Below are 57,533 nucleotides of genomic sequence, written 5' to 3'. Positions count from 1 at the left end.
CACAGCACGCGTGCCGCGCCGTCCTCCGCCAGCACCAGCATCGCCGCGAACGACGCGAACAGCGGCACGTACGCGGCGGTCAGGATCGACGAGCTCACGTCCCTCAGGTAGTTCGCGGCACCGCCGCGGAACCGCCACACCAGGCAGGCGAGGATCGTCACGACGAACGCCGCGAGCAGCCCGTCGCGGCCGAACGGCCACGACAGCCAGACCATCGCCTGGCCGCCGATGAGCACCGGCCACAGCGTGACGCGGATGTCCGCACCACGCTTCAGCGCACCCACCAGCTCGTAGGTGCCCACGGCGACCGCGACCGCGACGATCCCGACGAAGATCTGCCGCACGGTCAGCAGCGACACCAGGACCGCCGCGCCGAGCAACACGCCGACGGCGATCGCGGCAGGCAGGTTGCGCCCGGTTTTCGGGGTGGGCACCTGCTCGGCCCCGTCGCCGGTCGTCACACGGTTCTCCTCGACGGGTCCTGACCCGGTGGATGCGCTGATCATGTCCATGTACCGGGCTCAGACCTCGAGCAGTTCGGCTTCCTTGTGCTTCACGAGCTCGTCCACGCTGGAGACGTACTTGTCGGTGAGGTTCTGCAGCTCCTTCTCGGCGCGCGACACGTCGTCCTCACCGGCCTCGCCGTCCTTCGCGATGCGGTGCAGCTCCTCGTTCGCCTTGCGGCGGATGCTGCGGATGGCGACCTTGGCGTCCTCGCCCTTCGCCTTCGCCACCTTCACCATCTCCTTGCGGCGCTCCTCGGTGAGCTGAGGAATGACCACCCGGATGAGCGCGCCGTCGTTGCTCGGGTTGACCCCCAGGTCGGAGTCGCGAATCGCCTTCTCGATGGCGGCGAGCTGGCTGGCGTCGTAAGGCTTGATCACCGCCATCCTCGCCTCGGGCACGTTCACACCCGCGAGCTGGTTGAGCGGGGTCGGGGCGCCGTAGTAGTCGACGACGATCCGGGAGAACATCCCGGAGCTGGCGCGGCCGGTGCGCACGGAGGCGAGCTCCTCCTTCGCGTGCGTGACCGCCCTCTCCATCTTCTCCTCGGCGTCGAAGAGTGTTTCCTCGATCAAAGCCTGCTCCTGTTTCTCATCAGCTCCGCGCGGTCAGGGAGTGCTGACCACAGTGCCGATCCTCTCACCACGCACCGCACGGGCGATGTTCCCCTCGGTGAGCAGATTGAACACGATGATCGGCATGTTGTTGTCCATGCACAGGCTGAACGCGGTGGCGTCCGCGACCGCGAGTCCCTGTTCGAGTACCTCGCGGTGGGTGATGTGCTCGAACATCTTTGCGTCGGGGTTGGTCTTCGGGTCCGCGGTGTAGACGCCGTCGACCGACTTGGCCATCAGCACGACCTCGCAGCCGATCTCCAGCGCACGCTGCGCGGCCGCGGTGTCGGTGGAGAAGTACGGCATGCCGACGCCGCCCGCGAAGATCACCACGCGGCCCTTCTCCAGGTGCCGCTCAGCGCGGCGGGGGATGTACGGCTCGGCGACCTGGCCCATGGTGATGGCGGTCTGCACGCGGGTGTCGATGCCCAGCTTCTCCAGGAAGTCCTGCAGGGCGAGGCAGTTCATGACGGTGCCGAGCATCGCCATGTAGTCGGCGCGGTCGCGGTCCATGCCGCGCTGCGACAGCTCCGCGCCGCGGAAGAAGTTGCCGCCGCCGATCACCACGGAGACCTGGACTCCGTCGCGGACGACCTCGGCGATCTGCCTGGCCACAGTCGCCACCACGTTGGGGTCGACGCCGACCTCGCCGCCGCCGAACATCTCACCGCCCAGCTTGAGCAGCACTCTGCGGAAACCGTGTCGCCGGAGTTCCATGGATCTCCCGTCAGTGGTAGGTCTTCCTACAGGCGAATGCCCCGCCCTCGGTGGTTCATCGAGGGCGGGGCACCGCCTGGGGTCCAGGCTGGGAGATCAGGACTGGCCGATCTCGAAGCGGGCGAACCGGGTGACCGTCACGCCTGCCGCGTCGAGGAGCGCCTTCACCGACTTCTTGGAGTCCTGCACGGAAGCCTGCTCGTTGAGCACGACGTCCTTGTAGAACCCGTTGACCCGGCCCTCGACGATCTTGGGCAGTGCCGCCTCCGGCTTGCCCTCCTCGCGAGAGGTCTCCTCGGCGATGCGACGCTCCGCGGCGACGACGTCCTCGGGGACCTCGTCCCGGGTGACGTAACGCGGCTTCATCGCGGCGACCTGCATGGCGGCGCCGCGAGCGGCCTCCGCGTCGTCACCGGTGTACTCGACCACGACGCCGACGGTCGGCGGCAGGTCGGGGTCGCGGCGGTGCAGGTAGGTCGTCACGGCGCCCTCGAACACCACCACCCGGCGCAGTTCCAGCTTCTCGCCGATCTTGGCCGACAGCTCGTGCAGAGCGTCGGTGACGGTCTTGCCGTCCAGGTCGGCCTTGAGCAGCGTGTCCGCGTCGGCAGGCTTGGTGGCCTTGGCGGCCGCCACGATCTTGGTGGCGAGCTCGGTGAAGTCGGCGTTCTTCGCGACGAAGTCCGTCTCGCAGTTCAGCTCGATCATGACGCCGTCCTCGGCCGCGACCAGGCCGTTGGACGTGGTGCGCTCGGCACGCTTGCCGACGTCCTTCGCACCCTTGATGCGCAGGAACTCGACAGCCTTGTCGAAGTCGCCGTCGGCCTCGTCGAGGGCCTTCTTGCAGGCCATCATGCCGGCGCCGGTGAGCTCACGGAGCCGCTTGAGGTCAGCCGTGGTGTAGTTGGCCATTGTGGCTCTGTCCATCCTTCTTTCTGGTGAGTCGCTTACTCGGAGTCGGCGGGCTTCTCCGCCGGGGCAGCAGCGGCGGCAGCGTCACTGCCGCCGCCCGCCGGGGCGGTCTGGCCGACGAGGAGCTCCTGCTCCCACTCCGGCAGCGGCTCGGTCGAGACACCCGGCTGCGGCTTGTCCTCGCCGTCCGGCACACCGTTGCGCACACCAGAGCGGGCCATGAGACCGGCGGCCGCGGCCTCGGCGACGACCTTGGTCAGCAGTGCGGCGGACCGGATCGCGTCGTCGTTGCCCGGGATCGGGTAGTCGACCTCGTCGGGGTCGCAGTTGGTGTCGAGGATCGCGACGACCGGGATGTGCAGCTTGCGCGCCTCACCGACCGCGATGTGCTCCTTCTTGGTGTCGACGATCCACACCGCGCTGGGCACCTTGGCCATGTCGCGGATACCGCCGAGGGTCCGCTCCAGCTTGTCCTTCTCGCGGGTCAGCATCAGGATCTCTTTCTTGGTGCGACCCTGGAAGCCACCGGTCTGCTCCATCGTCTCCAGCTCCTTGAGGCGCTGGAGGCGCTTGTGCACGGTCTGGAAGTTGGTGAGCATGCCACCGAGCCAGCGCTGGTTCACGAAGGGCATGCCCACGCGGAGCGCCTCGTTCGCGATCGCTTCCTGCGCCTGCTTCTTCGTGCCCACGAACAGGATCGTCCCGCCGTGCGCGACGGTCTCCTTGATGAACTCGTAGGCGCGGTCGATGTAGGACAGCGTCTGCTGCAGATCGATGATGTAGATGCCGTTGCGCTCGGTGAAGATGTAGCGCTTCATCTTCGGGTTCCAGCGGCGGGTCTGATGCCCGAAGTGCACGCCGGAATCGAGCAGCTGCTTCATGGTGACGACGGCCATGGCCTGGTTCGCACCTTCTTCTTGTCTTGCGCGCCGGTGTGTGGTGCCGGCGCGATGTCGGTTGCCGCGGAGTGGCGTGTGCCGTCCGCCCTGGTGCCCGTGCCGGCAGCCGGACCCTCGACTGTGTTGCCACATCGTCTCGGGACCGCCGGTTGCCGCCTGCCCGGAGAGGCAGGCGCACTGGCACGCGAAGTCGACCCGAGTTGCCACGGGCCGCGAAAGCAGTGTACGCGGTCGGCCCGACCGGGGCCGACACCGGTCGGCGGTTACCCGGCAGTTGTCCACAGCCCGACCAGTTGTCCACAGCCCGCCCTCACCACCTCGTCTCCGTCGGTCCCCCCATGCATCGTTGACCCATGCCTGTTCTCCTGCTCCTCCTCGCCCTCCTCACCGGCGCCGCGGTACTCCCCGTGGCCGCGGCCCCCGCTCCTGTCGACGACACCTTGCTCCGCTCACCGCCCCCAGCGTCGCCGTCCCGGTTCGACTGGCCCCTCGCGCAGCCACATCCGGTGGTCCGGCCGTTCCAGGCGCCCGCCGCGCCGTACGGGCCTGGTCACCGCGGCGTCGACCTCGGCGGGCAACCTGGCGCGCCGGTGTCGGCGGCGGGCGACGGGGTGGTGGTGTTCGCCGGGCAGCTGGCCGGCCGGGGCGTGGTGTCGATCGACCATGCCGACGGCCTGCGCACCACGTACGAACCGCTCACGGTGGTGGTGGCCGCTGGTGAGCGGGTCACGCGCGGGACGCTCGTCGGTCATCTGGCGCCCGGTCACGCAGGGTGTGCGGGCGCGGCGGCGTGCCTGCACTGGGGCGCGCGTCGCGGCACGGAGTACGTGGACCCGCTCGGTCTCCTGTCGTCCGGCCGGGTGCGGTTACTGCCGTGGGACGGTCAGACCTCGGTCTTCTCCAGCAGCTTCGCCCGCAACCGCAGCACGGCGCGGGTGTGGAGCTGGCACACCCGGGACTCGGTGACGCCGAGGACCCGGCCGATCTCGGCGAGGGTGAGGTTCTCGAAGTAGTACAGCGTGACGACGACCCGGTCCCGCTCGGCGAGGTGCGCGATGGCCTGCGCGAGCTGCCGCCGGTTGTCCTGGTCGACGAGCAGCGCGACGGGGTCGAGGGCCTCCTGGTCCTCGAGGATGTCGGCGAGCGGCGTGGTCCCACGCCCGGCGGCGGCGAGCTCGTCTAGCGCGACGACGCTCGTGAGTTGCAGCTGGGCGTAGACGTCCCGCAGCTCGTGCAGCGAGAGCCCAAGTTCGTCGGCCAGCTCGCCGTCGGAGGGCGTGCGGCGCAGCTGCGCGCCGAGCCGCTCGAGCGCGCGCTCCACCTCACGGGCCCGCCCGCGCACCGAGCGGGGCACCCAGTCCTGCGCGCGGAGGTCGTCGAGGATGGCGCCCCGGATGCGCTGCATCGCGTAGGTCTCGAACTTCAGGCCGCGCTCGGGCTCGAACTTCTCGATGGCGTCGACCAGCCCGAAGATCCCGGACTGGATGAGGTCGGCCACCTCGACGTGCGCGGGCAACCCGGTCCCGACCCGCCCGGCGACGTACTTCACTAGCGGCGCGTAGTGCAGCACGAGCCGATCTCGCAGCAGCTGCTCCCGACGCTCCCCGAACTGCCGCCACAATGCGACGATGCCCGCCTCGACGTCGTCGAAGGTCCGCTGGTCACCGGGCAGAACCCCGGCCGTCTCCCCGAAGCCGAAGGTCACCGGATCACCGTTGACCACCGTCACATCCCGCCGAGAGGCACCGTTCACCGGGGCACCCCCGGAGACAGGTGGTCCCACGTCCCCCACATCACCAACACCAGCGCCTTCCCCAGACACCTGCGCTCCGCCGCTCCCGGAGCCCCGCCCCCGGACAGCGGCCCCACCACCGGCCGCCTCCCACGACCCGGCGTCCCCACGGCCGGACACCGTCCTGCCGTTCGCGGGCACACCGCCACCCACGTCCTGCCCACCAGCCTCCTCTCCCCCGGCGACCTGTCCTCGACCTGCGAACACACCGCCGCCAAGCGGCTCCCACGACCCGGCATCACCGCCATCGAACGGCACACCGCCGTTGCGCTCGGCGGCCTCGCCGACAGGGCTGGGTTCGCCGTTCGTGGGTGTGCTGCCAGGGGTGTATCGCGCGGGTGCGCCGACGTCGCCGGACGTGGGCCTGCCGTTCCTGGGTGCGCCGATCCCCAAGCGGTGGCTGCCGTTCGCCGGGGACGGCTGGTCGGGGACTTTCGCGCCGTTGCGGTGGACGCCGTTGGTCCGGCCTTCGCGGCGGGCGGCGTCCCCCTCCGACGTCGACACCGACGTCGACACCGACGTCGACACCGACGTCGATGTCGGCTGACCGTTGCTTCGATCGCGGGGTGCCGGTGTGCGCGGGCTGATCGCGACCGCGGTGCGCACGCCACTGCCCTGTCCGCTCTCGACCTGCGCCTCGTTGCTGGGCGCAGCCGACGTCCGCGAACCGTCCCTTGGCTCATCGGGAACGGGGGTGCGCTCGGTCATGGATTGCCTTCAGCCGTTCGACGGTCACATGGGTGTAAAGCTGCGTTGTTGCGAGCGTAGCGTGACCAAGCAGCTCCTGGACGCTACGAAGATCGGCACCACCTTCGAGCAAATGTGTCGCAGCGGAATGACGCAGCCCGTGCGGCCCCATGACGGGAACACCCGGAACTGCGTTCAACGCTTCGTGCACGATACGTCTAACACTGGCCGGTTGGAACCGGCCACCGCGTGCGCCCAGTAGCAGCGAGGGTGGTGACGTCGGCCTCGCGAGAGCCGGCCTGCCGCGCCGCAACCAGTCGACAACGGCCCGCAGCGCGGGCTCGCCGAACGGCACACTGCGCTCCTTGCCGCCCTTGCCGAGCACCACGACCAGGCGCTTTTCGAGATCCACGTCGTCGAGGTCCAGACCGCACAGCTCGGACACCCGGATGCCCGTCGCGTACAGCAGCTCCAGCAGAGCGTGATCACGGAGAGCGACCGCGTCCAGCTCGGCGGCGCCCTTCTTCGACGCCTCCAGAACCTCGCTCGCTTGGTCCTGCCGCAGCACCGACGGAAGCTTGCGGTGCGGCCGGGGCGACGCGAGCCGGGCACCCGGGTCACGCGCCAGGTGCCCGCGCCGGTGCGCCCACGCGGTGAACGTCCGCGCGCTCGCCGACCGCCGCGCCATCGTCGTGCGGCCCACCCCCGCCGTCCGCTGCGCGGCGAGCCACGCGCGCAGTGCCGTCAGGTCCAGCGCCGCGACGCCCTTCCCCTTGCTCCGGTCGATGCTACGGACGCCGCCGACGGCCGGCAGCCCGTGCAGGAACCCCAGCAGGGAGACCACATCAGCGAGGTAGGCGCGGACGGTGTGCGCGGACAGCCCGCGCTCGAGCCCGAGGTGCCGCTCGTAGGCGGCGACGATCTCACCGACGTCCCTGGGCAGTTCCTCCCGGATGCGATGCAGGTCGACCCTCGCGCGTGACTCGGACACCCATTTCACGCTGCGGCATCACGTCTGATCGGTCAAGTACCGCCACGCACGTCAGGCGTGCCGGTCACCTCCCTTCGGCTGCCGCCAGCCGTCGGCGTGCCGGGTGGCGTGGCCCGTTGTCTCCAGTTCGGGCAACAGCGTGCGGACCCGGTCGAGCTGGATCCCGGAGTCCACCGCGATCTCCTCAGCGTCCCTGCTCTCCTCCCGGCTGAGCGCGTCGTGGACGCGTAGTGCCTGCTCACCGAGCCCGTCGGTGCTGCGTCTGTGGTCGCGGCGGGCGGGGTCGAGGTTCGCACCGATCGGCCCGACCGCCTCGACGATCTCCGACACCGACCCGGCCACCGCCGCGCTGCCCGTCCGCAGCAGGTCGTGGCAGCCGACCGACATCGCCGACGTGATCGGTCCCGGTACCGCCATCACGACCTTGCCCAGCGTCGCCGCCGTGGTCGCGGTGTTGCGGGCACCGCTGCGGATGCCTGCCTCGACGACCACGGTCGCGGACGACAGGGCCGCGATCAGCCGGTTCCGGACGAGGAAGCGGTGCCGGGCGGGAGACGTGCCGGGCGGGTACTCGCTGACGATGAGCCCCGCCGCGGCGATGCCGTCGAGGAGACCGGTGTGCCCAGCCGGGTAGGCGATGTCGATGCCGCACCCGAGCACGGCGACGGTCGGGCCGCCCGCGCTGAGCGCGCCGCGGTGCGCTGCGCCGTCGATCCCGTACGCGGCCCCCGACACGACCGTCATGCCGGCCTGGGCGAGGCCGTACCCCAGCTCGGCGGCGACGTGCTCGCCGTAACCGGTGGCCGCCCGCGCCCCGACGACCGAGACCGCCCGGTCGAACACGTCCTCGGCCGGCGCCGTGCCGCGGGCCCAGAGGCCGAGCGGCCTGCCCGCGCCCCGCAGCCCTCGGTCGGTGGGCGGGGCGAGGCACAGCAGCTGCCACGCAGGCCAGTCGGGATCCTCCGGCACCAGGAGCCGGGCACCCGCCTTCTCCGCGTTGTGCAGGTCGGCACCCGCGAGGTCGAGGTCACGCCGGGCCTCGGTCTCGCTCCTGACCGCGTCCGGCACATCGCCCCTGCGGACCAGGCAGGCCGCTTCGACCGGCCCGACCACGTCGACGAAGGCGTGGAGCGCGAACGCGGGCGGCTCGGCGACCCGCATGAGGTAGGCCCTTGCGATGGCGACCTCCTCGCGGGCCGGGGCGGTCATGCCACCCTCCGCGCGTCCGCCGCCGCCGAGGTGGCGCAGCAGTCCGGTCCTCGGGCGAGGCAGGCCAGGGAGTCGGGTGGTGGCAGGGGCGGGTTCATCGAGCGCCGATACCTGCGCGGGCAGAGATCCGCGGTGGTATTGGCGATGCCGGGACGCGGTGGCTGCCAGGTGTCCGGGATTCGCATCGGGATGGTTCCTTTCAGATCGGGTCGATGGGTTGGCGCTGGTCTTCAGGCGACTCTTCGGTCCCGGAACTCGAGGGCCGCCGCCACGTGGTCCGAGGTGGGGAGGTCCTCGTCAGCGAGGTCGGCAAGGGTCCAGGAGACTCTCAGGCAGCGGTCGGCACCCCTGGCGGTCACCGCGCCGGTGTCCAGGCCCCGGTCGAGGACCGCCGTCGTCTTTCGTGGCAGGCCGAACTCCCGGCGCAGCGTTGGCCCAGGAGCCTGTGCGTTCGTCAGCCAGCCGTAGGTCTTCCAGCGCGCCACCGCTCGTTCCCTTGCCTTCAGGACCCTGGCCCGCACCGCCGCTGTCGGTTCCGGTGGCGTCAGGTCCGCGCGGGACATCGCCGTGATGGGGCGCATCCGGACTCGCAGGTCGACTCGGTCCAGCAAGGGGCCGGACAGCCTGGACAGGTACCGGCGTTTCGCGATCGGGGTGCAGGTGCAGTCGAAGTCGCGGGGCGGGGCGCAGGGACACGGGTTGGTCGCCATGATCAGCTGGAAGCGGGCCGGGTAACGAACCACTCCGTCTCGCCTCGCGAGCCTCACCTCGCCCTCCTCCAGGGCTGTACGCAGTGCGTCCAGGCGATCGGTCGCGAACTCGCATGCCTCGTCCAGCATCAGGACACCGTTGTGGGCGGTGCTGATCGCACCCGGTTTCGCCAGTCCCACCCCGCCGCCCACCAGCGCCGGGACCGAGCACGAATGGTGCGGGGCCACGAACGGAGGTGTGGTCACCAGCGGTGACTCGGGAGTCAGGAGGCCCGCGATCGAATGGATCGCCGTGACTTCCAGTGCCTGTTGGTCTGCCAGTGCGGGCAGCAGGCCGGGCAGGCGTTGCGCGAGCATCGTCTTGCCCGTGCCCGGTGGACCGGTCAGCAGCAGGTGGTGGCCACCCGCGGCCGCCACCTCCAGCGCCCACCGGGCCTCCGGCTGACCGATCACGTCGGCCAGGTCCGGGATGTCCGTCGGTGCCTGGGGTGGCTGCGGGGACGCTTCGCGCAGCGTGTCCGGTTCGCCGCGCAGCCAGTCCAGGATCTCCGTCAGGTGTTCGGCGCCCAGGATCTCCAGGTCCGTGACCAGCGCCGCCTCCGCCAGCGCCGCCGACGGGACGATGGCACGCCGCAGGCCTGCCTTGCGTGCCGCCAGGAGACCCGGGAGAACGCCTCGGACGGTGCGCACCCGGCCGTCCAGGGCCAGCTCGCCCAGCAGGACCGTCTTCTCCAGGCGCTCCCCTGGCTCCAGGCCCGCCGCCACCAGGACCGCACAGGCCAGGGCCACGTCGTAGCCGGCGCCGCCCTTGGGCAGGGCCGCCGGGGACAGGGCCAGCGTGACCAGCTCGTCCGGCCACTTGCGCATGCTGTTGCGGACAGCCGCGCGGACGCGCTCCTTCGCCTCGTTGAGTGAGGCGTCCGGGAGGCCGACAATCTGGGTGCGTGGGCGGCCGCCGCCGATGTCGGCCTCGATCTCGACCGCTACGCCGTCCACCCCGAACAGGGCCACCGACCACGCTCTTGCCAGCGGCATCAGAGCACGCCCCTGAGGTGGCTGACCCTCGGCGTCTCGCCCGGGGGCCAGAGGATGGCCACGATGTCGTGGCGCGTGGGGACGTGCGGCACGCCGTGGTCGGCGCGCCAGCGGCGGGTCAGCCTGCGTATTCGGGCCGCTTTTGGCTCGTCGACCGCTTCCGCGGGTGGGCCGTAGTTGTCCGTGGTCCTGGTCTTGACCTCGCAGACCACCAGGGTCCTGCCGTCCGTCAGGACCAGGTCCAGCTCGCCCTCGGGGCAGCGCCAGTTCTTCGACAGGACCGTAAGGCCCTGCTCCTCCAGATACCTGGCGGCGAGGGCCTCGCCACGTTCACCTGTGCGCAGGTGCGCGGGCCTCGGGTGCGTCGAGTACGTCGTCTCGGTCGTCATAACCGTGACCCTGCCCGCCCGGCAGGGTCACGGCCACGAGCCAGTGATCAACTGTGGACAACTGACGCGGCTGTGGACAACTCCACCCGTTCGCCCCCCGGGCCAGCCGAATTGTCGGCCGGATGTGCTACGAGCCGAACGGGCCCTCTTCAGGAAGCCGGAGGTCGGGTTTGTCCAGTTCCTCGACGTTGACGTCCTTGAACGTGATGACGCGGACGTTCTTCACGAACCGGGCGGGCCGGTACATGTCCCAGACCCAGGCATCGGACATGCGGACCTCGAAGTACACCTCGCCGTCCGAGTCGCGCACCTGCACGTCGACGCCGTTGGCCAGGTAGAAACGCCGCTCGGTCTCCACCACGTACGAGAACTGGCCGACGATGTCGCGGTACTCCCGGTAGAGCTGCAGCTCCATCTCGGTCTCGTACTTCTCGAGATCCTCTGCGCTCATGCGGTCTCGCGCTCCTCCTGCTCGACGGGTGTCGGCGCCTGGCCCGGCAGACTCCCAATCCGACCATTCTGGACCACTGCGGCCGCCGCCACACTCAAGGCCACCGGGTGTGGCGCGCGCAGGCCGTGCGCCATCCCCGAGGACGCCACGTTCACGTACGACCACCGGTGGGCCCTGCTGGGCCCGTGGACGGCGAGCGCGGCGCTGTGCGTGCCCGTGCAGTAGCCCTTGTGCTCGTCGAAGCCGTAGACCGGGTACTCCTCGTGCAGGTCGGCCATCATCCGGTCCCTGGTGACCTTCGCGAGGACCGACGCCGCCGCGACGCAGGCCACGGCCTGGTCACCCTTGATGACCGGCATCGACGGCGCGGTCAGGCCCGGCACGCGGAAGCCGTCGACCAGCACGTAGCCGGGATGGTTCCGCAGCCTGGCGATCGCCCTGCGCATGCCCTCGATGTTGCAGACGTGGACACCCGTGCGGTCGACCTCCTCCACCGGGACGACCACGATCGCGTAGTCGACGGCCCGGCGGATGACCTGGTCGTACATCCGCTCGCGGGCCGCGGCGGTGAGAAGCTTCGAATCGGTCAGGCCTTCGAAGCGCGAGGAATCACCCGGTCGGAGTACGCACGAGGCCACCACCAGCGGGCCGGCGCACGCTCCCCTGCCCGCCTCGTCGACGCCGGCCACCGGGCCGAGGCCGCGCCGGTCCAGTGCCGACTGCAGCGCCCAGTTCCCTGACTCGCGCCGAAGCACGGGACGTGGCGGGCCGGACTCCAGCCACCCCACACGCCCCCGTCGGGCCGCTGTCACGTGCGAACTCCACTGGATCGGATCGTCCCGCGCACCCGCTTGCCCAGCCACACGGTCGGGAACGCGGCGGCGAAACCCAGTCCGAGAGGCACGAACGGCATCGCGGCGTTCGTCACGCTCTGCGGGTTGTGGTCACCAACGCCGCGCCACCGCGACGGCGGCAACACGATGTAGCGCACCTTGCCGATGACATTGTCCACCGGCACCAGACCGTTCTCACCACCGCCGCCCTGGCAACGCGAGTCACACGAGTTGTTGCGGTTGTCGCCGAGCACCCACAGCTTGCCGTCCGGCACCTTGATGGGCGGGAACGACTCCTGCGTGTTGGTGCCGGGGAGCCAGTAGATGTAGGGCTCGTCGAGCGGCTTGCCGTTGACCAGGACCCGGTTCTTCTCGTCGCAGCACTCGACGGTCTGGCCGCTGACCGCGACGATCCGCTTCACCACGTCGTCCTCGTTGGGGGACGCGAGGCCGAACGCGGCGCCGACGTCCTGCAGCCACGACACGAAGCCGTTGCTGGAACGGTTGGCGGAGAACTCCGACTGGTTCCACGTGTCGGGCCGCTCGAACACCACGACCTCGCCGGGCTCCGGTTCGCCGAAGCGGTAGACCAGCTTGTCGACGAGCACGCGGTCGCCGTAGCAGCCGGGACACCCGTGGAGCGTCTGTTCCATCGACTCGGACGGGATCACGAACACCCGGGCGAGGAAGGTCTGGATGATCAGGGTGAGCAGCAGCGCGACCCCGATGAGGATCGGGAGTTCCTTCCAGAACGAGCGCGGCTTCTTCTTGCCCCTGGCTTTTCGGCCCGACGTGGTGGGATCGCCGGGTTTGTCCTGGTCAGCCGGGCCGTCCCCCTCGTCCTCGTTGTCCCTGCTGTTACCGGAGCGTGCGACGTCGACCACTAGAGCAGACTACCGGTGCCGACCGCGAGTGCTGCGGTGCGCATGCGAGTGTTGCCTACCAGCGGCGACGGCGGAGCCTGCGACCCAGCCACCGGGTCGGCCACGCGGCGATCAGGCCGAGGCCAAGCGGGGTGCCCGCCTGCCAGGCGGGTGCGCCCAGGGCGACCGCGTCGGCCGTCTGCGGGTTGTGGTCGCCGACGCCGCGCCAGCGGTCCGGCGGCAGCACGATGTAGCGGGCCTTACCGATCACGTTGTCGATCGGGACGACGCCGCGGACACCGCCGCCGCCCTGGCAGCGGGAGTCGCACGAGTCGCTGCGGTTGTCGCCCATGACCCACAGCGTGTCCGAGGGCACCGTGACCGCGTCGAAGCGCTGGCGGGCGTCCGGCGCACCGTTCTGCCAGTAGATGTAGGGCTCGTCGAGCGGCTTGCCGTCCACGAGGACGTGCCAGTCGTCGTCACAGCACTGGACCGTCTGGCCGCCGACCGCGATGACCCGCTTCACGAAGTCGCGTTCGTCGGGTGGGGCGAGGCCGATCAGTGAGCCGACGTACTGGACGCCGCGAAGCAGGACGTTGCCGGTCCTTGGCGTCTGGATGTCGTTCTCGGTCCAGGTGTGCGGGCCCTCGAAGACGATCACGTCGCCCGGTTCCGGGTCGGAGAAGTCGTAGACGAGCTTGTCCACCAGCACACGGTCACCCGTGCAGCCGGGACAGCCGTGCAGGGTCTGCTCCATCGAGCCGGACGGGATGGAGTACACGCGCCCGAGGAACTGCTGGATCAGGAACGTGAGCACGAGAGCCACGGCCAGCAGCGAGAGCAGCTCGCGCCACAACGGCCGCTTCTTGGGCGGCTTGCGATGCTTGCCGAACTTGGTGGAGCTGCGATCCTCCGTGCCGCCCTCAGGCGGCGACACCGGCACCGAGCCGGTGTCGCCGATCTTGGGAATCAGCTCTGTGCGCTCCGGATCATCCTCTGGAGTCGGAGCGTGCACGGGGTTCGCCACAACGCCCAGGCTACCGGGCCACGCGAAAAAAGCAGGTCAGGCGGTCGGCGCCGTCTCGCGCTTCTCCTTGATCTTGGCGGCCTTGCCGCGCAGCTCACGGAGGTAGTACAGCTTGGCGCGGCGCACGTCACCTCGGCGGTCGACCTCGATCGTGGCGATGTTCGGGGAGTGCACCGGGAAGGTGCGCTCGACGCCGACGCCGAAGGAGATCTTGCGGACCGTGAAGGTCTCGCGGATGCCACCGCCCTGGCGACGGATCACAACGCCCTTGAACACCTGGACCCGCTCGCGGGAGCCCTCGATGACGCGGACGTGGACCTTCAGCGTGTCGCCCGGGCGGAAAGCCGGGATGTCAGAACGCAGCGACTTGGCGTCCAGAGCGTCCAGGGTGTTCATCGGTGTATCCGTCCTCAACTGTTGTTCGTTCATCCCAAGGCGCGGCGCCGTTCCCTAGTCAGCCTCGGGGAGTCCGTGTGAGTGCGCCAGGCATTACCCGGTCGCAACAACCCGGTCCAGTATGTCAGACCGATTTTCCCGGGTTGAAATCGGGATCTCGGACGCGGGCGAGGTGGGCCAGGTCGTGCTTGTCGAGCGCGCCTTCCGGCAGGACCGCGAGCAGGTCGGGGCGCCGGTGGAAAGTCCTGGTGAGGGCCTGGTCACGGCGCCAGCGTTCGATCGCGCCGTGGTTGCCGGAGCGCAGCACGTCGGGCACCGCCAGCTCGCGCCACACCTCCGGCCGGGTGTAGCTGGGACCTTCGAGGAGGCCGTCGGAGAACGAGTCCTGTTCTGCCGAGGCCGGGTTGCCGAGCACGCCGGGCAGCAGCCTGGCGACGGCCTCGACGATGGTCATCACCGCGACCTCGCCGCCGACCAGCACGTAGTCGCCGATGGAGACCTCGTCGACGGTCATCCGGCGGGCGGCGTCGTCGAGCACCCGCTGGTCGATGCCCTCGTAGCGGCCGCACGCGAACACCAGCCAGTCTTCCCCGGCGTACTCGCGGGCCATGGCCTGCGTGAACGGGCGGCCCGCCGGCGTGGGGACGACCAGGCGCGGGGTGCCATCGGCGCACAGCTCGTCGAGCGCATCGCCCCACACCTGCGGCTTCATCACCATGCCAGGGCCGCCGCCGTACGGGCTGTCGTCGACCGCCTTGTGGACGTCGTGGGTCCAGCGGCGCAGGTCGTGGACGTCGACGCTCAGCAACCCGCGCTCGATGGCCCGGCCCAGCAGCGCCTGGCGGAGCGGGTCGAGGTACTCGGGAAAGATCGTGACGACGTCGATGCGCATCAGAGCAGGCCATCCGGCGGGTCGAGCACCACGCGGCCGCCCTTGAGGTCCACCTCGGGGACGATCGCGCGGACGAACGGGACCAGCGCCTCGGTGCCGTCCGGCCTCTTGAGCACCAGCAGCTCACCGCCGGGACCGCGGGCGATCTCGGCCACGGTGCCGACCTCGGTGCCGTCGGTGAGCACGGCAGCGAGGCCCTGCAGTTCGTGGTCGTAGAAGGCGTCGGGATCGTCGGACGGGGGCAGCTCGTCGACGTCGACGAGCAGCTGTGCGCCGCGCATGTGCTCGGCGGCGTTGCGGTCGGGGACCTCGTCGAACCGCACCAGCAGGCGGCCGGAGTGGGGACGTGCGGTCGTGACCGTCACGGGACGGACAGAACGGTCCCGGAGCCGTGCGGTGAGCACGGCCCCGGGAACGAAGCGTTCGTCGGGCACGTCGGTGTGGATGTCGACGGCCAGCTCACCAGTGATGCCGTGAGCCTTCGCGACCCGGCCGACCAGGAGCTCGGTCACTGGTCGGTGTCGACGACGTCCACTCGGATGCCACGGCCGCCGATGCCGGCCATGACGGTGCGCAGCGCGGTGGCGGTACGACCGCCACGACCGATCACCTTGCCGAGGTCGTCCGGGTTGACGTGCAGCTCGAGCGTGCGGCCACGGCGGGTGGTCACCAGCTCGACGCGCACGTCGTCCGGGTTGTCGACGATGCCGCGCACCAGGTGCTCGAGAGCGTCAGCCAGGAAGCTCACGATGCGTCCTTGGCACCCTCATCCGACTTCGCGTCGGCCTTGGCGTCGCTCTTCGCGTCAGCCTTGGTGTCGGCCTTGGCGTCAGCCTTGGTGTCGGCCTTGGCGTCGCTCTTCGCGTCAGTCTTGGCGTCGGCCTTCTTCGCGTCGGCCTTCTTGGGGGCGCCACTCTTCTTCTTCGGGGTGGTGGCGTCGGTGGTCGGCTCGCTGCCGGCCTCCTTGAGGGCCTGCTCGAACAGCTCCTGCTTCGAGGTCTTGGGCTCCTTGACCTTCAGGGTGCCCTCGGCGCCCGGCAGGCCCTTGAACTTCTGCCAGTCGCCGGTGATCTCGAGGATCCGCTGCACCGACTCGGTCGGCTGCGCGCCGACACCCAGCCAGTACTGGGCGCGCTCGGAGTCGACCGAGATGAAGCTCGGCTCCTCCTTCGGGCGGTACTGGCCGATCGTCTCGATGGCCTTGCCGCTGCGACGGGTACGGGCATCCGAGACGATGACGCGGTAGTACGGCGACCGGATCTTGCCGAGACGCTGCAGCTTGATCTTGACTGCCACGGGTTGTGGTGCTCCTCTGAATCATGGTCGGACCTCGGTGAACCGCGTGGGGCACGCTCCACCGAAATCCCAAGTTGATGGCGCCATGGCACGGAGAGAGGGGCCGGGCCACGACGGACAGCTAGCCATTCTGCCAGACGGCCCCGCTCAGGCGGGCATCGCCCCGAGCGCGACCAGCAACGTGGCGACGGCGGGCAGGAAGTTGTTGACCTGGTGGGCGATGATGCTGGCGCCGAGACGGCCGGTGAACAGGCGCGCCAGTCCGATCGGGATGCCGATGACCAGCAGCAGCGACGTGCGCAGCGGTTCGAGGTGGCTGACCGCGAAGATGATGGTGGTGAGGAAGAACACAGCCCAGCGGCCCCACTTGAGCCGTTCGAGCGCGCCCCACAGCAGGCCGCGGTAGATGATCTCCTCGCACACCGGGCCGATCAGCCACACGAACAGGAACATGGCGATCGCGGGTGCGATGGGCATCAGCTGGTTGTCCACCAGCGCGCCGACCGCGGACTGGGCGTTCTGCTCGCCGACGAGGTTCGTCCACACGAACGCGGCGAAAGTCGTGCAGATCAGGCCGATGAGACCCCACTTGACCCCGGCCTTGACGTCCTCGGCGCGCATGGACCAGCGCAGGTCGATCCGGGGGCCGTTGCCGCGCACCAAGGTGACGAGCAGCGTCACGCCTGCCGCGAGCAGCGTGGGCACCATCGTGCCGATGACGATGACGGTCGGTGTGCCACCCGAGCCCGGCGCGATGATCCCGACCAGCGCGCCGATGACGACCGCGGAGAGCACGAACACCGCGAAGACGAACAGGAACGCGCCGAACCCCCATTTGTGGCTCCGCGTTTCCGGGCGGTCGGCGACGTCGGGCGTCGTCGTCGCTTCCCGCTCGGTCGTCACCTACCTGAGGGTAGTGCGTTCCGTGTGGGCAAACCGGCTGGAGCGGGTGTCAAATGACGGACTATTGGATGACACGGCCGCGCAGCACGATGCGGCTCGGGGCACGCAGAGCCGCCAGATCCGTCCTCGGATCCGTGTCGTAGACGATCACGTCGGCCGCCGCACCCTCCTCGATGCCGCGGAACCCGAGCCACTCGCGGGCGGTCCACGACGCCGCACCCACCGCGTCCGCACGGGACATCCCCAGCTCGTGCAGTGCGACGACCTCGTCGACGATGCGGCCGTGGGCGATGCCACCGCCCGCGTCGGTGCCCGCGTAGACCGGGATGCCGGCCTCAAGTGCGGCGCCGACCGTCTGGCGGACGCGGCCGTACAGCTCCAGCATGTGGCTCGCGTACACCGGGTACTTCGCCGCCCCCGCGGCCAGGTCGGGGAACGTCTCGATGTTGATGAGGGTCGGGACGAGGGCGGTGCCGTTGGCGGCCATCAGGTCGATCGTGTCGGCGGTGAGGCCGGTGCCGTGCTCGATGCAGTCGATGCCGGCGCGGATCAGCCCTGGCAACGCGTCCTCGCCGAAGACGTGCGCGGTGACACGCGCGCCGGCGTCGTGCGCGGTCTTGATCGCCTCGGCCAGCACGTCGTCCGGCCACAGCGGGGCCAGGTCGCCAGCGTCGCGGTCGATCCAGTCGCCGACCAGCTTGACCCAGCCGTCGCCGTCCGCCGCCTGCTCGGCGACCGCCGCCGGCAATTGCCCCGGGTCGTCCAGCTCCTCGCTGACGTAGCGGATGTACCGCTTCGGCCGCGAGATGTGCCTGCCAGCGCGGATGATCCTCGGCAGTTCGAGCTTCTCCTGCAGCGGACGGGTGTCCAGCGGGGCACCGCAGTCGCGCACCAGGAGCGTGCCCGCGTCGCGGTCCATCAGCGCGTGCCGCTCCGCCTCGTCGAGGTCCGCCGCGGCGAGGCCGATGTGGCAGTGCGCGTCGACGAGACCCGGCACGAGGTAGCCGCCGTCAACGATGGTGTCGGCGTACGGAACCGGCGTCAGGCGGATGCGGCCGTTGACGATCCACAGGTCGCGGGTCTCCCCCTCGGGAAGCACCACGCCCCGCAGGTGCAGAGCAGGCATGTGTTAGTTCTTCTCGGGCGGGTTCTTGGGGAACTTGAGCTTCGTCGGGTCGAAGCCCGGTGGCAGCTGGTCCAGGCCGAGCCCCGGCGGCAGCCCGCCAGGACCCTGCGGCATGGGCGGCAAACCCGCGGGGAAACCACCTGGCAACCCGCCGCGCATCCTGGGTGGTGTCGGGCCCCGCCCCTTGCCCTTCTTGCCCTTCTTGCCCTTGCGCGACTTGCTGCCGCCGCGGTTGCCGCCGGGGAAGCCGAACCTCCCGGCCATCTGCTGCATCATCTTGCGGGCCTCGTAGAAGCGGTTCACGAGGTCGTTGACCTCGCGGATCGCGACGCCGGAGCCGCGGGCGATGCGGGCGCGACGGGACGCGTTGATGATCTTCGGGTCGTTGCGCTCCGCCGGGGTCATGCCGCGGATGATCGCCTGCAGCCGGTCGAGGTGCGAGTCGTCGACCTGCGCCAGCTGGTCCTTCATCTGGCCAGCGCCGGGGAGCATGCCCAGCAGGTTCGCGATCGGCCCCATCTTGCGGACCGCGAGCATCTGCTCCAGGAAGTCCTCCAGGGTCAGCTCACCGGTGCCGAGCTTGGCGGCGGCGGCCTCGGCCTGCTCCTTGTCGAAGACCTGCTCGGCCTGCTCGATGAGGGTGAGGACGTCACCCATGCCGAGGATGCGCGACGCCATCCGGTCGGGGTGGAAGGCGTCGAAGTCCTCGAGCTTCTCGCCGTTGGAGGCGAAGAGGATCGGCTGGCCGGTGACCTCGCGGACCGACAGCGCGGCACCACCTCGGGCGTCGCCGTCGAGCTTGGTGAGGACGACACCGGTGAAGCCGACGCCGTCGCGGAAGGCCTCCGCGGTGGTGACGGCGTCCTGACCGATCATCGCGTCGACCACGAACAGCACCTCGTCGGGCTGCACGGCCTCGCGGATGTCGGCGGCCTGCCGCATCATCTCCTCGTCGACACCCAGCCGGCCCGCGGTGTCGACGATGACGATGTCGTGCTGGGCGCGCTTGGCCTCGTCGATGGAGCGGCGGGCCACGTCGACCGGGTCGCCGACGCCGTTGCCCGGCTCCGGCGCGTAGGTCGGGACACCGGCGCGTTCACCGACGACCTGCAGCTGGTTCACCGCGTTCGGGCGCTGGAGGTCACACGCCACGAGCAGCGGGGTGTGGCCCTGCGTGGTGAGCCACCTGGCGAGCTTGCCCGCGAGCGTGGTCTTACCGGAACCCTGCAGGCCGGCGAGCATGATCACCGACGGTGGGTTCTTCGCCAACGCCAGCCTGCGGGTCTCGCCGCCGAGGATCTTGACGAGCTCCTCGTTGACGATCTTGATGACCTGCTGGGCCGGGTTCAGCGCACCGGAGACCTCCGCGCCCTTGGCGCGCTCCTTGACGCTGGCGATGAACGTCCGGACCACCGGAAGCGCGACGTCCGCCTCCAGCAACGCGATCCTGATCTCGCGCGCGGTGGCGTCGATGTCGGCCTCGGAAAGCCGGCCGCGGCCGCGAAGGTTCTGCAGGACCGACGTGAGCCGGTCGGAGAGAGTGTCGAACACCCTGTCGAGAGTAGCCGGTTGGGTGTCGCCGGGATGGGCCCGACCCCTCGACGGGCCCCACCCCGGCCTACCCGGTCGCGCTCCCTCCCCGGGGCGTGGGAACAGCCTCTCGTCTCCCGCCTGCGAGGGGCAGCGCGATGTCCCCCGGTTCGGGTTGGGGGTTATTACTCAGAACCCCCGGGGTGGTTTCCCGGCCCGGCTTCGAGGACGCCCGGATATCGGTTGTCGAGCGGGATGATTTTCCCGCCCTCGGAGAAGGCCACACCCGCGTAGAGGCCGGGGGCGAACCGTTTCATGGCGGCGTCGATCCTCGGGATGTGGTTCTTCGAGATGGAGACCCTGACCCGGTAGACGCCCCGGTCGCCGTCGGTGTTCCAGTGGGGCGCCATCTCCGGGTGCCGGGCGGCGTGGCTCTCGTCGACCGGGTAAAGGTGCAGGGAGACGGCCGCTTCCCGCGTCTTGCCGCTGTCGGACGAGACGGCTCCGTGCACGAGCACCGACTCAAGCTCGGACCACGGCATGGCCCACGGCACCCCACGTGGGTCCGCCCACCGCAGGCCGGGCTTCTCGAACACCAGGTGCCGTGGCCGGAAGAACACCTTCGCGCCGAGGATCGTGATGACCGGGATGGCCAGCAACGGCAGACCGACGATCAGCATGATGATCACCCCGACGTGGAACTCACCGGTGGCGAGAGCCAGGACCGCCCCCACGACCAACGGGCCGCCGAAGATCGCGCCGATCAGCGAGCCGACGATGAAGTGCCGTGCGTCGGAGCGGCCGACGTCGATGACCACGTTCTCGTCCGCGTACGGCCCGACGCCGACCTGCTGCTGGTAGGCGCCGGTCGGTCCCGCGTACGGCCCGACGACGGGTTGCCCCTGGTACGCGCCGGTCGGTCCCGCGTACGGTCCGACGCCGGGTTGGGCGACGGGGCCCGCTGGCGGCGGGAGCGGCGGGCGGACCGGCGAGAACGGCGGCGGCACCGGTGGCTGCCCCGGGAACGGCTGCCCCGCCGAGGGTGGCGCGGCCACCGGGCGGTGCGGCCAGGGTGGCCTGCCCTGCTGGGGAGGGGGCCACTGCTGAGGTGGCCCTGCCTGGTTCTGGTGTCTCGGTGGATACGGCGGTGGTGGTCCCCCAGGATGCGTACTCACGCGCCGCATCGTATCCGGCACGCGATGTGATCATGGACGGTTCCGGTCAGCAGGCGTTCAGGACGGCCCGTTCGATCTCCCTGCGCCAGTCCTCGCTCGTGGTGTCGCCGTTCGCGGGTGAGGTCGACGCGAGGCTGAACGACGCGATCGCCGTGCCACCCACCTGCATGGCCCGTGCCCACAGGACGTCGGCGCCGCAGCGTTCCAGTGCTTCCGCCAGCCCGTGCAGCAGGCCAAGACGGTCGGCCGCGCGCAGTTCGAGGACCACGTCCTTGGACTCGGCGCCGCCGTCGGCCTCGTCGTCGAACCAGACGACGCGGGCCTGCGGTGGGTCGTCCTGCTCGGCGGCGTAGTCGCGTTCCTTGGCCGCCAGTTTCTCCGCCAGCGGCAGGGAACCGGAGACGGCGCGAGTGAACTGTTCGCGGAGCAGGCCCGCGTCCGGCAGGGAACCGAAGCGCGGGGACACCGAGAACACGTCCACCGCCGCGCCGGCGTGGGAACGCAGCTCGGCCGCGTGGACCTTCAGCGAGTGCAGCGCCAGCACGCCTGCCGCCCTGGACAGCAGGCCGGGGCGGTCCGGCGCCACGAGCGTGATCGTCGCGTAGGAGCGGTCCGACGCGATGATGACGTCCGGTGTGCCGGACGCGGCGACCGTCTCGGCCAGCGCCCGCTGCTCGGAGGTCAGCGGGGCTGGCTGTTCGTGCCGCTCCCCCGCCATGAGCCGCCTGCACCGCGCCACCAGGTCGGCGACCAGCGACGCCTTCCAGTCCGACCACACCCCCGGCCCGGTCGCGAGCGAGTCGACCTCGGCCAGTCCGTGGAGCAGCTCCAGCAGCACCGGGTCGCCGCCGAGGGCGTCGACGACGCGCTGCACGGTCGCCTCGTCCTCGATGTTGCGACGGGTCGCCGTGTGCGGGAGCAGCAGGTGGTGGCGGACCATCGCGGACAGCGTTGCCACGTCCTGCGCTGGCAGGCCGAGGCGTTCTCCCACCTGTGTGGCGAGCGCGGCGCCCACGATCGAGTGGTCCTGGCCGCGGCCCTTGCCGATGTCGTGCAGCACGCTGCCGATCAGCAGCAGGTCCGGGCGGGACACCCTCGTCACGAGCTTCGCGGCGTTGGCGGTGGCCTGCACGAGGTGCCGGTCCACGGTCCACACGTGCGCGGCGTCGCGGGGCGGCAGGTCGCGGACCGCGCCCCACTCTGGGAACAACCGCGCCCACAGCCCGGTCCGGTCCAATGCCTCGATGACGTCGATGAGCCCGTCGCCCGCACCGAGCAGCGCAACCAGCTCCTGCCGCACGTCCTCGGGCCACGGCGCGCGTGGTTCCGGCGCGGACTCCCCCAGCCGGGACAGCGCCCCCGGCGCGATCGAACGGCCGGTGCGCGCGGCCGCCGCGGCCACACGCAGCAGGAGCGCGGGGTCCTTGCCGGGGTCGACGTCCCTGGCGAGCGTGACCTCGTCGCCGTGGAGCACGACCCCCTCGGACAGGGGCCTTCGCTGCGGCTGGCGGCGCAGCACGCCGAGCACCTTGCGCGTCTGGCGCGCTGGCTGGATCGCGCGGAACGCCACGTCCAGGGCGTACGCGACCGTGCGCCCGGCCCCGGACAGGGCCCTGGCCAGTGCGAACCGGTCGCCGATGCCCAGCACGGCGGCGATCTCGTCGCCGTCCTGCGGCATGAGCACGTCGCGGGGTCGGCCCGCGATGCGGCGCAGTTCGGTACGGGTGTCCAGGAGCAGCTTGCGTGCCTGCGACACCTCGCCGGAGGGCCGGTCGACCAGCTGCGCGAGGGCGAGCGCGTCGAGCATCGCCAGGTCACGCAGGCCGCCGCGGCCGTGTTTCAGATCGGGTTCCACCCAGTGCGCGACCTCGCCGCTGCGCTGCCACCTGGCCCGCGCGGAGTCGACGATGTCGTCCACCCGCCGCCGCACCCCGGTGCGCCACGCGTCCCGCGCGGCCTCGGCGAGCCCGCGTGTCAGGTCCGCGTCACCGGCGAGGTGCCTGGTGTCGAGCAGACCCATCGCGGTGCGCAGGTCGTCCTCGGCCACGTCGAGCGCCTCGGACACGGTCCGCACCGAATGGTCGAGACCGACGCCCGAGTTCCACAGCGGGTACCAGAGCTGCTCGGCGACCTTCTCGATGCGGCCGCCGCGTTTGCTCGCCTTCGCGTCGTCGTGGACGAGCACCAGGTCCAGGTCCGAGTACGGCACCAGCTCGCGCCGCCCGAGCCCGCCGACGGCGACCAGCGCGATGCCGGTCACCTCGGAGCCGATGCCTGCCTGCGCGGCGTGCACGGTGAGCCAGAACTCGTGCAGGTCGGTCAGGGCCTCCCGCAGGACGTCCGGGCCGAGCCTGCCCGCCTGGTGCGGTGTGGCTGACGGCTCGCTCCGCACGCTCCGCGACGCACCCCGGCCCAGCAGCCGGTCGCGGGCCAGCACCAGGTCGGCGGCAGTGGGGGCGGCCGGGACCTCGCGGCCGGCCGCCCCCTCCCCCTGAGGCGTCATCAGAGCGCGTCTGTGCCGCGCTCTCCGGTGCGCACCCTGACCACGGTGTCCACCGGCGTGACCCAGACCTTGCCGTCGCCGATCTTGCCGGTCCGTGCGGCTTCGACCACGGCCTCCACCACCTTGTCGCCCAGCGTGTCGTCGACGAGGACCTCGACCCGCACCTTCGGCACGAAGTCGACCGAGTACTCGGCACCCCGGTAGACCTCGGTGTGGCCCTTCTGCCGGCCGTAGCCCTGCACCTCGCTGACGGTCATGCCCAGCACACCGACCTGTTCCAGTGCGGCCTTGACGTCATCGAGCGTGAACGGCTTGATGATCGCCGTCACCAGCTTCATGGTTCAGCCTTCCTTGCTCGCGCTTGCCGGGACCTTGTTACCGGACAAGGCGTCCGCGGCCCTGGAGATCGAGGACGACCCGCTGCGCACACCGGAGAACTCGTACGCGCTCTCGGCGTGCTCCGCCTCGTCGATGCCGGTGACCTCCTCCTCGTCGGTGACCCGCAGACCCATCGTGACCTTGATCAGGTAACCGATGATCAGGGTGACGATGAACGAGTACGCGAGCACGGCGAACGCGCCGACCGCCTGCTTGCCCAGCTGCGAGAGCCCGCCGCCGTAGAACAGGCCGTTGACACCCGTGTCGTTGACGTAGGTGGTCTGGAAGAGGCCGATCGCCAGTGTGCCCCACAGGCCGCCGACCAGGTGGACCCCGACGACGTCGAGCGAGTCGTCGTAGCCGAGCCGGTACTTGAGGCCGACCGCGAGTGCGCACAGGCCACCGGCGAGGACACCGATGAGCAGTGCGCCCCAGGTGTCGACGAACGCACAGGCCGGGGTGATCGCGACGAGACCGGCGACGACACCGGACGCGGCGCCGAGGCTCGTGGCGTGCCCGTCACGGAGGCGCTCGATGATCAGCCAGCCGATGATCGCCGCCGCGGTGGCGGTGAAGGTGTTGATGAACGCGACACCCGCGAGACCGTTGGCCGCCAGCGCGGAACCGGCGTTGAACCCGAACCAGCCGAACCACAGCAGCGCGGCGCCGAGCATCACGAACGGCAGGTTGTGCGGCTTCATCGGCTCCTTTGGCCAGCCGCGCCGCTTGCCGACCACGATGGCGAGCGCGAGCGCCGCCGCACCGGCGTTGATGTGGACCGCGGTGCCACCGGCGAAGTCGAACGCCACCAGGTTGTTGGCGATCCAGCCGCCGACGTGCCCGGAGTCGTTGCTGAAGTCGAACACCCAGTGCGCGACCGGGAAGTACACGATCGTGGCCCAGATGCCCGCGAACACCAGCCACGCGCTGAACCGCACGCGGTCGGCGATCGCACCCGCGATGAGCGCGACGGTGATGACCGCGAACATTCCCTGGAAGGCGACGAAGGCCGTGGTGGTGAGCGCGTCCTCGTTGCCGATCAGCCCGGAGAGGCCGAGGTACTGGGTGACGTCACCGAAGAGCCCACCGGCGACGTCGTCGCCAAAGGTGAGCGAGTAACCGTAGATGACCCACAGCACGCCGACGACGGCGATTGCTCCGAAGCACATCATCAGCATGTTCAGCACGCTCTTCGCGCGCACCATGCCACCGTAGAAGAACGCCAACCCCGGTGTCATCAAGAGCACCAGGGCGGCACTGGTGAGCAACCAGGCCGTGTTCCCTTCCACGCTTTCCTCCTCTGCCTTCGCGGCCATCCGACTTGCGAGGAGCATTTAAAAACCAGGTTTCGCAGGATCGCGTGCTGTGTTTCACACCGGTGAACTGTCCGAGTGTTCGTGTTACGAGCAGGTTTCCGAACCGGTCGCAACTACCCTCGCGGTATCACCGCTCTGCAGCCCGTGCCCGCCGAGGCGGTCACCGACCCCGAATGGCTCACCGGCGCGCTGTCCGCGACGGCGAGCCGGTTCCGGCTGACCGACGAGACCACGACCGGCGTGCTCTGGTGGTACTCGGCCTGCTCGGTGCTGCTCGGGCCGGTGGCCGAGTCGTACGTGCGCGGCGGCGCCGTGGCCGATCCGGCGCTGGCCTCGATGACGCTGTTCGTGCACCACGACGGGCGGGTGCTCGACGCCCGTTCCTCGTCCACCGTGGCACGGTCGGCGGCCGAGGAGCGCGTCGCCGGTGTTGTCGCGGCGTGTGTGTCCGCCGTGGCTGCCATGTCCGGCGCCGCGCCCCGCTCGCTGTGGGCGATCGCGACCGACTCGCTGGCCAACCGGGTGCTGTGGGCGGGTGGTTCCGCCGGTCATGCGGTCGCGCTGGCGGCCGACGGACGGTTCCCTGTGCCGCGTTACGTGACGGTCGGCGGGCAGCACGCCGTTCGGCGGGCGTCGTGTTGCCTCGTGTACGAGGCGCCGGGGCAGCAGAAATGCGTCAGCTGCCCCCGTCAGAGACCCGACGATCGGTTGCGACGGTTGCGGGCCGCACTCGGCGGCTGACCCCCGGCGGCGGCTCAGCCGACGTAGACCGGCAGCGCGGCTTCGCGGACGCGGAAGGAGAAGCGGCTGCCGAGTGGGCCGACCTCGCCGTCCAGCGCGATCCTGCGGTTGCCGTCCAGCAGCACCACGTCCACCTCCGGCACCTCAGCGTGCCGGTACACGTGAGACGTGCTCAGCGTGCCGGTGAGCGAGGCGAGCAGGAACCGCGCGCGGGAGTACGGCAGGTCGGCACGCAGGTACCGCACGTCGAGCAGCCCCGACGCGAGCGAAGGGCGGCGGGCCGCGCCGAAGCCCTTCGGCTCGTAGGGACCGTTGCCGACGAACAGCATCCACACCAGTCGCCGGTGCCCGTTCAGCGTGATCTTCATCGGCTTGGCGGTGCGCAGGGTGCGGGTGGTCGCGAGCAGCACGGCCGCCCACTTGGACCAGCGCGTCTGCAGCTTCTCCCTCAGCCGCACGGTTTCCGGGTAGCCACCGAGGCTCGCGGTGTTCACGTAAACCACCCGTTCGGTGTCGCCGCTGCGGCTGGCCACCTCGACCTCGGCCGCGTCGCAGACCACGACCGAGCCCGCGCGGGTCGCCGCCTGCGCCTCGTCGAGGTTCTCGATGCCGACGTCGCGGGCGAAGTGGTCGAGGGTGCCCGCCGGGACCAGCACCAGCGGCAGTCCGTGCTCGACGGCCACCCCGGCCACGCACGCGACCGTGCCGTCGCCACCCACCGCGCCGATCGCGCGGACCTCGCCGTTGTCGGTGCCGTTCTCGACCTTCTTCGTCAGCTCGGCGATCACGTCGACGTCGGGAAGGATCTCGATGACGTCCGCGCGCGGCCACGCCTTGCGGACCTCCTCACCGGCCTCGCCGCTCGAGCCAGCGCCCGGGTTCACCACGAGCACGAGCCCTTCCCCGTCGCCAAGCTCGGCCGCGGTGTCGCGGCGCTGCGGACCGTCGGGCAGGCTGTTCTGGTGCGGCCACCAGTGACGGGTCGCGTACGCGGCACCCACGCCGATGGCCGCGCCCGCGACGACGTCCGTCGGCCAGTGCACACCGGTGTGGACACGGCTGTAGCCGACGGCCGCGGCCAGCGGCAGCACGGCGCCCGCCGCGCCGCGGTGCTCCATGGCGACGGCCGACGCGAACGCGAAGGCCGACGCCGCGTGCCCGGACGGGAAGGACGACGACGTCGGTCGTTTCGTCATGCGGCGGTAGATCGGCAGCAGTTCGGCGGCCGGGCGGCGGCGCGGGAACAGGCGCTTGCCGACGCCGCTCGCGGCCAGGCTCGCGAAGCCGATGGCGGCGACGCCACGCAGCCCGGCACGGCGGGTGGCGCCCTTCTTGCCGATCAGCAGGGCGGCGATCGCGAACCACAGCGTGCGGTGGTTCGCGGCACGGCCGAGCAGCTGGAAGCCCCGGTCGGCCGGAGTCGGGGGAAGGTGTCCGCTGCGCCGGACGAGTTCGGCGTCGAACCGACTCACCCGGCGGTAGCGGCGCCTGAACATGTTCCGCACCGGCGAGGTATACCGCAGGCGGCCCGACCGAAACCTCAGTCGGTGACGAACCACCGCCCGTCGAGGCCGCCCGGACCACCTGCCGCCAGGCTGGGCTCCTGGCCTTGTACAGAACGGCAGATCGAACATGCCGACCTGACTTGGGCACGGATCGCGGCGTAGCCTGGACTGCGTACCTCTCGCCGAGGTAGTGCCCCCCGGTCGACGGGCGGGGCCGCGAGAGGTCCACCTCGGCGACGATGGGCAGGTCCCGCGATGGACATCGAAGACGCACAAATCGGCCTCCGAGTCCGCGAACTCCGGGAATGGCGCGGCATGACGGTGACCGCTGTAGCCGGACTGGCAGGGATGTCAAAGCAGTACTTGAGCATGATCGAATTAGGGGACCGCGCTGTCACCAAACGGTCTGTCCTTGAGGCGCTCGCAACCGCGTTGAGGGTCTCTCCAACCGACCTCGACGGTCGTCAACACTCGCCGGTCTCACCAACCAGCACGGCGGCCCACGCGGCGCTGGACGGTCTGGAAGCCGCACTGACCGAGTGGTGGCCCGGCGAAGTCCCGGACGACCGCCCAGCTCGCCCGTGGGGGCAAGTAGCTGCCGAGCTGGACACCCTCACCCGGGATTTGCGACCGCGCGCGGACTTCGACCAGCAGGGCGCCATCCTGCCCGGCCTGCTCCACGACTTGCTGACCTACGCGGCAGACGACGACCACCGCGCCGACGCCCTGGTCGGCCTGATCGCCGTCTACCACGCGTCCGGCAACATGGCGTCGTGGCTTGGTGCGCGGCATCTCGGTCTCGTCGCTGCTGAGCGCATCCAGGCCGCGGCCGAGACCCTGGGCGACGCCGAATGGCTCGGCGTGGCCACATGGGCGCGGGCACAGTTCATGTCGAGCATGTCTCGACCTCGCCAGTACAAGCTGGCCCTGGCAGCCGCTGATGCGCCCGGCGCCCGGCTGGAAAGCCGCGGGATGGGACACCTGACGGCCGCGCTCGCCACCGCCGCGCAGGGTGACCAGGAGACGGCCGAGACACATCTCGCCGAGGCGGACAGGATGGCCGACCACCTGGACGCCCCGCAAAGCACCTGGGGCCACTACACCCTGAACTTCGGTAAGCCGAACACCGGCGTGTGGCGGATATCCATCGGTGTTGAGCTGGGCTACGGCGGCCGGGTCGCCGAGATCGCCAAGACGTTCGACTGGCGCGACCTACCCGTGTCCCGGCGGGGCGCCTACTGGATGGATCTTGGGCGCGCACTTGTCCAGGAGAAGCGGACCCGCGACGAAGGATTGCGCGCACTGCTCAAGGCGGAGGAGCTGACACCCCACCAGGTCCGATCCAACGTCTTCGTACGTGAAGCTGTGGCTGGCCTGCTTGCATGGGCGCGGCGGGACGCTGGCGGCCGCGATCTGCGTGGTCTCGCCTATCGGATGGGCGTTGCCCCAAGCGGGTGAACCTGATCCGGCGTCAACAGGCAGTGGACACCTGACCCGCACTTCGACTTAGCGTCACGTCCCATCAACGGGAGGTGACCACATTGTCGGGTCGAACGGACAGTCCGTATAGGACGCGCTTGGGCGCGCTCCGGCGTCTGTCATCGGTCGGGGTGGAGAGTTCGGCACGGTCCGCGTCGGGCTGGTGGCGGCGATGACCCTGGCCGACCCGAGCCCCGCTGTGAAGGCCCTGATCCAGCAGATGCGCGATCGCAGCTGGACGATCCACCGGTGGGCGCCGGGTGTCGATCAGGCGCCCGACATCGTGAGCGCCGTGTGGATGTGGGATGACAGTGCCGCGGACGTGGTGGTGATCCGCAGTCACCTGATGGGCAGCGCGTACCGGGCGATGCCGTGCTCGGACTGCTGGGGGCCAGCGGCTGTCACGCTCTGGGACATAGGCGGGGCCGCCCCATCACCAGGTCTGGAATCGGGAAGAGTGACGCCTGCCATGTGCTGCGGTCGACACGCGACGCGTGATCATCGGCGAGCGGGGCGTGACGTGGCCAGCAGAACGCGCATTTTCTGTGCGCGTCCTGTGCGTCAGTGGGCCATCGGGATCTCGGTGAAGGGCCGCGCCGACACCTGCTCGGCGGCCACCTGCTCCGGCAGGCCGGCCTCGATCAGCGCGGCGATCGCCTGGTGCTCAGGAAGGCTGTTGAGCCACCGGCACACCAGGTCCGTCTGACCCGCTTCCGTCAGCGCGCCGTGCAGGCGAAGGCGGGCCATGCCACCGTCCGGATAGACGTCCATGCGGACGTGGGTGACGGCGGGACCGGCGAGGCGGAAGCGGTGCCGGGTGTCCGGTTGCAGGCGGGTCCTGCCCAGCAGCTCCACCCATTCCGTACCCACGCGGCCCGCGAGCGAGGCCCATCCCGGCGCGTTTCCCTTGAAGTGACTGGTGTCCAGCTCGGCCATGCGCACGGCGCCCTCGGCCGCGAGCACGACGGACACCCAGTCGTTGTCCTCGTCCCGGCGCCGCGCGGTCTCCCAGCCCTCCCCCATCACCTGCGCGAAACCGGGCGAGATCAGGTTCGCGGGCGAGGAGTAGAACATGTTGCTGCAGCCGTCGATCGACGCGCCGTGCTCCAGTGCCGCGAGGTCAAGCGACGCCAGGTCGAGGAACCTCGGATCGGCCACCGGTGTGCCGTGCACGCGCAGCCGCGCGACGCCGCCGTCCGGGTCGATGGTCAGCCGCACATGTGTGAACCGCCGGGGGTCCTCGACCTCGAACGGGTTCTTCGTGTTGCCAAGCAAGGGAGAACGCGGCACGAGCGGTTGCCAGTCCGCCGCGTCCAGCTCGGCCGGTGACGGGTAGCCGTCGACGGAGGCGGCATCGACCCAGCAGAACGGCGGGTAGTTGCCGGTGAAGAACGCGGTGTCCACGACGATCCCGTGGACCACGCCGGGCAAACCCAGCCGGACCACGGCATGGTCCACGCCCGGCTCGCGGCGCCGCCGGGTCTCCCAGCCGTCGTAGAGCTGTCCCTTGTGGCCGAACGTGGCCGCCTGGAACACCGGCTCCTGCGGGCGGATCAGGTTCTCCCGCTCGGCGAACAGCTCGTCGTTCGCCGACAGCACGCTGCCGCCCAGCCGTCGCGAGGCGAGATCGGGCAGTCCGATGAAGTCCATCAACGCTCCAGCAGCCTTCCGTCGGGGGTCTGGGGGTCGGCCCCCAGGAGTTGTCCCAGTGGGGTCTCGCCGGTGATCTCGCGGCCACGCAGCCAGGTGCGACGCACGACCCCGGTCAGTGTTCGTCCGTGGTAGGCCGAGACCGCGTTGCGGTGGAACAGTTCCGCCGCGTCCACAGTGAACTCCTCGGCCGGGGCGAACACGCACAGGTCCGCGTCCCGCCCGACCTCGATCGCGCCCTTGCCGGTCAGCCCGGCCAGTTCCGATGGCGCCGACGACATCCACCGCACCACCTCGGTCAGCGCCACACCGCGGCGCCGCGCCGCCGTCCACATCGCGGGCAGTCCCAGCTGCAGCCCGGCGATGCCGCCCCACGCCTGGCCGAAGTCGCCGGTGTCGAAGCGCTTCAGGTCGGCGGTGCACGGCGAGTGGTCGCTCACCACGCAGTCGATCACCCGGTCGGCGAGGCCCTGCCACAGCGCGTCCTGGTTGGCCGCGTCACGGATCGGCGGGCAGCACTTGAACTGCGTGGCGCCGTCCGCGATCTCCTCCGCGGTCAGGGTGAGGTAGTGCGGGCAGGTCTCGACGGTGATCGGCACCCCGTCGCGGCGCGCGGCGGCGATCATCGGCAGCGCGCCCGCCGACGACAGGTGCAGTACGTGCACGCGGGCGCCGGTGCGCCGCGCGAGGTCGATCAGCGTCGCGATCGCGCGGTGCTCGGCCTCCTTCGGGCGGGAAGCGAGGAAGTCGCCGTAGGCGCGGCCGTGTGGTGCCGGCGCGTGCTCGATCAGGTCCGGGTCCTCGGCGTGGACGATCAGCAGCGCGTCGATGCCGGCAAGCACCTCCATCGCCGCGCGCAGCTCACCCGTGGACAGGTGCCCGAACTCGTCGACGCCCGAGTGGAGCAGGAAACACTTGAAGCCGAACACACCCGCCTCGTGCAACGCGGGCAGCTCCGCCAGGTTGCCCGGCACGGCACCGCCCCAGAACCCGACGTCGACATGGGTCTGGCCGAACGCGGTGGCGCGCTTGACATCCAGCGCGGCCACGTCGGTCGTGGGCGGCACGCTGTTGAGCGGCATGTCGACGATCGTGGTGACCCCGCCCGCCGCGGCGGCGCGGGTGGCGGTCGCGAAGCCCTCCCACTCGGTGCGGCCGGGGTCGTTGACGTGCACGTGGGTGTCGACCAGGCCTGGCAGCAGCACCTCGTCCTCGGTGAGGTCGACGAACACGGGCCCGTCCAGCTCCGGTTCGACCGCGACGATCACGCCGCCCGCGATGCCCACCGCGCCGGGGCGCACACCGGCGGGAGTGATCATCCGGGCGGCGCGGATGACGAGTTCCGGTTGTGTCACAAGGACTCCCTGCGGACCAGTCTGCCCAGCTCCGACTCGGACAACCCGCACAGCTCCTCGACGTCGGCCGGGGACAGCGCGCCGCAGTCCATCCCCCGCCGCATCGACATCGCAAGCGCTTGCGCGGTGGCGGGCTCGTCCAGCACGCCCGCGTCGGCCTTCTCCACGTAGGCACGCAAACGTTTGGCGTCCGCGGCGGCGTTGCCGAGGTAGAAGGTGTAGTTGGCGGCGTAGCGCGTGACGAGCTGCGCGGGGTGCAGGTCCCAGCCCTGGTAGAAGCCGTGCGTCAGCGACCGCAGCGTGAACCCGAAGTGCGTGCGCCATGCCGCGTGCACGGACTCGCGGCCGCCGACCGGCAGCACGTTGGTCGAGCCGTCCGACAGCCGCACCCCGGTGCCCGCGGCGCTTACCTGCATGACGTGCCTGGCGAAGTCGCACGCCGCGTGCCCGAGGTGCTGCTCGGACGCGGACAGCCCGCACGCGGCCGTGTAGTCGTAGGTGCCGAAGTGCAGACCCGACACCCGGCCCCTGCCCTCGGTGATGAACCTCGGGATCGCGAACCCGCCCGTGTCGTCCACTATGGACTGCGTGGTCTCGATCTGGATCTCGAACCGCAACCGGCCCGCAGGCAGCCCGAGCCGGTCCTCCAGCACCTCGAGCAGCTCCACCAGCGCGGCCACCTGCTCGACCGCGGTGACCTTCGGGAAGGTCAGCACGAGGCCGTCCGGCATCTCGGCCAGCCGGGTCAGGAACAGGTCGAGGGTGCGGGCACCCCGCTCGAACAGCTCGAACGACTTGAACCGGATGCCGACCCACGGGACGCCGAGTGTGGCGGCCAGGCCGGCACAGCGGACCGCGTCGTCGTCCTCGTCGGTGCCGGGCCGCAGCCCGTAGCCGTCCTCGAAGTCGATGCGCAGGTCCTCGACGGGCTCACTGGTGAGCTTCGCGACCACCTTCTCGTGCACCGGTCCGGCCAGCTCCGGCGGCAGGCCGAGCACCTCGGCGAACGCGTGCGGGCCGGGCGCGTGCTCCTCCAGCGCCTCGATGGCGGCCGCACCCCACTGGGCAGGCAGGTCGCCGGTGACCCGGTCCGCCGGGACGTAGCACGTGTGCACGGGCTGCCTGCCGCCCGCGTCCCCGGGGTACCGCGCCGCCCGCGCGGCGTCCACATCGGACAGCCGGGCGGCGATCCCGGTGAGCAGCGACCCGTCCAGGGACGTGCGCACCTCAGATCCGCTCGTAGGCGGGCAGCGTCAGGAAGTCCGGGAAGTCGTCGGCCAGCGCGACCTGCTCGAACAGCTCACACGCGGGCTCGAGGTGGTCGATGCCGCTCAGTGACTCACGCACGTCGGCCAGCAGTCCACGCACCAGGTCGGCGGTGACGGTGTCGCCGGTGTCGAGCTTGACCTCGTTGCGCACCCACTGCCACACCTGCGACCGGGAGATCTCGGCGGTGGCCGCGTCCTCCATGAGGTTGTGGATCGCGGCGGCGCCGTTGCCACCCAGCCACGACGCGAGGTAGCGGACGCCGACGTCCACCGCAGCGCGCAGACCCGCCGCGGTGGCCTGGCCCGGCGTGGACCTGACGTCCAGCAGCTGGTCGGCGGTCACCTCGACCTCCGCGCGGAGCTTGCCCAGCTGGTTCGGGTCGTCGCCGAGGACCGAGGTGAACTCCTCGTCGCAGATCGACACGAGGTCCGGGTGCGCCACCCAGGACCCGTCGAAGCCGTCGCCTGCCTCGCGGCGCTTGTCGTCGTGGACCTTCGCCAGGGCCTTCTCGGTGACCTCCGGGTCCCGGCGGTTGGGGATGAACGCGGCCATGCCGCCCATCGCGAACGCGCCCCGCTGGTGGCAGGTGCGGACCAGCAGTTCGGTGTAGGCACGCATGAACGGCGCGGTCATGGTGACGTCGTTGCGGTCGGGCAGCGTGAAGTCCGGGCCCGCGTCGCGGAAGTACTTGATGATGCTGAACAGGTAGTCCCAGCGGCCCGCGTTGAGGCCGGACATGTGGTCACGCAGCTCGTAGAGGATCTCCTCCATCTCGAACGCGGCCGGGATGGTCTCGATCAGGACGGTCGCGCGGACGGTGCCGTGCGGGATGCCCAGCGCTTCCTGCGCGTGGGTGAAGACGTCGTTCCAGAGGCGGGCCTCCAGGTGGGACTCCATCTTCGGGAGGTAGAAGTACGGGCCGCTGCCGCGGTCCAGCAGCTCCTGCGCGTTGTGGAAGAAGTAGAGCCCGAAGTCGACGAGCGCGCCGACCGCGCGGCGGCCGTCGAAGGTGAGGTGGCGCTCGTCGAGGTGCCAGCCGCGGGGCCGCATCACGATGACCGCGTGCCTGTCGCCGTTGAGGGCGTAGCTCTTGCCCTCCGGCGAGGTGAACGCGATGGTCTTGCGGACCGCGTCGGCGAGGTTGACCTGACCGCCGACCACGTTGTGCCAGTGCGGGGTGTTGGCGTCCTCCAGGTCGGCGAGCCACACCTTGGCGCCCGAGTTGAGCGCGTTGATCGCCATCTTGCGCTCGGTCGGGCCGGTGATCTCGACCCGTCGGTCCCGCAGGTCCGCCGGGGCTTCCGCCACCCGCCAGTCGGACTCACGGACGTCGCGGGTCGACTCAAGGAAATCGAGACGCCCGGTGCGGGAGGCCTCCTCGCGCCTGGCCGCGCGGGCCGCCACCAACTCGTCGCGACGGTCCGCGAACCGCTCGTGCAGACCGGCGAGGAACTCGAGTGCCCCTGGGGTGAGAATCTCCGCGCTTCGCTCGACGGCGCCGCCGAGAACCTGGATGTCGACCATGGCTACACCCTAGGTTCACCACCGGCCATGGCGCACGGCCTGTCGTATGGTCTGGCCATGGGTCACGCCATCTGCGCGCTCGTCGTGGCGGAGCCGGTCGACGCGGAGCGGGCACTGGCCGTGGACCTGCGCCCACTACTCCGGCACGAGCACGTCACCGTGCTGCCGGTCGACCACTACTACACCGCGTACCAGGCGGCCCGGCGTGACATGAGCGCACCTCTCGACCTCCCGGCCGATGTGCCGGTGGTCTTCCCGGCCGAGGCGGTGCCGCTCGACTCGTCCGCGAGGTGACCGGCACGCCGGTGTCTGGTCCGATCCCGAAGCATCGCAGTAGCTCGGGTGCGCTGGACTCGACGATGTTGGTCAGGTGCTGCTGGTGGGTCAGGGGGTGACGATGTTGAAGTCCGGGTTGAACTCGTCCATCACGGCCGCGAGGTTCTCCAGAGCGGCAGCGTCGCCGTCGAGCTGGATCTTTCCGGCCTGGGCGAGTTGGTGCCCGGCGGTGGGCTTGAGCACGACGCCGATGAGTGCCGCCTTGGGCCCGGACACGGTGAGTTGGGTATCCGGGGACGCGCCGACGCGTGCGTTGAGCACGCCTCGTTTGACCCAGACAGTCCAAGTCTGATCGACGTCGGTGAAGGCGAAATCGATACGTAGATCGGTGTCGACGGCCTGGTCGCCGATTACATGCACGCCGGCGAAGTCGAACAGCACGTCCAACGGCATGGCCATCAAGGTGTCCGGTGATGCGGTCGTGAACGACGCTTCCAGGACGCCTTCGCGGAGTTCGCGGGCGGCGGTGAGGAAGATGCCGCGCCATTGCGGCGCCTCGGTCTGGTAGCCCATCTGCTCATACGCGTCGGCCTGCAGGTTCTTCGCGTCCTGGTTGGTGGGCTGGGCAAAGACGAGCTTGTGCAGGATCTCGGCCACCCACCGGTAGTCGCCCTCACCGAAGGCCCGCCTGCCCTCCTCGAGGATGGCGTCGGCGCCGATCAGGTCCACATAGCGTCTGGCCGACTCGACCGGAATATGGGGGTGCAGGGACACCGGGTCCCCGTCCCACATGCCGAGTTCTTTGGTGAACACGCCACGCACGTCGTGGTGAACGGTGCCGTGGTACTGGCGGTTGTACCACTTGTGTGCGAGTTCGTGCGGCAGGGCGATCACCTCGGCGGCTTCCAGCGGGGTGTAACCCTTGTTGGCCAGCCGCAGCGCCTGGTCGTGGATGTATTTGTACATGTCGCGCTGGTCCTCGAGGAACCGGACGATGTTCTCGTTGCCCCACACCGGCCACGAGTGGGGTCCGAAGTGGACCTCGACCTGGTCGCCCCACCGCTCCAGCGTTTCGTCGAGGTAGCGGGCGAAGTTGCGGGCGTCGCGGGTACGCGCCCCCCGAAGCGTCTGAATGTTGTGCAGGCAGTGGTTCGCGTTCTCGGCGCAGGTCAGCGCCTTCAACTCCGGGATCCAGATGTGCATCTCCTCGGGCGCCTCGGTGTCCGGGGCATAGAGGAACTCGAAGGTCAGGCCGGCGATGGTGCGGGTCTGCCCGGTTTCGGTGATCGGGTCTGTCGGGGATAGGTAGGTGATCGTCAGGTGCCTGCCGTTCCCGATCCCCGCGCCGAGGGTGACGAACTGCTTCGGCTCACGGTCGAGCAGGTTGCCGAACGCGTACATGGCACGGCGCGACATCGCGTTGCCGGCGATCACGTTCTCGCCGATCGCGAACTTGTCGAACGATGCGATCGTGCCCGGCGCGATGATCGGTACCTTGCCCGAGGCGACGTCCGCCGGGTCCACCACACCTTTCACGCCGCCGTAGTGGTCGACGTGCGTGTGTGTGTAGATCACCGCCGCGACCGGCTTGTCGGCCACGTGTTCACGGAACAGGGCCATCCCCTGAGCGGCCGGCTCCACACCTGTCGTGCAGTCGATGACGATCAGCCCGTCGTCGCCCTCGATGATGGTCAGGTTCGCGATGTCATTGTTGCGGACCTGGTAAATGCGGTCCACGACCTTGTACAGGCCGCCCTCGTGGATGACCTGGGAGGTCCGCCACAAGCTCGCATCGACAGTGTCCGGTCTCGGAGCATCGTCAGAGAGGTACGCGAAGTCCGCAAGGTCGAAGACCACCTTCCCGTCGTCACCGACGACCCGGCCATTGGGGATCGGCGCCACCAAGCCTCGACGAGCTTGGGCGAAATCGTCACGGTCATCCATCGGATAGAAAGACTCCGCTGCGCTGTTGACCGAGGCCGTGACAGGCGTTGCGTCCTTCGGGCGATAAGGCATGGGGGACCCCCCAACCGGGCGCATCGGCACTGTTGCCACGACCCAGCCTTGGGCACGCCCCTCACCGGTCACGCTACTGGCCCCTGATCGCGCCCGCACCTCCTGACGGTCACCGTCCAGTTCGGACTGTCTAGGCAGCACCAAGGACGAAAGGAGAGACTGCTCAGGGAGCGGGCCCATCAACACGCAACGTGACACCCAGTTCAATTCTTGCTTTGTGTGCTCTTCTGCGGCGCTTCGAGAAGCGCCCCGTTAATGCCAAACGGCCCGTTGAATCAGTGGAGCAGGTCAGCGGGCCGTTTTTCCGCTGTCCGATCGTGTCCGCCTGCTGAAACCTTCCCTTGGGTGGTTTGGTTTGGATCCAGAAACTCACCCTCAGACTCACGCCGGCCAGATCGTGACCTTGGGTTCCGCGAAGAGTGGATGACTGGAATGGGAGCAGGCGACCTACGCCGAGGACAGCGTCGGGCTCTGACACAGACACTGACAGGCGCGCTCGTCCTTGGAGTGTGTCGCTGCGAGTTCTGTAGGTGACGTCACGTTCCCCTGAGGTCACTGTTGGCCAAGCCCAGGCCCTCGTACCCAGATCCACAGGACAGGGCAGGGCGTGGTGTCCAGTTCACCAGCGGCCGTAGTGCACTACGTCAGCTGTTTCGCGGCGGCCGCGTTTCCTTGGGGAGCCGGACTGCTCGGGCTCGTCGGAGTAGCCGATGGCGATCGCGCCGATCGGCTCGTGGTCGTCGGGGACGCCGTACTGCTCGCGGAACGGGGCCACGTTGTCGGGCATGATGCCGAAGTACAGGGCACCGAGGCCCTCGTCGACGACCGTCTGCAGGATCAGCAGCGCCGCCATGCCGGTGTCGATGTGCCAGAAGGGGACCGGCCAGCGGGACTCGTCGCGGTCGGCCCAGCCCTTGTCCGGCTCGGCGTAGCGGTCCAGGTAGACCCGCTTGCAGGCGAACGGCACGATCACCAGCGGCGCGTTGGACACGCCGTTGTTCATCGGGCGCAGCGCCCAGAACTTCGCCAGGTCCTCGCCTTCGAGCACGAGGAACGCCTGTCCCTGCGAGAACCCGGCGGACGGGCCGCGGGTCGCGTTGTGCAGGATCCGGTCGAGGCTCTCCTTCGGCACCGGCCGGTCGGCATGGAAATTGCGCACCATCCGGCGCTTGCGCACCACGTCCTGGAACTCCATCGCTGCTCCCCTCAGTTCAGGAGCGCGTCGACGAACGCCCCCGGCTCGAATGGTGCCAGGTCGTCGGCGCCTTCGCCGAGTCCGACGAGCTTGACGGGCACCCCCAGCTCACGCTGCACCTGGAAGACGATGCCGCCCTTTGCGGTGCCGTCGAGCTTGGTGAGCACGATGCCGGTGATGTCCACCACCTCGGCGAACACGCGGGCCTGGGTGAGGCCGTTCTGGCCGGTGGTGGCGTCGAGGACCAGCAGGACCTCGTCGACCTTGGTCTGCTTCTCGACCACGCGCTTGACCTTGCCCAGCTCGTCCATCAGGCCGGTCTTGGTGTGCAGGCGGCCCGCGGTGTCGACGAGGACCGCGTCCACCCCGGCCTCGACCCCGCGCTTGACCGAGTCGAACGCGACTGCGGCCGGGTCGGCGCCGTCCTTGCCACGCACGACCTCGGCCCCGACCCGCTCGGCCCAGGTGGCGAGCTGCTCGACGGCGGCCGCGCGGAACGTGTCGGCCGCGCCGAGCATGACCGTGCGCCCGTCCGCGACGAGCACACGCGCGAGCTTGCCCGTGGTGGTCGTCTTGCCGGTGCCGTTGACGCCGGTGACCAGCACGACCGCGGGGAGCTTGGTGCCGTCGACCTCGTGCGGGAGCGCGCGGACGGCACGGTCCATGTCGGGGTGCAGCGCGTCGACGAGCACGTCGCGGAGCAGGGCGCGGGCCGCCTCCGGGGTGCGGACCTTGCGGGAGACCAGCTCCTCCCTGAGCCGCTCGACGATCTCCGTGGTGGTGGCGGCGCCCAGGTCGGCGAGCAGAAGGGTGTCCTCGACCTCGGTCCAGGAGTCCTCGTCGAGGTCACCGGCGCCGAGCAGGCCGAGCAGGCCCTGACCGAAGGTGGAACGCGAGCGGGACAGACGGCCGCGGAGCCGGTCCAGCCGCCCGGCGGTCGGCTCGATCTCCTCGATGGGCTCCGGCGGCGCGGTCGGCGCGACCTCGTCGACGATCGCGGGCTCGGCCGGGACGACCTCGGGACCGGCCTCGATGGCGGCCTCGGCCTCCTCGGGCTCGGCCTCGACGACCTCGTCGGGTGGTGCGGGCGCCTTGGTGCCGCCCTGTGTGAGGTTGATGCCGCCGCCGGTCTGGTAGCCGCCCTTGACGGGCTTCTCCTCGACCCGCGGCTTCTCCGTCAGGTTGATCCGCCGCCTGCGGTTCAGCACCACGCCCGCCACCACGGCGAGCGCGAGCAGCACGACTACGGCGACGATGATCACTATCACGGTGCTCGACACGCCGCCATCCTCGCATCACCCCACGACAGCGGTATCAGCGGTCGAGACGGCCTGCCTTCACACGACCACGAACGGAAGTATCCGAAACGTGTGTCCCCAGCGTGTCGGAGCCGCTCCTCGATGGGGCCACGCGGCAGGAGTTGGCCACAAGTCAGGGACGGCGTAGCACCCGGCGTAGGACCTGGACCACGATCAACGCGAACGCGGCGCCACTGCCCGCCGCGGCCAGCACCTTCGCCCGTGAGCGGTCCGGGCGAAGCTGGTCGACGAGGCCCGGTGAGAGTACGGCGGGCTCGACCCCATTCCGCGCGGAAAAGTCTGGCGGACTCACGGGCGGAGTCCTGATCGCGTCCTGATACGTCTCCTCGATGACCTGGTGGAAGCGGCGCGCCCGCATGCCCGGGTAGTTGTCACGCCAGAACGTCCCGGTCCTCTCCCAGTAGTGGCGCCCGGGTCCACTCGCGAACACGTTGGTCGTCATGGCCCGGAGCAACGTGTCCGTCAGCTCGCCGACGTCGTACTCCGCAAACCAGTGCGCGACGATCAGGTTGACGTACGTGTACTGAGTCTCCTCGGTGAAGGAGTTCGTCAGGTACGGCCCCCAGCACTCCATGTAACGGGGATCATCCATCGCCATCCGCATCAGCTCCACGTGATGCGCACGACGTGCGTTCCTGCGTGCTTCCCTGACTTCGCGGTTCTGGATCACCAGCGAGATCATCACGCCGAGCAAGGCGACCGTCGCGACCACGGCCGAGACAGCACCGTAGGTGCCGCCGATCTCGTTCAACCGCTTCCAGTCGACATCGTCGCCACTGTCATAGGCGCGGAGTGCCAGCGGCGAGAGCACGACCAAACCCATCGAGGCGATCACAAGCAGCAGTATTCCGGCCAGGAGCACCGTTCTGCCCGTCGGCATCCGGGCCGACCGAGGCCGCCTCGTTCGCGTCACCGACCCGGTGAACGGGTGAGTTCGGACTCGACCACCGGCGGCGGCAGGGCCGCGATCTCGCGGTCGAAGAAGGCCTGGAATTCCTCGCCGCCGGCGTGCAACGCCCGCACCTCCGCCAGGCAGCGGGCGATCAGGTCCGGGTCAGTGAATTTACGACCACCGGCCAGGAGTCCGGTGTCGTCGTATAGAACTTCGTACATCGCCAGCGAATCCATGAAGATCAGTTCTGGCACGCTGCCATCACGTTCGAAGCTGGCGACGGCATCCGGGCGGACTATGCGAATGTTCTCCCCACATTCCACGCGGACCTTGAACCGGTGCATCTCCCACTGCAGATACGGGTCGATGGGAAATTCGACCACCCGCACCCGGTACGAGTGATAACCCAACCGCGCGTCCTCGGCGAACTCCGCGACCACGTTCGGCCGATTCCGTTCGGTGAGTTCCAGGGACTCCTGCCACCGCCCTGCCGCGAACGCCTGCCAGCTCTCGTCGTACGGCTCCCGAAAGTGCTGGATCCGCTCCAGCTTGTCGAACCGTGCTATCCGCGGCCAGTAGCGGCTCGAGTCGTCGAGATACGCCCGGGTGGGCCGGAGCACGTCACCCGGCACGCCCCGAACCCGGTCAAGCATCGGGAATGTCCTTCTTGGCCGCGACGATCATGACGCGGGGAATCACCACGAGACGCTCGTCGTGCACGACGTTCACCCCATCGGGCATGCGGCCGATATACGCCTCGGTGAGGTCACGCCCGATCACCGCTACATCCCCGTTCGACATCTCCCAGATGTCCGGGCAGCCTTGCTTACCGTTGGTCGGCGGACCTGGCAGGCTCGCTGGATTTTCCCCGAGACGACGGGCGAACGTCGCCTCGGGATTCGCTTCCCACCCTCTGCCGATCTCCATGGCAATTCCCGTCTCGCAATTTGCAGATACCTGGAGTATCCGCAGCGATACGGAATGGAGCAACTACAGCATCGGAGAATCACTTGTTCGGCTGAATATCAAATGCTACTTCAGTACACCTGCGGTGAGACCGGCCTGGACCTGCTTCTGGAACAGGACGTACACGATCAGCACCGGCAGCAGCGCGATCACCAGACCGGCGAACAACGCCGTCCAGTCGCCGCGGTACCCCTGGCTGATCGCCAGCGACGCGAGGCCCTGCGCGAGGACCTTCTTGTCCGGTTCGTTCATCAGCACCACCGGCAGCACGTACTGGTTCCAGTGGCCCAGCACGTTGAACAGGCCGATGCTGATCAGGCCCGGCTTCGCCATCGGGAGCATGACGCGGAAGAACAGCCCGAAGTGCGAGCACCCGTCGACGATCGCCGCCTCGGCGATGGACGTCGGCTGTGTGCGGAAGAACGCGGTCAGGAAGAACACCGTGAACGGCATGGAGAACGCGGCGTACACCAGTGCCAGCGACAACAGGCTGTTGAGGCCGAGGAACTCCCCGATCAACGGGATCGTGCCCAGGTTGCGCACCACGAAGAACAGCGGCACGAGCGCCAGGAACACCGGGAAGATCATCCCGCCGACGAAGGCGAAGTAGATCAACCGGTTGCCGGGGAAGGTGTACCTCGACAGCACGTAGGCGGCCATCGCGCCGAGCAACATGGTGAGCGGCACCGAGATGACCACCACGATGAGGCTGTTCACGAAGTACTGCCCGATGTTGGCGACAGTCCACGCGCGCGCGAAGTTGTCGAACCGCGCCACCGCGGGCAGGCCCCACGGGTCGGAAAGGAACTCGGTGTTCGTCTTGAACGACGACAGGACCGCCCACAGCAGCGGCAGCACCGTGAGCAGGCCCCAGAACAGCAGGAACCCGCCGTTCAGCAGGTTGAGCGCGCCCGTTCCGACGCCGGCGCCCTCGCCGCGGGGACGCGGGGCCGGGGTCTCGGCGACCGGACGTTCGACAGTGGTCGTCATGACAGCTCCACCCGTTCCCGCCGGGCCACCCGCAGGAACAGCACCGCGACGATCAGCGTCAGGATCAGCAGGATCACGCCCAGTGCGGAGGCCTGACCGAACCGGTAGTCGTTGAAGGCGGTGCGGTACAGCGCCACACCCAGCACGTCACCGGCGCGGGACGGGCCGCCGGAGATGCCGAGCATGATGTGCACGAAGGCGAACGCGTCCATGGCCTGGATCGCCAGGTACACCCAGCCGACCTGCACGGTGTCCCACACCAGCGGCAGCGTCACGTGCCGGAAGGTGGTGTACCGGTTCGCGCCGTCGAGCAGTGCCGCCTCGAAGATGTCCTTCGGGATGGCCTGCATCGCCGCGGAGAACAGCACCACGTAGAACCCGACGAACGACCAGATCATCACCACGACGACGCACCAGAACGCGAAGTTCGGGTCGCCGAGCCACGGCAGGGCGATCGCGTCGAGGCCGATCGCGCGCAGGAAGCCGTTGAGGATGCCGCCCGCCTCGGTCGGGGCGAAGACGTACTTGAACAGCACGCCGACGATCGCCACCGACAGCACCTGCGGGAAGAAGTAGACGATCTTGTAGACCGACGACCCGCGCACGCCCTCCACGCCGGACTTGCCGCGCCGCCCGACGGTCAGCATCGAGGCGAAGAACAGTCCAAGCAGCACGGTCACGGCGGGCACGACGAGCAGCAGGATGGCGTTGTTCTTCAGCGCTATCAGGAACTGATCGTCATTGAACAGCTTCACGTAGTTGTCGAAGCCGACCCACTTCTGGCTCGCCGTCAGACCTGTCCAGTCCGTCAGGGAGATGTAGATCGCCTGCAGGTAGGGCGAGACCACGAAGAACCCGTAGATCCCGACCGGCACCAGCAGGAACGCCACGATGAACCGGTACTTGCCGTGCTGCAGGGCGGGCCCCGGTTTCGAGGCCCGCCCGTGTACGGCTTGCTTACGCGCCACTGCTAACGCGTGTACTTCGTGATCGAGTCGTCGTCGCGGACCTTCTGGGCCTCCGCCTCGCAGGCCGCGGTGAACTCGTCGACCGACTTGCGGCCGGCGAGCAGGTCACCGATGTGCGCGTTGATGCCCGGGTTCCACATCTTCGCGTACCAGGTCTGGTACATCCAGCTGACGATGTTGTCGCCGGCGGCGCCCAGCGCCGTCTTCGCGGAGGTGAGGCCGGGGGGCAGCTCGACGCCATCGGCGGCACCCTGGACGACGGTGAGGCTCGAGACCTCCTCGGTGAAGCCCTTCGCGCCCTGGTTGGAGAGCATGATCCGCATGTACTCGAGGCCACCGCGCGGGTTCTTCGCCTGCTTGGGCACGATGTAGGGCTCGCCGGGCGAGGCGTAGATGGTCTCGAACGGCATCGCCGAGTCGTCGGACAGCAGCGGCTCCGGCGTGAACGCGAACTCGAAGCCCTCCGGCGTGACGTCCTTCTGCTCGCTCTCCAGCCAGGAGCCACACGGGATGAACGCGGCCTTGCCCTCACTCCACGCGTTCTGCGACTGGATGTGGTCCATGCCCTCGGTGCCGCCGAGGTAGTAGCCAGCGGTGCGCAGGCCGAGCAGCGCGTTGGCCGACTCCTTGATGGCCTCGTGCTGCCAGGCGCCCTTCTCCAGGTTGTCGATCCCCTTGAGGACGTCCGGGCCTGCGAGCTTGGCGGCCATCGTGAGCAGCGGCCAGGTCATGTACCTGGCGTGGACGCCCTGGTAGGCCCACGGCGCGACACCCGCGCCCTTGATCTCCTTGGACAGGGCCGTCATCTCGGCCCACGTCTTCGGCGGGACCCAGCCGTTCTTGTCGAAGAGCGTCTTGTTGTACCAGAGGCCGAAGACGGTCAGCGCGAGGTGCAGCACGAAGGGCTTGCCACCGAAGGTGCCCTGCTGGATCGCGCCGGGCACCAGCGTGTCACGCACCTTCTTGCCCGAGTCGTCCCAGCTCGGCGCGTCGAACAGGTCGGTGAGGTCGTAGAGCTGGTCGTCGGAGACGAGCTGGCCGAGCGGGATCTGGCCGTCGCCGGAGTCGTTCACGAAGTCCGGCGGGTTGCCGCCGACGAAGCGGGACTGCAGCGCACCCGCGATGTCGACCTCGGCCTTGTGGTTGATCGTGGCGTCCGGGTACTTCTTCTTGTACATCGGCTCGTGGATGCCGGTGGCGTACTTGTCACCGAACCCGCCGTTGAAGATGTAGATCTCGAGGGGCTGGTCGGTCGGCACACCGAGCGGGTTGTCGGCGGTCTTCTCGCCCTCGGTCTGTTCCTGGCCGCCGCCGGAGGTGGCGCAACCGGCGAGGAAGCCGGTCCCCGGCAGCACGAGCGCGCCGGTGGCGAGCGCTCCCCGCAGGAAGTTTCTCCTGCTCCAGTCCGCCGAAAAATTGGTCATGCTCGCTCCTCGTGGTCTTGGCATCGTCACCGCTGGAGAACCCGGTCCCCGACAGCAGGGTGACACATTATCGCCCTGGTCTATACCTTCCGCCGCCAACACTCAACCACATTGGACATCGATTTGGTCAAGAACTAACCATGCGTCTTGCGTGGTCGAGTGGTGTCCACTAGCTACTGAACCGTGACTACGTGCCGGGTGATCGGACTTCTGTCCGGAACGTCCATGGATGGCGTGGACGCAAGCGTCGCCGAACTGCGGCTGATTGGTGACACCGTCGAGCTGCTGCCCGTCGGACACACCGAGCTGCCCTACCCAGAGGAGCTCCGCACCGCACTGCTCGGCGCGCTGCCGCCGAACACGACCACCGCCGAGCAGGTGTGCAAGCTCGACACCGAGGTGGGGCAGGCGTTCGCCGCGGCCGCGGCCCACGCGTTCACCACGCTCGCCGACGGGCGCGCCGACCTGGTCGCGTCGCTCGGGCAGACCGTCTACCACTGGGTCGAGGGCGACAAGGCGCTCGGCACGCTGCAGCTCGGCCAGCCCGCGTGGATCGCGGAGGCGACCGGGCTGCCCGTGGTGTCCGACCTGCGGGCCCGCGACATCGCGGCGGGCGGGCACGGTGCGCCGCTCGCCGGTGTCCTCGACCGCCTGTGGCTGCGGGACAGCCCCGAGATCACCGCCGCGCTGAACATCGGCGGTATCGCCAACATCACCGTCGTCGCGCGGGACGAGCCCGCACTGGCGTTCGACACCGGGCCGGGCAACGCGCTGCTCGACGCGGCCGCGCGGATGATCTCCGGCGGGGTGTGGCACCAGGACGTCGACGGCGACCTCGCGGCACAGGGCACGGCCGTGCCCGAGCTGCTGGAGGTCCTGCTCGCCGACCCGTACTACGGGCTCACGCCGCCGAAGTCCACCGGCAAGGAGCACTTCCACGCCGAGCACCTCACGTCGGCCCTGGCCAAGGTCGGCCACGTCGCGGGCGACGACCTGCTCGCCACGCTCGTGGAGCTGACCGCGACGACGGTCGCCGACGCGTGCAAGGCACACGGCGTGACCAGGGTCGTCGCGTCCGGTGGCGGCGTGCGAAACCCGACGCTGATGGCCGCCCTTCGCAGACGGCTCGCCCCGGCCACGCTGGACACGAGCGACGGTCTCGGCCTGCCGTCGGACGCCAAGGAGGCGTACCTGACGGCGCTGCTCGGCTTCCTGACCTGGGCCGGGTCGCCCGCCGACACGACGGGCACCACGGGCGCACGCGGCGCGCGACTGCTCGGCACCATCACCCCGGGCAGCGACCCGCTGCGCCTACCCACCCCCGCGACGACCCAGGTCACACGCCTGCGCGTCCGTGCCCACGACAAGGTGGGCTAGAGCGTGCCGCTTTGTGCACAGTCCGCGCCTGAGCAGCAGTCACCTCAGGGGAACGTGACGGCAAGCAACCACCAACCACCACGACCCGCAAGCAACGCTGGATCGGAACCAACACCTTTAATTCCGGGGAGGCGGAACAGTGCGCGCACTTGATATCGCGATCATCGTGATCTTTCTGGTCGGGATGCCGTTGATCGGTGTCCTGATCGGTGGCAGGCAGAAGTCGGCGACCGACTACTTCGTCAGCGAGAAGAAGATCTCGTGGTGGGTCGTGTGCCTGTCGGTCGTCTCGGCGGAGACGTCGACGCTCACCGTGTTATCGGTGCCCGTGGTGGCCTACCTCGCGCCACCCGCCGCGGGCGGCATGACGTACCTGACGCTGGCGCTCGGGTACATCGTCGGCCGGATCATCGTGTCGTTCGTGCTGCTGCCCCGCTACGTGGCGGGCAACCTCGTGACCGCGTACGCGTTCCTCGGCAAGCGGTACGGCGACGGCATGCGCGCGACCGCGTCGGTGACGTTCCAGTTCACCCGGCTGCTCGCCGACGGCATCCGGCTGTTCGCCACCGCCATCCCGATCAAGGTGGTGCTGGCCGCGTACGGGGTGAACGCCTCGTACTGGGCGATCGTGATCGTGCTCGGGATCGCGATGGTGTTCTACACGTTCGTCGGCGGCGTGCGGGCGGTCGTGTGGGTCGACGCGATCCAGATGCTCTGGTACGTCCTCGGCGGCATCGTCGTGGTAGTCGCGCTGGCGCAGGTGCTGCCGTCGGGGTGGTTCGGCGAGGCCGTCGACGCGTCGAAGTTCCAGCTGTTCGACTTCTCGTCCGACCCGCTGACCGGCGGCTTCCCGTTCCTCGCCGCGTTCTTCGGCGGCACGCTGCTCGCGATGGCCTCCCACGGCGTCGACCAGCTGATCGTGCAGCGGCTCATGTCGACCGGGGACGTCCGCGCGTCGCAGAAGGCGCTGATCGCGAGCGGCGTCGTGGTGTTCTTCCAGTTCGCGTTCTTCCTGTTCATCGGCGTGATGATGTGGGCCTTCTACGAGGCCGCGGTGCCGACCGACCCCACCGCCGACGGCGGCCTCGGCCTGGGCAACAAGGACGAGCTGTTCGCGAACTTCATCGTGACCGAGCTGCCGTCCGGCCTGTCCGGGTTCGTGATCGCGGGCATCCTGGCGGCCGCGCTGTCGTCGTCGCTCGGCGCGCTGGCGTCGGCGACCGTGACCGACGTGTACGAGCGGATCTCCAAGCGCACCCTCGCCGACACCGACCGGCTGCGGCTCGGCCGGATCTGGACGGTCGTGTGGGCCGGGCTGCTGATCGTGTGCGCAGGCCTGTTCGCGACGGCCAACCGGACGACCGCCGACCCGATCGTCGTGCAGGCGCTGGGAATCACCGGGTACACCTACGGCGCGCTGCTCGGCGCGTTCCTGCTGGGCCTGATCTTCAAGCGGGCCAGGCAGTTCGACGCTCTGGTCGCGTTCGCTGCGACGGTCGCGGTGATGACGTTCGTCATCCTCGGCGTGAAGTTCGCCGGCCCGTCGGCGGCGGCGGATCCGGTCGCCAACGGGTACGCGGAGTGGACCTCGATCAAGATCGACTTCTCCGCCGCGGCACCCGCCGAGGGCGTGCGGACGCTGTCGACCTGGTGGTACACCCCGCTCGGGGTCATCGTGACGCTGGTGGTCGGCGGCCTGCTCTCGCTGCGCCACCCGCGCGAGCAGGAACCGGGCACCGAGGACGAGACGGCGGCCGCGAAGGTCGCCTAGCAGCAATGCCGGTCGGTTAAGGCGACACAAGATCAACTTCGCGATCAGCGACCAGCGAAAACAGGCCCGATCAAGATCAACAATCGGGGTTCCAGGCATCTAAACGACCGGCATTGCGCCTAGCAGCCAATCTCGGCCACCCGCCCGCGCGGGCGGGTGGCCGAGCGGGCTCATCCCGCCGAGCGGGCCTTGTGCGCCGCGGTGCGGGCGGCCTTCGCCACCTGCTTGTCCGGGTGGTGGTTGCCGATGAGGGTGAGCACCTCGAAGGTCTCCGGGTGCGGCAGGCGCCACGCGACCGCCAGGACCTCCTCGCCCAGCCCCTCGGGCACCACCGCGCCGAACAGCTCCGGGACCGCCGTGGCGTCGTACGCGCCGAGCTGGTCCGCTGTCGCCGCCACCAGGTCCACCACCAGCCACGCGACGTCCGCCGGTGCCAGTTCGCGGTCCAGCGCGACCAGTGCGTACGCGCGCAGCGCCTCGTCGTCCAGCACCGACTCCCACGGCGTGCCTGGCACGTCGCCAAGGACCGTCGTCGCGTGGAGGCGTGCCTCCGGATGCGCCTGCGCCGCGGCGGCGAGCAGTTCGGCGGCGGCCCGCTCGTCTGCCTGTGCACGCCCCAGCCACGCGTCGGTCAGCTCGGTCAGCTCGTCGTCGGTGAGCCCGCCAACGGCCGACAGGAGGTCGGTGGCCGTCATGTCCGCCAGCGGCGGCAGGAGCGGGATGTCGATGCCGCCCTCCACCAGCTCCTCACGCATCGCCAGCAGGCCAAGCGGCGTCAGGCGGGCCACGTCTTCTTCGACCTCGACCGCCCCGTGTTCGGCCAGGCGGGCCAGCAGCACGGCGGCGGGGTCGCCGTGGGCCGCCACCCACCCGTCCCACGCCACGTCGTCCTCGAGGTGCTCGGTCGCGATCTCGCGGGCCATCTCCCGCAGCTCGGCGACCGGCACCCCCAGCGTGCGGATGAGGAACATCGGCAGCACCAGCGAACCGAGCGCGCCGAAGTCCAGGTCCTCCTCGCCCGCCAGCTCGGCGTCGATCTCCAGGCTCGGCAGGACCTGGGTGAACGCGGCCGTCCAGGTGCCGAGGTCCTCCTGGTCGTCGCCGGTCGACCAGAGATCCGGGTTCGCGTCCGCCTCGCCGTCCTCGGAGACGACCACCAGGTCGGTCGCGAGCGCCACCTCCCAGCACAGCAGCAGCTCGGCCTGGCCGACGCCCAGCCGCTCCGCCGCCTCCGCGGTGTCGGGGCCGGTCAGGTCGCCGTCCTCGGTGACCTCCCGGCGCTCCCCCACCCAGGTGGCGAGCGCACCCACGCGCCGCAGCAGCGCACTCTCCCGGGCGGTCACGGCCAGCTCATCGAGGGGCGGCACGTGCAGTGCGGGCAACTGCTCCGGCAGGCCAAGCAACGCGGCCAGGTCCTCGGCGTCCTCGAAGTCGTCCAGGTCGACGGTCATCACCACAACCTAGTGTCCCGCGCCGGTGGACCACCGCGCACGGGCAGCAAAAGCCGGCCGTTGCAGGGGCTAGTCCGCCTCCCCGGAATTCAAAGTGTTGGTCTCGACCCAGCGCATCCTCGGACCGTGGGTGGTTAGTGGCTGGGTGCCGTCACGTTCCCCTGAGGTCACTGATGGTCAGGTTCGGACCCTCGGCACAAAGATCCATAGGACAGGCACTAGACCGCTCGGCGGTGCGCCCTCGTCACGTCGGCCTGGTAGCTCACCAGCTCCTCCGCCAACTCGAAGCCCAGCTTGGTGAACATTCGCTCCGACGCGTCGTTCCCGGTCCGGATCAGGGCGGCCGCCCGGTCCCGGACACCGTCGGCACCGGACAGCTCGCCGAGCAGCCGCCGCACCAGCGACCTGCCGACCCCGCACGACCGCGCGTCCTCGGCGACGCCCACCATGTCGACGTAGTACTCCTCCGCCTGCGTGTACCCGGCCGCGTACCCCAGCAGCCCTTTCTCCCCCGCCAGCACCACCACCGTGTGCCGGTCGCCGGTCACCAGCTGGGCGCCGGTCGTCGGCGCGCCGGGGAAACACCGGTCGTGCAGGGCGGAGACCGCGGCCCGCACCGCCGGGTCGGCGGGCAGCGGGACGACGCGGTCGTCGGGGGTGTTGCGGACGAGCAGGCTGCGCAGCGGCGCGGCGGTGAGCGTGTAGCAGCGGGTACTCATGGCCGCGGTGAACCCGTGCCGGGTGGCGAAGTCGGCGAGCAGGCGGTTCTCGCGGTGGCCGAACAGTTCGAGGGTGTGCACGCCCGCCATCGCGGGCAGCCACCGCGCCTGGTCGAGCATCGAGTCGGCCGTGGCCTGCCACAGGTTGCCCGCCGCGGGGTGGTTGGCGGGCACGTCCACGTACGGCCCATACAGGTAGGCGCGCCGCTGCCCGTGGTCCACCTCGACGGACAGGACCCCCCGCACGCGGCCGTTGCGGTCGGCGGCGACCACCGCGCACGCAGGCCATCCCGGTTCGATGGCGGCCAGCTCCTCGGCCACCTCCTGTGGGGTCTCACCATGGAAGGCGACCCGGTGCGCCGGCTCCTGCTGCAGCCGGGTGACCAACGCGATCACGGCCTCCAGATCGACCGGGTTCGCGGTGCGAACGTCATACATGTCCGAAATCCTGAACTGCCGCACCCACTCCGCGCGAACTCATTTCTGCCCCGTCGGGCAGTACCGTGCGACCGACCGGGCACACCTGCGAAGTTGATGCCCATCCGTTACGTCACCAGGCCAAAGATGCTCCATACTTGCTCCTCGTCATCGTCCATGTTGGACGGTCTCCCGAACACTTAAAACCGGAGTTGCGTGATGGCTGAATTCGATGTCAAGCGGGTTACGACCCTTGAATGGGCAGGCATCGGCGCCGGCCTCGCAGCGTTCATCTTCAGTTTCCTCACCTGGGCATCGCTCGACCTCGAAGACGAATTCGGTTTGGGCATGGTGGTCGACACCACCGCGAGTGCCTGGAACGTGGGCTTCCTCGGCTGGTTCTCAGTCCTGTTACTCGTCGCCGCCGGTGTGCTCGTCTTCCTTCCCCACGTGGGAGTCGAGGTGCCGAGACTCGCCATGACCTGGCTGATCCTGTCCGGAGTCGCGATCCTGCTGATCCTGCTGCGCCTGGTGACGCTCGACTCGTACATCTCCCCCGGATTCGGCCTGTTCCTCGGTCTGATCGCCGCCATCGTCTCCGGTGTGGCGGCTCTCCTCACGTTCCGCGCGGCGCCGAAGCCGGTCGGTGGCGCGACCCCGTACGCCGCCTGATCTTCCCTCGCACCAAGGAAAACGCCCCCTCCCGGACGAACCGGGATGGGGCGTTTCTCGTCCGTTCAGTTCTGGGGCTGGGGCGCGGGTGCCGCGACGAGCTTGGGGCTGTCCTCGCCGTGCATCCGCTGCGAGATCACCTGGGTGATGCCGTCGCCGCGCATGCTGACGCCGTACAGGGCGTCGGCGATGTCCATGGTCGGCTTCTGGTGCGTGATGATGATCAGCTGCGAGTTGCTGCGCAGCTCCTGCAGCAGACCGATCAGCCGACGCATGTTGACGTCGTCAAGGGCCGCCTCCACCTCGTCCATCACGTAGAACGGCGACGGGCGGGCGCGGAAGATCGCGACCAGCATGCCCACCGCCACCAGCGACTTCTCGCCACCGGACAGCAGTGACAGCCGCTTGATCTTCTTGCCGGGCGGGCGGGCCTCGACGTCGACGCCGGTGGTCAGCATGTCCTCCGGCTCGGTCAGGATCATCCGGCCCTCGCCACCAGGGAACAGCGTGGCGAACACGGTCTCGAACTCGCGGGCCACGTCGTGGTACGCGGACGTGAACACCTCGAGGATCTTGTCGTCGACCTCCTTCACGACCGTGAGCAGGTCGCGCCGGGTCGCCTTCAGGTCCTCCAGCTGCGTTGACAGGAACTTGTAGCGCTCCTCCAGTGCGGCGAACTCCTCCAGGGCGAGCGGGTTCACCTTGCCCAGCAGCGTCAGGTCGCGCTCCGCGCGCTTCGCGCGGCGCTCCTGTGCCGGCCGGTCGTAGGGCATGGGCTGCGGCGCGCTGACCGTCTCGCCCGCCTCCTTGGCCGCCTCGTACTCGGCGACCTCGGCCGGGCTCGGCGGCACCGGCACGTCCGGGCCGTACTCGGCGACCAGGTCGTCGAGGCCGATGCCGAAGCTCTCCGCGATCCTGGTCTCGAGCTGCTCCAGCCGCATCCGCTGCTCGGCCCGCAGGACCTCGTCGCGGTGCACGGCGTCGGTCAGCTTCTCCAGCTCGGTCGACAGCTCACGCACCCGGTTGCGGACCTCCTGCAGCACCCGCTCGCGGTCATACCGGTCGGCTTGCACGGTGTCCCGTTCGCCGGCGGCCGCGGCCAGCGACTGCGCGATCCGCTCCAGGGCCAGCTCACCGCTCTCCACGACGGCCCGTGCGACGGCGGCCCCGTGTGCCCGCTGCGCCATGGCCCGCCGCGCCCGCTCCCGCGCCTCCCGCTCGGCACGCGCGGCCCTGCGCAGCTCCTCGGCCTTGCCGTACAGCGCGCGGTGCCGCTCCTCCGCGGTGCGCAGCGAAAGCCGGGCGTCCATCTCCTGCTGGCGGGCGGTGGCCAGCGCGGCGCTCGCCTCGTCGCGCTCGACGGTGTCCGGCTCGTCATCGAGCACGGTCTCGTCCTCGGCGACGGTCAGGCGCTCCTCCAGCTCGGCGAGCTTGACCAGCGCCTGCTCCCGCGCCTGCTCGACCTGGGTCCGCTGGTTCTGCACGCGCTCGGCCTCGGCCTGCGCGGACCGGACCGCGGTCCGCATCCTGGACAGCCGCTCCGCGGAACGGGCAGCACGGACCTTGCCCTCGTTCTTGGCCTCCGCGGTGGCCTGTGCCTCCTGCAGCCGGGCCGTCTGCTCGGCGCGGGCACCGGTCAGCGCGGCCGAGGCCCGTTCGGCGGCACTCTCCGCGGCGGCGAGCTTCTCGTTGGCCTCGTCGACCGCGGCCTGCACCTCGATCACGCTCTGCGCGCGGGACGTGCCGCCGACCGCCCAGTGCGCGCCGAGCACGTCGCCCTCGGTCGTGACCGCCCGGACCGCCGGGTGGGCCGCCACGATCAGGCGGGCGATCGGCAGCGACTCGACGACCGCCACCCGGTCAAGGGCCTTGCCGACCGCGGGTCGAAGCGCCTCCGGTGCGCGCACCAGGTCGACCGCCCAGCGGGCGCCCTGCGGAAGCACGGGCCAGCCGGTCCGGTCGTGGTGACCAAACCCACCGACGACGATGCCAGCGCGGCCCGCGTCGGAGCCACGCAGCAGGTCGAGCGCGGCGACGGCGTCGTCGCCGGACGCCACGGCCACCGCGTCCGCGACCGGCCCCAGCGCGGCGGCCAGTGCGGCCTCGGCGCCGGGCTCGACGGTCAGCAGCGCCGCGACCGAACCCAGCAGGCCCGGCAGCCGGTCACCGGCGGCAAGCAGTACACCCGCGCCGTCCTTGCGGTTCAGGCCCATCGACAGCGCGTCGACCCTGGCCTTCCACGACGCGATGTCCTTCTCCGCGGTCCGCTCGGCAGCCACCAGCTCCTCGACGCGGGCCTGCGCCGCCTTCTGCGCCTCGACGGCACGCTGGTGGCGCTCGGCGAGCCCGGCGTCGTCGGAGTCCTCGATACCGGTCTCCTCCTGCGCCTCGGCCAGCTCGACGGCGGCCAGCTCGGCCCGCTCGGTCGCCTCGGCGAGGGTCGTGGAGAGCCGTTCGATCTCCTCCGCGGTGGCGTTGGTCTTGCTGCGCAGCGCCTCGACCTGCCCGGCGAGGCGCGCGAGGCCCTCGCGGCGGTCGGCGACCGCGCGCACGGCGGCCATGTGCGCCCGCTCGGCGGCCTGCACCTGCTGTTCCAGCTCGGCGCGGCGCTCCGCGGTCTCGCCGAGCATCCCGCGGGCCACCTCGACGTGTTCGCCCAGCTCGGCCTCGCGGACGGCCGTCTCCTCGGCCTCGAACTCCAGCTCCTCCGGGTCCCGGCCACCCGACTGCGTCTCCACGGCCGCCGACAGGTGCCGCTCCCGCTCGACGGCGAGCCGGACCGTGCCGCGCAGGCGCTCCTCCAGCGCCGACAGCCGGTACCAGGTGTCCTGCGCGGCGGCGAGGCGCGGCGCGTCGACCGCGAGCTGGTCCTCAAGGGAGGTCTGCTTGGCGTCGGCCACCTCCAGCAGCTGCTCGACCTCGTGGCGGCGGGCGCGGGCGGCGGCCTCGTCGGCCTGCTCCTTCGCGATCTCCGAGCGCTGGTTGACCAGGTCGTCGGCGTGCAGGCGCAGCCGCGCGTCCCGCAGGTCGGCCTGCACGGACTGCGCCTTGCGGGCGATCTCGGCCTGCTTGCCAAGCGGCTTGAGCTGGCGTCGCAGCTCGGCGGTCAGGTCGGTGAGCCGGGTGAGGTTGGCCTGCATCGCGTCGAGCTTCCGCAGCGCCTTCTCCTTGCGCTTGCGGTGCTTGAGAACGCCTGCGGCCTCCTCGATGAACGCCCTGCGCTCCTCCGGCTTGGCCTCCAGGATCTGGGAGAGCTGCCCCTGCCCGACGATGACGTGCATCTCGCGGCCGATGCCGGAGTCGGAGAGCAGCTCCTGGATGTCCATCAGGCGGCAGGTGTTGCCGTTGATCTCGTACTCGCTCGCGCCGTCACGGAACATCCGGCGGGTGATCGACACCTCGGTGTACTCGATCGGCAGCGCGCCGTCGGAGTTGTCGATGGTGAGGCTGACCTCGGCGCGGCCGAGCGGGGCGCGCCCCGCGGTGCCGGCGAAGATGACGTCCTCCATCTTGCCGCCGCGCAGATCCTTCGCGCCCTGGGTACCCATCACCCAGCGCAGCGCATCGAGCACGTTGGACTTGCCGGAGCCGTTCGGGCCGACGACACACGTGATCCCGGGTTCGAAACGCAGCGTGGTCGCCGAGGCGAACGACTTGAAGCCCTTGAGCGTGAGGCTCTTCAAATGCACGAGACTCTGGACCTCTCAGGTAGCCAATAGTGGCCGCTCTATCCGCCCGAGGGTACCCGTGGGCCCTCCGTGTCCGTGGGAGGTGCCGCCCGAGTCATCAGCGTCCTGGCGCCTGGATGGTCGCGACCACCGTCTCCTTGTCGTCGAGCAGGTACTCCAACTTCTCGATCTTGTCGCGCGGTATGGAGGTGCTCGCCGGGATCTCGGCCTCCGGGTCGTGGTCGGTGCCCCACCAGCCGGCGACCTCGAACTTGCCGTAGTGGTCGTACACCTTCAGATAGCACTGCCGACCTGGGGGAAGCCCGTGGACCTCCGACAGCACCTCGGTGCCCCACTCGTGATCGACGAGGCGTGCCCGCACACTCGTCGTGCCTGCCTCGGTACTCCACGTGACGCCTTCGACGGGCGGTGGCTCGCGTAACGCTCGCCAGCCGAACACGCCCGCCACCGCGAGCACGACGACCGCGGCGGCCGCCGCGTAGACCCGCCAGTACCGCCGTCGCCCCCCGGGGTCCGGCAGCGCCGCCACCGGCGTGTCGCGCGGCTCGGAGAGCGGGCGCAGTGGCTCGGGCAGCGACACGGGCTCGGTGATCGGCTGGGCCTGCGTGATGACGGACGCGCCCGCCACGCCGGTCGGCGGCAGGTCGGCGGCGAAGTCCTCCGGGGTGATCTGGTTCAGCAGCCCGGGCAGCGGCGAGAGGCGGACCAGCTCGACCCGGCAGATGTCGCAGTAGGAGAGGTGCGACTCGAACTCGGAGCGCTCAGCGGGGTCGAGGGCGCCGAGCAGGTAGACACCCAGTGTCATGGTGTGCGGGCAGGTCACGGCTCGGTCACCCCTCTCTCCTCCAGTGCGTCGCGCAGCGCTCGCAGCGCGTAGAACGATCTCGACTTGACCGTCCCCGGTGGGACACCGAGGACCCGCGCGGTCTCGGCGATGGTCCGCCTGCGGTAGAACAGCTCGCCGATCACCGCGCGGTGATCGGCGGACAGCGCCCGCATGGCCTCGGCCACCTGCCAGCCCTGCAGCACGCGGTCGAAGTCGTCGCCAGGACGCGGCCAGTCCCGCTCCAGGATCGGTACCTCGTCCACCCGCGCGCTCCGCCTGCGGTAGCCGGAGACGACGAGGTTGCGCGCGACCGTGTACAGCCACGGCCCGGCGTGCTCGGGGTTCAGCGTGTCGCTGTTGCGCCACGCGCGGAGCAGCGTCTCCTGCACGATGTCCTCGGCGTACTGGTGGTCGCCACCGACCGCGCGCAGCACGTAGCCGTAGAGCGGCCGGCGGTATCGGCTGTACAGCTCACGGATGAGCTCGTCTTCCTGGTCCGGGGTGTTCCCCACGCCCCAGTCATACGCGGTCACCCACTGAACGGTTCAGCCGACCCGCAGCTCAGTAGCGATGATCGCTCCGCAAGCTCCGCTCAGCCACGATGATCGCTCCGCAAGCTCCGCTCAGCGCTCTGCGAACCCCGTCACATTGCCCTTGGCGGCCGACCAGCGTTCGACGACGAGGTCCACGTGGCCCGGGGTGGTGCCGCTCCGCAGCAGGTCGAGCAGGCCCGAACAGTCTTCCTTCGATCCCTCCGCGACGACCTCGACACGGCCGTCGGTCAGGTTGCTCGCGTACCCCCGCAGGCCCAGCTCGGACGCGCGGGCGCGAGTCCACCAGCGAAACCCGACACCTTGCACTCGGCCGTGCACCCAGGCCGTCAGCCGGACGTGTATGTCAACCACGGAACGTGAGATTCCTGCTCGTCTGAAGTTGCGCTCAGTAAGGCTGATAAGTTACCGCGCTGTGATGCGCTGCCTGCAGTGACCGCTCCGTCACCGCAGCGATTGTAGGAGGGCTTCGGGGATGCTCGGACCAGAGGACCGGATGGACGAGGCACCGCCCAGCGAAGAAGGTGGCGCCCTGCGTCGCACGCCGTATCTGGCGCTCAGTGTCGCCGGGGTGGTCGTGTCGACCGCGTTCGCGACCGTGGCCATGCTCGCGGGTGGGCAGAGCGGCGAGGCGCAGCCGGAGCGCACCAGCGACTCCATCGAGGTGCGGGACACGACGTCGGTGGACAGCACCACGGATGTGACGACGACGTCACCGACGACGACCTCGACCACGACGACCACCACGACGACCACCACCACCACGACGCGCCAGACGACGGACGACGAGCCGACGAACGATCCGCAGCCGCCGGAGCCGACGACGCCGCGACCGACGACGCCGAAGCCAACGCCGCCCACCACGACGACGACTACCACGACGACCACCACCACGCCGCCCCCGACGACCACCACCACGCCGGGCGGCGGCAGCTCAGGTAGCTCCTCGACAACGTCCTGATCCAGCGTCACTTGCCCGGAACGGCCCGCCGAGACCTCTCGGCGGGCCGTTCCTCGTCCCCGGCAAGCACAACCCTCGCGAGTCCACGGTTCCGGACCGCCGAGTTGGGGTTTCGGAACCGACGCCGTCCGGGATTCGCGCAGGCTGCCTGCGGTGATGGTTGTTTTGGTGGATCGATTGTCACTCTTCTGTTATCAAGTTCACCCATTCGTGGTACGTTTTCGCGCCGTGGCCTCGTCCCGTGCACGGAGACCCGTGCTGCCGACCCTGACGGCGTTAGTCGCCGGCGCGTTAGTCGCAGGCACCGCCACGGTGTTCGCGAACGCCGCCGCACCGGCCGGTGACCAGAACGACCTGCGCATCGGGCTCTCCGACGAGCAGG

General features: G+C 69.9%; 54 protein-coding genes and 1 pseudogene (1 of these 55 running past the window's edge). 7 read left to right on the top strand and 48 right to left on the bottom strand.

Going from position 1 to position 57,533, the window contains the following annotated elements; genetic code table 11:
* The 5 genes from WBA97_RS12600 to rpsB form a co-directional block, all read right to left on the bottom strand.
* Nucleotides 1-461, bottom strand: partial view of a phosphatidate cytidylyltransferase gene (locus WBA97_RS12600; protein WP_424230942.1) — the 5' portion only. 385 nt of this gene lie to the left of the window's left edge; only the first 461 of its 846 coding nucleotides appear in the window; the start codon lies at nt 459-461; the stop codon falls past the left edge of the window.
* Nucleotides 462-521: 60 nt separating this feature from the next.
* Complete coding sequence (frr, locus tag WBA97_RS12595) at nt 522-1,079, bottom strand: ribosome recycling factor (protein ID WP_424230941.1); 558 nt, start codon at nt 1,077-1,079, stop codon at nt 522-524.
* A 33-nt stretch (nt 1,080-1,112) separates the two neighbouring features.
* Entirely contained in the window at nt 1,113-1,835 is a 723-nt protein-coding gene (gene pyrH, locus WBA97_RS12590; protein ID WP_424230940.1) for a UMP kinase, read from the bottom strand.
* Nucleotides 1,836-1,931: 96 nt separating this feature from the next.
* Nucleotides 1,932-2,747, bottom strand: a complete 816-nt coding sequence (tsf, locus tag WBA97_RS12585; protein WP_424230939.1) for a translation elongation factor Ts — start codon at nt 2,745-2,747, stop codon at nt 1,932-1,934.
* Between the two features lie 35 nt (nt 2,748-2,782).
* Nucleotides 2,783-3,643, bottom strand: a complete 861-nt coding sequence (gene rpsB, locus WBA97_RS12580; RefSeq protein ID WP_424230938.1) for a 30S ribosomal protein S2 — start codon at nt 3,641-3,643, stop codon at nt 2,783-2,785.
* A 356-nt stretch (nt 3,644-3,999) separates the two neighbouring features.
* On the opposite strand from rpsB, the pseudogene WBA97_RS12575 reads away from it, so the two are divergent.
* Nucleotides 4,000-4,470, top strand: a pseudogene (locus tag WBA97_RS12575) (murein hydrolase activator EnvC family protein); the annotation flags it as partial.
* Between the two features lie 59 nt (nt 4,471-4,529).
* Here WBA97_RS12575 and WBA97_RS12570 read toward each other — a convergent pair.
* From WBA97_RS12570 to WBA97_RS12465, 22 genes are all read right to left on the bottom strand, one after another.
* Nucleotides 4,530-5,351: a FliA/WhiG family RNA polymerase sigma factor gene (locus WBA97_RS12570; protein WP_424230977.1), complete on the bottom strand. Its 822-nt coding sequence runs from the start codon at nt 5,349-5,351 to the stop codon at nt 4,530-4,532.
* A gap of 766 nt (nt 5,352-6,117) precedes the next feature.
* Nucleotides 6,118-7,116: a tyrosine recombinase XerC gene (locus WBA97_RS12565; RefSeq protein WP_424230937.1), complete on the bottom strand. Its 999-nt coding sequence runs from the start codon at nt 7,114-7,116 to the stop codon at nt 6,118-6,120.
* 51 nt (nt 7,117-7,167) lie between these two features.
* Nucleotides 7,168-8,325 carry a DNA-processing protein DprA gene (gene dprA / locus WBA97_RS12560; RefSeq protein ID WP_424230936.1) on the bottom strand — a complete coding sequence of 386 codons (1,158 nt, stop codon included), beginning with the start codon at nt 8,323-8,325 and terminating at the stop codon, nt 7,168-7,170.
* Nucleotides 8,322-8,510, bottom strand: a complete 189-nt coding sequence (locus WBA97_RS12555; RefSeq protein WP_424230935.1) for a hypothetical protein — start codon at nt 8,508-8,510, stop codon at nt 8,322-8,324. Before WBA97_RS12555 ends, dprA begins: the two co-directional genes overlap by 4 nt.
* 45 nt (nt 8,511-8,555) lie before the next feature.
* A complete protein-coding gene (locus WBA97_RS12550) occupies nt 8,556-10,070 on the bottom strand; it encodes a YifB family Mg chelatase-like AAA ATPase (protein ID WP_424230934.1) in 1,515 nt (504 codons plus the stop codon).
* Entirely contained in the window at nt 10,070-10,459 is a 390-nt protein-coding gene (locus tag WBA97_RS12545; RefSeq protein ID WP_424230933.1) for a YraN family protein, read from the bottom strand. The genes WBA97_RS12550 and WBA97_RS12545 overlap by 1 nt, the downstream gene beginning before the upstream one ends.
* A 127-nt stretch (nt 10,460-10,586) precedes the next feature.
* Entirely contained in the window at nt 10,587-10,910 is a 324-nt protein-coding gene (locus WBA97_RS12540; RefSeq protein WP_133908662.1) for a DUF2469 domain-containing protein, read from the bottom strand.
* Nucleotides 10,907-11,689 (bottom strand): ribonuclease HII, encoded by a 783-nt coding sequence (locus tag WBA97_RS12535; protein ID WP_424230976.1) that lies wholly within the window; start codon nt 11,687-11,689, stop codon nt 10,907-10,909. Before WBA97_RS12535 ends, WBA97_RS12540 begins: the two co-directional genes overlap by 4 nt.
* A gap of 29 nt (nt 11,690-11,718) precedes the next feature.
* On the bottom strand, nt 11,719-12,627 hold the full coding sequence (lepB, locus tag WBA97_RS12530) for a signal peptidase I (RefSeq protein WP_424230932.1): 909 nt from the start codon (nt 12,625-12,627) through the stop codon (nt 11,719-11,721).
* A 55-nt stretch (nt 12,628-12,682) separates the two neighbouring features.
* Complete coding sequence (lepB, locus tag WBA97_RS12525) at nt 12,683-13,633, bottom strand: signal peptidase I (RefSeq protein ID WP_424230931.1); 951 nt, start codon at nt 13,631-13,633, stop codon at nt 12,683-12,685.
* Between the two features lie 36 nt (nt 13,634-13,669).
* A complete protein-coding gene (gene rplS / locus WBA97_RS12520; protein ID WP_424230930.1) occupies nt 13,670-14,029 on the bottom strand; it encodes a 50S ribosomal protein L19 in 360 nt (119 codons plus the stop codon).
* Between the two features lie 124 nt (nt 14,030-14,153).
* Nucleotides 14,154-14,921, bottom strand: coding sequence for a tRNA (guanosine(37)-N1)-methyltransferase TrmD (gene trmD, locus WBA97_RS12515; RefSeq protein WP_424230929.1), 768 nt, complete (start codon nt 14,919-14,921; stop codon nt 14,154-14,156).
* Nucleotides 14,921-15,433, bottom strand: a complete 513-nt coding sequence (gene rimM / locus WBA97_RS12510) for a ribosome maturation factor RimM (RefSeq protein ID WP_424230928.1) — start codon at nt 15,431-15,433, stop codon at nt 14,921-14,923. Before rimM ends, trmD begins: the two co-directional genes overlap by 1 nt.
* On the bottom strand, nt 15,430-15,669 hold the full coding sequence (locus tag WBA97_RS12505; protein ID WP_075128707.1) for an RNA-binding protein: 240 nt from the start codon (nt 15,667-15,669) through the stop codon (nt 15,430-15,432). Before WBA97_RS12505 ends, rimM begins: the two co-directional genes overlap by 4 nt.
* The gene (gene rpsP / locus WBA97_RS12500; RefSeq protein ID WP_424230927.1) at nt 15,666-16,217 is read right to left on the bottom strand and encodes a 30S ribosomal protein S16; all 552 of its coding nucleotides are present in this window, start codon (nt 16,215-16,217) and stop codon (nt 15,666-15,668) included. The genes WBA97_RS12505 and rpsP overlap by 4 nt, the downstream gene beginning before the upstream one ends.
* Before the next feature lie 147 nt (nt 16,218-16,364).
* Entirely contained in the window at nt 16,365-17,120 is a 756-nt protein-coding gene (locus WBA97_RS12495; protein WP_424230926.1) for a lysostaphin resistance A-like protein, read from the bottom strand.
* Nucleotides 17,121-17,181: 61 nt separating this feature from the next.
* Nucleotides 17,182-18,246, bottom strand: coding sequence for an amidohydrolase family protein (locus WBA97_RS12490; RefSeq protein ID WP_424230925.1), 1,065 nt, complete (start codon nt 18,244-18,246; stop codon nt 17,182-17,184).
* Nucleotides 18,247-18,249: 3 nt separating this feature from the next.
* Nucleotides 18,250-19,797: a signal recognition particle protein gene (gene ffh / locus WBA97_RS12485; RefSeq protein ID WP_424230924.1), complete on the bottom strand. Its 1,548-nt coding sequence runs from the start codon at nt 19,795-19,797 to the stop codon at nt 18,250-18,252.
* Nucleotides 19,798-19,961: 164 nt separating this feature from the next.
* Nucleotides 19,962-20,951, bottom strand: a complete 990-nt coding sequence (locus WBA97_RS12480; RefSeq protein WP_424230923.1) for a hypothetical protein — start codon at nt 20,949-20,951, stop codon at nt 19,962-19,964.
* A 46-nt stretch (nt 20,952-20,997) separates the two neighbouring features.
* Nucleotides 20,998-23,454 carry a [protein-PII] uridylyltransferase gene (locus tag WBA97_RS12475; protein ID WP_424230922.1) on the bottom strand — a complete coding sequence of 819 codons (2,457 nt, stop codon included), beginning with the start codon at nt 23,452-23,454 and terminating at the stop codon, nt 20,998-21,000.
* A complete protein-coding gene (locus WBA97_RS12470) occupies nt 23,454-23,792 on the bottom strand; it encodes a P-II family nitrogen regulator (protein WP_378058400.1) in 339 nt (112 codons plus the stop codon). Before WBA97_RS12470 ends, WBA97_RS12475 begins: the two co-directional genes overlap by 1 nt.
* A 3-nt stretch (nt 23,793-23,795) precedes the next feature.
* Nucleotides 23,796-25,121, bottom strand: a complete 1,326-nt coding sequence (locus WBA97_RS12465) for an ammonium transporter (RefSeq protein WP_424230921.1) — start codon at nt 25,119-25,121, stop codon at nt 23,796-23,798.
* A 171-nt stretch (nt 25,122-25,292) separates the two neighbouring features.
* Between WBA97_RS12465 and WBA97_RS12460 the strand changes: the two genes are divergently transcribed.
* On the top strand, nt 25,293-25,889 hold the full coding sequence (locus WBA97_RS12460) for a (2Fe-2S)-binding protein (protein WP_424230920.1): 597 nt from the start codon (nt 25,293-25,295) through the stop codon (nt 25,887-25,889).
* A 14-nt stretch (nt 25,890-25,903) separates the two neighbouring features.
* Here WBA97_RS12460 and WBA97_RS12455 read toward each other — a convergent pair whose 3' ends face one another.
* Nucleotides 25,904-27,385 (bottom strand): bifunctional phosphatase PAP2/diacylglycerol kinase family protein, encoded by a 1,482-nt coding sequence (locus WBA97_RS12455; protein WP_424230975.1) that lies wholly within the window; start codon nt 27,383-27,385, stop codon nt 25,904-25,906.
* A gap of 264 nt (nt 27,386-27,649) precedes the next feature.
* Here WBA97_RS12455 and WBA97_RS12450 point away from each other — a divergent pair, with 264 nt between their 5' ends.
* On the top strand, nt 27,650-28,852 hold the full coding sequence (locus WBA97_RS12450) for a helix-turn-helix domain-containing protein (protein WP_424230919.1): 1,203 nt from the start codon (nt 27,650-27,652) through the stop codon (nt 28,850-28,852).
* 582 nt (nt 28,853-29,434) lie between these two features.
* Here WBA97_RS12450 and alc read toward each other — a convergent pair.
* The 4 genes from alc to aceB are packed head-to-tail and all read right to left on the bottom strand — an operon-like array spanning nt 29,435 to nt 34,671.
* A complete protein-coding gene (gene alc, locus WBA97_RS12445) occupies nt 29,435-30,523 on the bottom strand; it encodes an allantoicase (protein ID WP_424230918.1) in 1,089 nt (362 codons plus the stop codon).
* Complete coding sequence (gene allB / locus WBA97_RS12440) at nt 30,523-31,878, bottom strand: allantoinase AllB (RefSeq protein ID WP_424230917.1); 1,356 nt, start codon at nt 31,876-31,878, stop codon at nt 30,523-30,525. The genes alc and allB overlap by 1 nt, the downstream gene beginning before the upstream one ends.
* The gene (locus WBA97_RS12435; protein ID WP_424230916.1) at nt 31,875-33,104 is read right to left on the bottom strand and encodes a DUF6986 family protein; all 1,230 of its coding nucleotides are present in this window, start codon (nt 33,102-33,104) and stop codon (nt 31,875-31,877) included. The genes allB and WBA97_RS12435 overlap by 4 nt, the downstream gene beginning before the upstream one ends.
* A gap of 1 nt (nt 33,105) precedes the next feature.
* Complete coding sequence (gene aceB, locus WBA97_RS12430) at nt 33,106-34,671, bottom strand: malate synthase A (RefSeq protein WP_424230915.1); 1,566 nt, start codon at nt 34,669-34,671, stop codon at nt 33,106-33,108.
* A gap of 57 nt (nt 34,672-34,728) precedes the next feature.
* On the opposite strand from aceB, the gene WBA97_RS12425 reads away from it, so the two are divergent.
* A complete protein-coding gene (locus WBA97_RS12425) occupies nt 34,729-34,965 on the top strand; it encodes a hypothetical protein (protein ID WP_424230914.1) in 237 nt (78 codons plus the stop codon).
* A 90-nt stretch (nt 34,966-35,055) separates the two neighbouring features.
* Here the strand turns inward: WBA97_RS12425 and WBA97_RS12420 are convergent, their stop codons facing one another.
* The 9 genes from WBA97_RS12420 to ngcE form a co-directional block, all read right to left on the bottom strand.
* A complete protein-coding gene (locus tag WBA97_RS12420) occupies nt 35,056-37,161 on the bottom strand; it encodes an alkyl/aryl-sulfatase (RefSeq protein WP_424230974.1) in 2,106 nt (701 codons plus the stop codon).
* 421 nt (nt 37,162-37,582) lie between these two features.
* On the bottom strand, nt 37,583-38,158 hold the full coding sequence (locus tag WBA97_RS12415) for a nitroreductase family protein (protein WP_424230913.1): 576 nt from the start codon (nt 38,156-38,158) through the stop codon (nt 37,583-37,585).
* 11 nt (nt 38,159-38,169) lie between these two features.
* Nucleotides 38,170-39,438: a signal recognition particle-docking protein FtsY gene (ftsY, locus tag WBA97_RS12410; RefSeq protein ID WP_424230912.1), complete on the bottom strand. Its 1,269-nt coding sequence runs from the start codon at nt 39,436-39,438 to the stop codon at nt 38,170-38,172.
* Nucleotides 39,439-39,589: 151 nt separating this feature from the next.
* Nucleotides 39,590-40,300, bottom strand: a complete 711-nt coding sequence (locus WBA97_RS12405) for a DUF6082 family protein (protein ID WP_424230911.1) — start codon at nt 40,298-40,300, stop codon at nt 39,590-39,592.
* Between the two features lie 86 nt (nt 40,301-40,386).
* Entirely contained in the window at nt 40,387-41,022 is a 636-nt protein-coding gene (locus tag WBA97_RS12400; RefSeq protein ID WP_424230910.1) for a DUF6879 family protein, read from the bottom strand.
* The gene (locus WBA97_RS12395) at nt 41,015-41,296 is read right to left on the bottom strand and encodes a hypothetical protein (protein WP_424230909.1); all 282 of its coding nucleotides are present in this window, start codon (nt 41,294-41,296) and stop codon (nt 41,015-41,017) included. Before WBA97_RS12395 ends, WBA97_RS12400 begins: the two co-directional genes overlap by 8 nt.
* 105 nt (nt 41,297-41,401) lie before the next feature.
* Nucleotides 41,402-42,325, bottom strand: a complete 924-nt coding sequence (locus WBA97_RS12390; RefSeq protein ID WP_424230908.1) for a carbohydrate ABC transporter permease — start codon at nt 42,323-42,325, stop codon at nt 41,402-41,404.
* Entirely contained in the window at nt 42,322-43,293 is a 972-nt protein-coding gene (locus WBA97_RS12385; RefSeq protein ID WP_424230907.1) for a carbohydrate ABC transporter permease, read from the bottom strand. Before WBA97_RS12385 ends, WBA97_RS12390 begins: the two co-directional genes overlap by 4 nt.
* 2 nt (nt 43,294-43,295) lie before the next feature.
* Nucleotides 43,296-44,717, bottom strand: a complete 1,422-nt coding sequence (ngcE, locus tag WBA97_RS12380; RefSeq protein ID WP_424230906.1) for an N-acetylglucosamine/diacetylchitobiose ABC transporter substrate-binding protein — start codon at nt 44,715-44,717, stop codon at nt 43,296-43,298.
* 225 nt (nt 44,718-44,942) lie between these two features.
* On the opposite strand from ngcE, the gene WBA97_RS12375 reads away from it, so the two are divergent.
* Entirely contained in the window at nt 44,943-46,094 is a 1,152-nt protein-coding gene (locus WBA97_RS12375) for an anhydro-N-acetylmuramic acid kinase (protein WP_424230905.1), read from the top strand.
* Between the two features lie 139 nt (nt 46,095-46,233).
* A complete protein-coding gene (locus WBA97_RS12370; protein ID WP_424230904.1) occupies nt 46,234-47,865 on the top strand; it encodes a sodium:solute symporter in 1,632 nt (543 codons plus the stop codon).
* A 170-nt stretch (nt 47,866-48,035) separates the two neighbouring features.
* Here the strand turns inward: WBA97_RS12370 and WBA97_RS12365 are convergent, their stop codons facing one another.
* Nucleotides 48,036-49,316, bottom strand: coding sequence for a hypothetical protein (locus tag WBA97_RS12365; protein WP_424230903.1), 1,281 nt, complete (start codon nt 49,314-49,316; stop codon nt 48,036-48,038).
* A 218-nt stretch (nt 49,317-49,534) separates the two neighbouring features.
* On the bottom strand, nt 49,535-50,473 hold the full coding sequence (locus WBA97_RS12360; protein ID WP_424230902.1) for a GNAT family N-acetyltransferase: 939 nt from the start codon (nt 50,471-50,473) through the stop codon (nt 49,535-49,537).
* A gap of 198 nt (nt 50,474-50,671) precedes the next feature.
* Here WBA97_RS12360 and WBA97_RS12355 point away from each other — a divergent pair, with 198 nt between their 5' ends.
* The gene (locus tag WBA97_RS12355) at nt 50,672-51,124 is read left to right on the top strand and encodes a hypothetical protein (protein WP_424230901.1); all 453 of its coding nucleotides are present in this window, start codon (nt 50,672-50,674) and stop codon (nt 51,122-51,124) included.
* A gap of 65 nt (nt 51,125-51,189) precedes the next feature.
* Here WBA97_RS12355 and smc read toward each other — a convergent pair whose 3' ends face one another.
* From smc to WBA97_RS12330, 5 genes are all read right to left on the bottom strand, one after another.
* Nucleotides 51,190-54,813 carry a chromosome segregation protein SMC gene (gene smc / locus WBA97_RS12350; protein WP_424230900.1) on the bottom strand — a complete coding sequence of 1,208 codons (3,624 nt, stop codon included), beginning with the start codon at nt 54,811-54,813 and terminating at the stop codon, nt 51,190-51,192.
* A gap of 97 nt (nt 54,814-54,910) precedes the next feature.
* The gene (locus WBA97_RS12345) at nt 54,911-55,636 is read right to left on the bottom strand and encodes an anti-sigma factor family protein (RefSeq protein WP_424230899.1); all 726 of its coding nucleotides are present in this window, start codon (nt 55,634-55,636) and stop codon (nt 54,911-54,913) included.
* Nucleotides 55,633-56,172 (bottom strand): sigma-70 family RNA polymerase sigma factor, encoded by a 540-nt coding sequence (locus WBA97_RS12340; RefSeq protein ID WP_424230898.1) that lies wholly within the window; start codon nt 56,170-56,172, stop codon nt 55,633-55,635. The genes WBA97_RS12345 and WBA97_RS12340 overlap by 4 nt, the downstream gene beginning before the upstream one ends.
* A 90-nt stretch (nt 56,173-56,262) precedes the next feature.
* Complete coding sequence (locus WBA97_RS12335) at nt 56,263-56,544, bottom strand: acylphosphatase (RefSeq protein WP_424230897.1); 282 nt, start codon at nt 56,542-56,544, stop codon at nt 56,263-56,265.
* Nucleotides 56,545-56,634: 90 nt separating this feature from the next.
* Nucleotides 56,635-57,162 (bottom strand): hypothetical protein, encoded by a 528-nt coding sequence (locus WBA97_RS12330; protein WP_424230896.1) that lies wholly within the window; start codon nt 57,160-57,162, stop codon nt 56,635-56,637.
* Nucleotides 57,163-57,533: the final 371 nt, after the last annotated feature.

Origin of the sequence: Actinophytocola sp., assembly GCF_049647105.1 — a bacterium.
In the GTDB taxonomy this organism is placed as follows: Bacteria; Actinomycetota; Actinomycetes; order Mycobacteriales; family Pseudonocardiaceae; genus Actinophytocola.
The sequence above is the reverse complement of the archived record's forward strand: the minus strand, read 5'-3'. Positions and strand labels throughout refer to the sequence as shown.

Bases quoted from the DNA above. Each gene is read 5' to 3' on its own strand.
- pyrH (WP_424230940.1), bottom strand. From the start codon at position 1,835: ATGGAACTCCGGCGACACGGTTTCCGCAGAGTGCTGCTCAAGCTGGGC.
- tsf (WP_424230939.1), bottom strand. From the start codon at position 2,747: ATGGCCAACTACACCACGGCTGACCTCAAGCGGCTCCGTGAGCTCACC.
- rpsB (WP_424230938.1), bottom strand. From the start codon at position 3,643: ATGGCCGTCGTCACCATGAAGCAGCTGCTCGATTCCGGCGTGCACTTC.
- dprA (WP_424230936.1), bottom strand. From the start codon at position 8,325: ATGACCGCCCCGGCCCGCGAGGAGGTCGCCATCGCAAGGGCCTACCTC.
- WBA97_RS12555 (WP_424230935.1), bottom strand. From the start codon at position 8,510: ATGCGAATCCCGGACACCTGGCAGCCACCGCGTCCCGGCATCGCCAAT.
- WBA97_RS12550 (WP_424230934.1), bottom strand. From the start codon at position 10,070: ATGCCGCTGGCAAGAGCGTGGTCGGTGGCCCTGTTCGGGGTGGACGGC.
- WBA97_RS12545 (WP_424230933.1), bottom strand. From the start codon at position 10,459: ATGACGACCGAGACGACGTACTCGACGCACCCGAGGCCCGCGCACCTG.
- WBA97_RS12540 (WP_133908662.1), bottom strand. From the start codon at position 10,910: ATGAGCGCAGAGGATCTCGAGAAGTACGAGACCGAGATGGAGCTGCAG.
- rplS (WP_424230930.1), bottom strand. From the start codon at position 14,029: ATGAACACCCTGGACGCTCTGGACGCCAAGTCGCTGCGTTCTGACATC.
- trmD (WP_424230929.1), bottom strand. From the start codon at position 14,921: ATGCGCATCGACGTCGTCACGATCTTTCCCGAGTACCTCGACCCGCTC.
- WBA97_RS12490 (WP_424230925.1), bottom strand. From the start codon at position 18,246: ATGCCTGCTCTGCACCTGCGGGGCGTGGTGCTTCCCGAGGGGGAGACC.
- WBA97_RS12475 (WP_424230922.1), bottom strand. From the start codon at position 23,454: ATGACGCCTCAGGGGGAGGGGGCGGCCGGCCGCGAGGTCCCGGCCGCC.
- WBA97_RS12470 (WP_378058400.1), bottom strand. From the start codon at position 23,792: ATGAAGCTGGTGACGGCGATCATCAAGCCGTTCACGCTCGATGACGTC.
- WBA97_RS12455 (WP_424230975.1), bottom strand. From the start codon at position 27,385: ATGTTCAGGCGCCGCTACCGCCGGGTGAGTCGGTTCGACGCCGAACTC.
- WBA97_RS12450 (WP_424230919.1), top strand. From the start codon at position 27,650: ATGGACATCGAAGACGCACAAATCGGCCTCCGAGTCCGCGAACTCCGG.
- alc (WP_424230918.1), bottom strand. From the start codon at position 30,523: ATGGACTTCATCGGACTGCCCGATCTCGCCTCGCGACGGCTGGGCGGC.
- aceB (WP_424230915.1), bottom strand. From the start codon at position 34,671: ATGGTCGACATCCAGGTTCTCGGCGGCGCCGTCGAGCGAAGCGCGGAG.
- WBA97_RS12425 (WP_424230914.1), top strand. From the start codon at position 34,729: ATGGGTCACGCCATCTGCGCGCTCGTCGTGGCGGAGCCGGTCGACGCG.
- WBA97_RS12415 (WP_424230913.1), bottom strand. From the start codon at position 38,158: ATGGAGTTCCAGGACGTGGTGCGCAAGCGCCGGATGGTGCGCAATTTC.
- WBA97_RS12405 (WP_424230911.1), bottom strand. From the start codon at position 40,300: ATGGGTTTGGTCGTGCTCTCGCCGCTGGCACTCCGCGCCTATGACAGT.
- WBA97_RS12400 (WP_424230910.1), bottom strand. From the start codon at position 41,022: ATGCTTGACCGGGTTCGGGGCGTGCCGGGTGACGTGCTCCGGCCCACC.
- WBA97_RS12395 (WP_424230909.1), bottom strand. From the start codon at position 41,296: ATGGAGATCGGCAGAGGGTGGGAAGCGAATCCCGAGGCGACGTTCGCC.
- WBA97_RS12390 (WP_424230908.1), bottom strand. From the start codon at position 42,325: ATGACGACCACTGTCGAACGTCCGGTCGCCGAGACCCCGGCCCCGCGT.
- ngcE (WP_424230906.1), bottom strand. From the start codon at position 44,717: ATGACCAATTTTTCGGCGGACTGGAGCAGGAGAAACTTCCTGCGGGGA.
- WBA97_RS12375 (WP_424230905.1), top strand. From the start codon at position 44,943: ATGGATGGCGTGGACGCAAGCGTCGCCGAACTGCGGCTGATTGGTGAC.
- WBA97_RS12365 (WP_424230903.1), bottom strand. From the start codon at position 49,316: ATGACCGTCGACCTGGACGACTTCGAGGACGCCGAGGACCTGGCCGCG.
- WBA97_RS12360 (WP_424230902.1), bottom strand. From the start codon at position 50,473: ATGTATGACGTTCGCACCGCGAACCCGGTCGATCTGGAGGCCGTGATC.
- WBA97_RS12355 (WP_424230901.1), top strand. From the start codon at position 50,672: ATGGCTGAATTCGATGTCAAGCGGGTTACGACCCTTGAATGGGCAGGC.